Origin of the sequence: Neobacillus rhizosphaerae, from assembly GCF_937468385.1 — a bacterium.
GTDB classification, from domain to species: Bacteria; Bacillota; Bacilli; order Bacillales; family Cytobacillaceae; genus Neobacillus; species Neobacillus rhizosphaerae.
Map to the genome: position 1 here is coordinate 1 of NZ_CALBWS010000031.1, position 57,671 is coordinate 57,671.

The 57,671-nt window shown below is 35.8% G+C and carries 53 protein-coding genes, 2 pseudogenes and 3 riboswitches (1 of these 58 running past the window's edge); of the genes and pseudogenes, 38 read left to right on the forward strand and 17 right to left on the reverse strand.

The window, feature by feature from the left end; translation table 11 throughout:
* Window positions 1-341: 341 nt before the first annotated feature.
* From M5A78_RS19380 to M5A78_RS19395, 4 genes are all read right to left on the reverse strand, one after another.
* The gene (locus M5A78_RS19380) at window positions 342-860 is read right to left on the reverse strand and encodes a methyltransferase family protein (RefSeq protein WP_248736925.1); all 519 of its coding nucleotides are present in this window, start codon (window positions 858-860) and stop codon (window positions 342-344) included.
* A 447-nt stretch (window positions 861-1,307) separates the two neighbouring features.
* A riboswitch (SAM riboswitch) is annotated at window positions 1,308-1,405 on the forward strand.
* Window positions 1,406-1,699: 294 nt separating this feature from the next.
* Window positions 1,700-3,004, reverse strand: coding sequence for a nucleobase:cation symporter-2 family protein (locus M5A78_RS19385; protein ID WP_248736926.1), 1,305 nt, complete (start codon window positions 3,002-3,004; stop codon window positions 1,700-1,702).
* Window positions 3,004-3,597, reverse strand: coding sequence for a xanthine phosphoribosyltransferase (locus M5A78_RS19390; protein ID WP_248736927.1), 594 nt, complete (start codon window positions 3,595-3,597; stop codon window positions 3,004-3,006). Before M5A78_RS19390 ends, M5A78_RS19385 begins: the two co-directional genes overlap by 1 nt.
* A 132-nt stretch (window positions 3,598-3,729) precedes the next feature.
* A riboswitch (purine riboswitch) is annotated at window positions 3,730-3,831 on the reverse strand.
* 773 nt (window positions 3,832-4,604) lie between these two features.
* Entirely contained in the window at window positions 4,605-4,871 is a 267-nt protein-coding gene (locus tag M5A78_RS19395) for a hypothetical protein (protein WP_248736928.1), read from the reverse strand.
* A gap of 211 nt (window positions 4,872-5,082) precedes the next feature.
* Here M5A78_RS19395 and M5A78_RS19400 point away from each other — a divergent pair, with 211 nt between their 5' ends.
* From M5A78_RS19400 to M5A78_RS19430, 7 genes and pseudogenes are all read left to right on the forward strand, one after another.
* Window positions 5,083-5,427 (forward strand): hypothetical protein, encoded by a 345-nt coding sequence (locus tag M5A78_RS19400; protein ID WP_248736929.1) that lies wholly within the window; start codon window positions 5,083-5,085, stop codon window positions 5,425-5,427.
* Between the two features lie 73 nt (window positions 5,428-5,500).
* Window positions 5,501-6,439, forward strand: coding sequence for a coiled-coil domain-containing protein (locus M5A78_RS19405; RefSeq protein WP_248736930.1), 939 nt, complete (start codon window positions 5,501-5,503; stop codon window positions 6,437-6,439).
* Between the two features lie 160 nt (window positions 6,440-6,599).
* Window positions 6,600-6,791, forward strand: coding sequence for a hypothetical protein (locus M5A78_RS19410; RefSeq protein ID WP_248736931.1), 192 nt, complete (start codon window positions 6,600-6,602; stop codon window positions 6,789-6,791).
* A 398-nt stretch (window positions 6,792-7,189) separates the two neighbouring features.
* Window positions 7,190-7,664 (forward strand): annotated as a pseudogene (locus M5A78_RS19415) (PspA/IM30 family protein); the annotation flags it as partial.
* A 50-nt stretch (window positions 7,665-7,714) separates the two neighbouring features.
* Window positions 7,715-8,743 (forward strand): TFIIB-type zinc ribbon-containing protein, encoded by a 1,029-nt coding sequence (locus M5A78_RS19420; protein WP_248736932.1) that lies wholly within the window; start codon window positions 7,715-7,717, stop codon window positions 8,741-8,743.
* Complete coding sequence (locus tag M5A78_RS19425) at window positions 8,740-9,654, forward strand: TPM domain-containing protein (RefSeq protein ID WP_248736933.1); 915 nt, start codon at window positions 8,740-8,742, stop codon at window positions 9,652-9,654. Before M5A78_RS19420 ends, M5A78_RS19425 begins: the two co-directional genes overlap by 4 nt.
* Before the next feature lie 78 nt (window positions 9,655-9,732).
* The gene (locus tag M5A78_RS19430) at window positions 9,733-10,728 is read left to right on the forward strand and encodes an SPFH domain-containing protein (protein ID WP_248736934.1); all 996 of its coding nucleotides are present in this window, start codon (window positions 9,733-9,735) and stop codon (window positions 10,726-10,728) included.
* A 1,094-nt stretch (window positions 10,729-11,822) separates the two neighbouring features.
* Here M5A78_RS19430 and M5A78_RS19435 read toward each other — a convergent pair.
* A complete protein-coding gene (locus M5A78_RS19435) occupies window positions 11,823-12,794 on the reverse strand; it encodes a TRM11 family SAM-dependent methyltransferase (RefSeq protein WP_248736935.1) in 972 nt (323 codons plus the stop codon).
* A 556-nt stretch (window positions 12,795-13,350) separates the two neighbouring features.
* On the reverse strand, window positions 13,351-14,148 hold the full coding sequence (locus M5A78_RS19440; RefSeq protein ID WP_248736936.1) for an AIM24 family protein: 798 nt from the start codon (window positions 14,146-14,148) through the stop codon (window positions 13,351-13,353).
* Window positions 14,149-14,495: 347 nt separating this feature from the next.
* On the opposite strand from M5A78_RS19440, the gene psiE reads away from it, so the two are divergent.
* A complete protein-coding gene (psiE, locus tag M5A78_RS19445) occupies window positions 14,496-14,951 on the forward strand; it encodes a phosphate-starvation-inducible protein PsiE (protein WP_406603723.1) in 456 nt (151 codons plus the stop codon).
* Between the two features lie 170 nt (window positions 14,952-15,121).
* Here psiE and M5A78_RS19450 read toward each other — a convergent pair whose 3' ends face one another.
* Entirely contained in the window at window positions 15,122-15,400 is a 279-nt protein-coding gene (locus M5A78_RS19450; RefSeq protein WP_248736937.1) for a hypothetical protein, read from the reverse strand.
* Between the two features lie 227 nt (window positions 15,401-15,627).
* On the opposite strand from M5A78_RS19450, the gene M5A78_RS19455 reads away from it, so the two are divergent.
* From M5A78_RS19455 to M5A78_RS19490, 8 genes are all read left to right on the forward strand, one after another.
* Window positions 15,628-15,834 (forward strand): hypothetical protein, encoded by a 207-nt coding sequence (locus M5A78_RS19455; protein WP_248736938.1) that lies wholly within the window; start codon window positions 15,628-15,630, stop codon window positions 15,832-15,834.
* 268 nt (window positions 15,835-16,102) lie between these two features.
* Complete coding sequence (locus M5A78_RS19460) at window positions 16,103-17,071, forward strand: helix-turn-helix transcriptional regulator (protein ID WP_248736939.1); 969 nt, start codon at window positions 16,103-16,105, stop codon at window positions 17,069-17,071.
* Between the two features lie 81 nt (window positions 17,072-17,152).
* Window positions 17,153-19,279 (forward strand): Piwi domain-containing protein, encoded by a 2,127-nt coding sequence (locus M5A78_RS19465; protein ID WP_248736940.1) that lies wholly within the window; start codon window positions 17,153-17,155, stop codon window positions 19,277-19,279.
* An 83-nt stretch (window positions 19,280-19,362) separates the two neighbouring features.
* On the forward strand, window positions 19,363-20,775 hold the full coding sequence (locus M5A78_RS19470) for a Wadjet anti-phage system protein JetA family protein (RefSeq protein ID WP_248736941.1): 1,413 nt from the start codon (window positions 19,363-19,365) through the stop codon (window positions 20,773-20,775).
* The gene (locus tag M5A78_RS19475; RefSeq protein ID WP_248736942.1) at window positions 20,772-21,398 is read left to right on the forward strand and encodes a DUF4194 domain-containing protein; all 627 of its coding nucleotides are present in this window, start codon (window positions 20,772-20,774) and stop codon (window positions 21,396-21,398) included. The genes M5A78_RS19470 and M5A78_RS19475 overlap by 4 nt, the downstream gene beginning before the upstream one ends.
* Window positions 21,367-24,714, forward strand: a complete 3,348-nt coding sequence (locus M5A78_RS19480) for an ATP-binding protein (RefSeq protein WP_248736943.1) — start codon at window positions 21,367-21,369, stop codon at window positions 24,712-24,714. The genes M5A78_RS19475 and M5A78_RS19480 overlap by 32 nt, the downstream gene beginning before the upstream one ends.
* A complete protein-coding gene (locus tag M5A78_RS19485) occupies window positions 24,701-25,963 on the forward strand; it encodes a Wadjet anti-phage system protein JetD domain-containing protein (RefSeq protein WP_248736944.1) in 1,263 nt (420 codons plus the stop codon). The genes M5A78_RS19480 and M5A78_RS19485 overlap by 14 nt, the downstream gene beginning before the upstream one ends.
* 285 nt (window positions 25,964-26,248) lie before the next feature.
* Window positions 26,249-26,806, forward strand: coding sequence for a restriction endonuclease (locus tag M5A78_RS19490; protein ID WP_248736945.1), 558 nt, complete (start codon window positions 26,249-26,251; stop codon window positions 26,804-26,806).
* 573 nt (window positions 26,807-27,379) lie between these two features.
* Here the strand turns inward: M5A78_RS19490 and M5A78_RS19495 are convergent.
* Window positions 27,380-27,940 (reverse strand): hypothetical protein, encoded by a 561-nt coding sequence (locus tag M5A78_RS19495; protein ID WP_248736946.1) that lies wholly within the window; start codon window positions 27,938-27,940, stop codon window positions 27,380-27,382.
* An 84-nt stretch (window positions 27,941-28,024) separates the two neighbouring features.
* On the opposite strand from M5A78_RS19495, the gene M5A78_RS19500 reads away from it, so the two are divergent.
* Both M5A78_RS19500 and M5A78_RS19505 read left to right on the forward strand, forming a co-directional pair.
* The gene (locus M5A78_RS19500) at window positions 28,025-28,528 is read left to right on the forward strand and encodes a hypothetical protein (RefSeq protein ID WP_248736947.1); all 504 of its coding nucleotides are present in this window, start codon (window positions 28,025-28,027) and stop codon (window positions 28,526-28,528) included.
* A 147-nt stretch (window positions 28,529-28,675) separates the two neighbouring features.
* Window positions 28,676-31,489: a DEAD/DEAH box helicase gene (locus M5A78_RS19505; RefSeq protein ID WP_248736948.1), complete on the forward strand. Its 2,814-nt coding sequence runs from the start codon at window positions 28,676-28,678 to the stop codon at window positions 31,487-31,489.
* Window positions 31,490-31,508: 19 nt separating this feature from the next.
* Here M5A78_RS19505 and M5A78_RS19510 read toward each other — a convergent pair whose 3' ends face one another.
* Window positions 31,509-31,907: a (deoxy)nucleoside triphosphate pyrophosphohydrolase gene (locus tag M5A78_RS19510; protein WP_248736949.1), complete on the reverse strand. Its 399-nt coding sequence runs from the start codon at window positions 31,905-31,907 to the stop codon at window positions 31,509-31,511.
* A 201-nt stretch (window positions 31,908-32,108) separates the two neighbouring features.
* Between M5A78_RS19510 and M5A78_RS19515 the strand changes: the two genes are divergently transcribed.
* The 8 genes and pseudogenes from M5A78_RS19515 to M5A78_RS19555 all read left to right on the forward strand — a co-directional run bounded on the left by M5A78_RS19515 (window position 32,109) and on the right by M5A78_RS19555 (window position 35,716).
* Entirely contained in the window at window positions 32,109-32,588 is a 480-nt protein-coding gene (locus M5A78_RS19515) for a hypothetical protein (protein ID WP_248736950.1), read from the forward strand.
* Between the two features lies 1 nt (window position 32,589).
* Window positions 32,590-32,841, forward strand: coding sequence for a hypothetical protein (locus M5A78_RS19520; protein ID WP_248736951.1), 252 nt, complete (start codon window positions 32,590-32,592; stop codon window positions 32,839-32,841).
* Between the two features lie 13 nt (window positions 32,842-32,854).
* Complete coding sequence (locus tag M5A78_RS19525) at window positions 32,855-33,025, forward strand: hypothetical protein (RefSeq protein WP_248736952.1); 171 nt, start codon at window positions 32,855-32,857, stop codon at window positions 33,023-33,025.
* A 100-nt stretch (window positions 33,026-33,125) separates the two neighbouring features.
* The gene (locus M5A78_RS19530) at window positions 33,126-33,305 is read left to right on the forward strand and encodes a hypothetical protein (protein ID WP_248736953.1); all 180 of its coding nucleotides are present in this window, start codon (window positions 33,126-33,128) and stop codon (window positions 33,303-33,305) included.
* Between the two features lie 33 nt (window positions 33,306-33,338).
* Window positions 33,339-33,470 (forward strand): annotated as a pseudogene (locus tag M5A78_RS19535) (SDR family oxidoreductase); the annotation flags it as partial.
* Window positions 33,471-33,490: 20 nt separating this feature from the next.
* Entirely contained in the window at window positions 33,491-34,354 is an 864-nt protein-coding gene (locus M5A78_RS19540) for an alpha/beta fold hydrolase (RefSeq protein ID WP_319942320.1), read from the forward strand.
* 881 nt (window positions 34,355-35,235) lie between these two features.
* Window positions 35,236-35,439: a hypothetical protein gene (locus tag M5A78_RS19550; RefSeq protein WP_248736954.1), complete on the forward strand. Its 204-nt coding sequence runs from the start codon at window positions 35,236-35,238 to the stop codon at window positions 35,437-35,439.
* 55 nt (window positions 35,440-35,494) lie between these two features.
* Window positions 35,495-35,716, forward strand: a complete 222-nt coding sequence (locus M5A78_RS19555; RefSeq protein WP_248736955.1) for a YdbC family protein — start codon at window positions 35,495-35,497, stop codon at window positions 35,714-35,716.
* A gap of 205 nt (window positions 35,717-35,921) precedes the next feature.
* Here the strand turns inward: M5A78_RS19555 and M5A78_RS19560 are convergent, their stop codons facing one another.
* Entirely contained in the window at window positions 35,922-36,104 is a 183-nt protein-coding gene (locus M5A78_RS19560) for a hypothetical protein (protein ID WP_248736956.1), read from the reverse strand.
* A gap of 555 nt (window positions 36,105-36,659) precedes the next feature.
* Here M5A78_RS19560 and M5A78_RS19565 point away from each other — a divergent pair.
* Both M5A78_RS19565 and M5A78_RS19570 read left to right on the forward strand, forming a co-directional pair.
* On the forward strand, window positions 36,660-37,733 hold the full coding sequence (locus M5A78_RS19565) for a DNA alkylation repair protein (RefSeq protein ID WP_248736957.1): 1,074 nt from the start codon (window positions 36,660-36,662) through the stop codon (window positions 37,731-37,733).
* 418 nt (window positions 37,734-38,151) lie between these two features.
* Window positions 38,152-38,613: a hypothetical protein gene (locus M5A78_RS19570; protein ID WP_248736958.1), complete on the forward strand. Its 462-nt coding sequence runs from the start codon at window positions 38,152-38,154 to the stop codon at window positions 38,611-38,613.
* Window positions 38,614-38,936: 323 nt separating this feature from the next.
* Here the strand turns inward: M5A78_RS19570 and M5A78_RS19575 are convergent, their stop codons facing one another.
* On the reverse strand, window positions 38,937-40,610 hold the full coding sequence (locus M5A78_RS19575) for a ribonuclease J (protein WP_264760475.1): 1,674 nt from the start codon (window positions 40,608-40,610) through the stop codon (window positions 38,937-38,939).
* 267 nt (window positions 40,611-40,877) lie between these two features.
* Between M5A78_RS19575 and M5A78_RS19580 the strand changes: the two genes are divergently transcribed.
* The 6 genes from M5A78_RS19580 to M5A78_RS19605 all read left to right on the forward strand — a co-directional run bounded on the left by M5A78_RS19580 (window position 40,878) and on the right by M5A78_RS19605 (window position 47,038).
* Window positions 40,878-41,324, forward strand: coding sequence for a GNAT family N-acetyltransferase (locus M5A78_RS19580; RefSeq protein ID WP_248736959.1), 447 nt, complete (start codon window positions 40,878-40,880; stop codon window positions 41,322-41,324).
* Window positions 41,325-41,690: 366 nt separating this feature from the next.
* Complete coding sequence (locus M5A78_RS19585) at window positions 41,691-42,320, forward strand: helix-turn-helix transcriptional regulator (RefSeq protein ID WP_248736960.1); 630 nt, start codon at window positions 41,691-41,693, stop codon at window positions 42,318-42,320.
* A 165-nt stretch (window positions 42,321-42,485) separates the two neighbouring features.
* Window positions 42,486-43,871: a tryptophanase gene (locus tag M5A78_RS19590; RefSeq protein WP_248736961.1), complete on the forward strand. Its 1,386-nt coding sequence runs from the start codon at window positions 42,486-42,488 to the stop codon at window positions 43,869-43,871.
* A 151-nt stretch (window positions 43,872-44,022) separates the two neighbouring features.
* Complete coding sequence (locus M5A78_RS19595) at window positions 44,023-45,417, forward strand: amino acid permease (RefSeq protein WP_248736962.1); 1,395 nt, start codon at window positions 44,023-44,025, stop codon at window positions 45,415-45,417.
* Between the two features lie 137 nt (window positions 45,418-45,554).
* Window positions 45,555-45,812, forward strand: coding sequence for a GNAT family N-acetyltransferase (locus M5A78_RS19600; protein ID WP_248736981.1), 258 nt, complete (start codon window positions 45,555-45,557; stop codon window positions 45,810-45,812).
* A gap of 711 nt (window positions 45,813-46,523) precedes the next feature.
* Window positions 46,524-46,608: riboswitch (cyclic di-GMP riboswitch) on the forward strand.
* Window positions 46,609-46,801: 193 nt separating this feature from the next.
* Window positions 46,802-47,038: a hypothetical protein gene (locus M5A78_RS19605; RefSeq protein WP_248736963.1), complete on the forward strand. Its 237-nt coding sequence runs from the start codon at window positions 46,802-46,804 to the stop codon at window positions 47,036-47,038.
* Between the two features lie 750 nt (window positions 47,039-47,788).
* Here M5A78_RS19605 and M5A78_RS19610 read toward each other — a convergent pair.
* Entirely contained in the window at window positions 47,789-48,070 is a 282-nt protein-coding gene (locus tag M5A78_RS19610) for a YggT family protein (RefSeq protein WP_248736964.1), read from the reverse strand.
* Window positions 48,071-48,470: 400 nt separating this feature from the next.
* Window positions 48,471-49,055, reverse strand: coding sequence for a M15 family metallopeptidase (locus tag M5A78_RS19615; protein WP_248736965.1), 585 nt, complete (start codon window positions 49,053-49,055; stop codon window positions 48,471-48,473).
* Between the two features lie 527 nt (window positions 49,056-49,582).
* Here M5A78_RS19615 and M5A78_RS19620 point away from each other — a divergent pair.
* The 4 genes from M5A78_RS19620 to M5A78_RS19635 all read left to right on the forward strand — a co-directional run bounded on the left by M5A78_RS19620 (window position 49,583) and on the right by M5A78_RS19635 (window position 53,615).
* Window positions 49,583-50,083, forward strand: a complete 501-nt coding sequence (locus tag M5A78_RS19620; RefSeq protein ID WP_248736966.1) for a DUF1062 domain-containing protein — start codon at window positions 49,583-49,585, stop codon at window positions 50,081-50,083.
* A 1,211-nt stretch (window positions 50,084-51,294) separates the two neighbouring features.
* A complete protein-coding gene (locus M5A78_RS19625; RefSeq protein ID WP_248736982.1) occupies window positions 51,295-51,786 on the forward strand; it encodes a DUF5946 family protein in 492 nt (163 codons plus the stop codon).
* A gap of 35 nt (window positions 51,787-51,821) precedes the next feature.
* Window positions 51,822-52,703, forward strand: a complete 882-nt coding sequence (locus M5A78_RS19630) for an aminoglycoside 6-adenylyltransferase (protein WP_248736967.1) — start codon at window positions 51,822-51,824, stop codon at window positions 52,701-52,703.
* Between the two features lie 150 nt (window positions 52,704-52,853).
* Window positions 52,854-53,615 (forward strand): GNAT family N-acetyltransferase, encoded by a 762-nt coding sequence (locus tag M5A78_RS19635; protein ID WP_248736968.1) that lies wholly within the window; start codon window positions 52,854-52,856, stop codon window positions 53,613-53,615.
* 381 nt (window positions 53,616-53,996) lie between these two features.
* Here M5A78_RS19635 and M5A78_RS19640 read toward each other — a convergent pair whose 3' ends face one another.
* The 4 genes from M5A78_RS19640 to M5A78_RS19655 form a co-directional block, all read right to left on the reverse strand.
* Window positions 53,997-55,385 (reverse strand): MFS transporter, encoded by a 1,389-nt coding sequence (locus M5A78_RS19640; protein ID WP_248736969.1) that lies wholly within the window; start codon window positions 55,383-55,385, stop codon window positions 53,997-53,999.
* 21 nt (window positions 55,386-55,406) lie between these two features.
* On the reverse strand, window positions 55,407-55,544 hold the full coding sequence (locus tag M5A78_RS19645; protein ID WP_248736970.1) for a hypothetical protein: 138 nt from the start codon (window positions 55,542-55,544) through the stop codon (window positions 55,407-55,409).
* 355 nt (window positions 55,545-55,899) lie between these two features.
* A complete protein-coding gene (locus M5A78_RS19650) occupies window positions 55,900-56,640 on the reverse strand; it encodes a GntR family transcriptional regulator (RefSeq protein WP_248736971.1) in 741 nt (246 codons plus the stop codon).
* Window positions 56,641-57,067: 427 nt separating this feature from the next.
* Window positions 57,068-57,671, reverse strand: partial view of a 4Fe-4S binding protein gene (locus M5A78_RS19655; RefSeq protein ID WP_248736972.1) — the 3' portion only. It continues 311 nt past the right edge of the window; only the last 604 of its 915 coding nucleotides appear in the window; the start codon falls outside the window, past its right edge — the gene reads right to left on this strand; the stop codon is at window positions 57,068-57,070.

Below are 57,671 nucleotides of genomic sequence, written 5' to 3' on the forward strand. Positions count from 1 at the left end.
AGTTCACTGGAGATGATAGGATTCATAAAAAACACCATCCTTTCTCGTAAACTTCTTACGATAAGCATAGCGTTTTTCCATTTTTGGGGGTATTGTTTTAACTTAGCTTGATGGGCATGTGCCAGGACCCCAATTAGTAAAAAACGTTGCTTCCTTGTTCCAGAAAGGTACTCCATTAGCTTAACATTCTTTCACAATTTTGTTTTTATAATAAAGGCTATGTTTAAGAATAATGTTGATTATTTTGAAGTTTTAAAGGAAGTCCGTTATGGGCTTCCTTAATGAATATTATAAGAAGATGGGGAATCACCACTTGAACATCAAATTTTTACCGCACCTATCTAAAAATAACGTCTCACTCTATTCATATATTTTATATACTCTTCCCCAAATTTCTTGATACACCATCTTTCTTCTGAAAGAATAATCCAGTGAGCTGATATTTGGAAAACTATTAATAACCCAAGCAATATCCACGAATGTGTAAGAAATACACAACCCAAGAAGTAAATGAAATATGAAATGTACATAGGGTTGCGGGATATTCGAAATAACCCGTTTACATTTATCCCATTCATTTTAGGATTAGCATAATTTACTATAGATACCGCATATAAAACAATTCCTAAAATATAGATTAGTAGGCCGATATAAAACCAATGCGAGTCTGTTCTAATTTTGAGTAGTAATAAAAATAATAGAATAAGAGCGGTCATAATTTGATAAATCCAGAAAGCCACTTTTTCTTTTCCCAATAATGGAGCAAAGAAACCTGCACGTTTAGGTCCTTCTTTATTTATTGCACTCAATAGACCATACCTTATAAGGATAATTGGTATAACTGTCAAAAATGCATTCATTCTATCCCACCTTGTAGGTCTTTATTTTACTTGAAGTATATTGCTACATTATATATATATTACGAATACAGATTGTTTTTTTTTACCGATACTGTTAGGAACTTGCAATAATTGCAGTCTAGGAGGTGGTAAAAATGTGGTAAAACGTATACCAAGGGTTCTCGGAATTATCAAGAGCCGAACAATTAAAGTTTTATAAGGCAATTAAAGTCTTATTGTTCCCGGAAGAACAACTGAATAATTGTTATTTTATAAAATTAAAGTAGCGGGAAGACCATAAAGATTGAAAAACAATAAGAGTTTGGATTTTATTTTCAAGCTCATATTGCCATACTTGAGGAATACGCAAAAAATGTTATAACTTAAAAAATCTTACTTTTAGTCAAGGGATTGACTGTTATTTTTTTTGTATTCTTTGTTCAATAATAAATTAATATATAAAGTTAAATCTTATCCAGAGAGGTGGAGGGACATGGCCCTAAGAAATCTCGGCATCAGGTTCTGAGGACTGTGCCAATTCCACAGGGAACCTCGAAAGATTAGCACTGGTTAACAAAGCCTCTCAAACATATCTTTGAGAGGCTTTTTGTTTTTAAAACAATAAGGCAGAAGCACAATGGTAGCTGCCATTTTTGAGAGGAGTTAGTTTGAGTATAATTCTAAGTAATCAATAGTCGGCAAGGTCTTTGCTATAATTGAGATAACATTCGGAAAACTTATGCTGAAAACAGCTAATATCTGAAGTTCAAAAATAGTGCCTGACCCCGATGCGTTAAAGCTTTAATACGCTGGGGTCGGGCACCACTTTCCAATTTTACATGTATCTCGGTGGTACCCCATTAAGATACCTTTAAGCTTTGAGAAGGTTGGCTTTGCTTTAACGGTTTAGAGACATTAAAGACGATATTTAGAAAAATGGCCGTAAAACTGCCAGCAACAATCCCGCTACTTGTTAGGATTTTAATACTTTCTGGCAACTGTGCAAATAGATTTGGAACCGTTGTGACACCTAAACCGACACCAACAGAGCAAGCGATGATCAAGAGATTTTCTTGAGATGAAAAATCAACTTTGCTAAGCATTTTTATTCCGGAAGCAATCACCATCCCAAACATAGCCACCATCGCACCGCCGAGTACGGAGGTAGGAATTACGGTTGTTAAGGCAGCAATTTTTGGAACAAATCCAAGAAAGATCAATATGCCAGCTGCTGTATAAATGACCTTTTTGTCTTTCACGCCTGAAAACTGGACAAGTCCGACATTTTGCGAATAGGTGGTATAGGGGAATGAATTAAATACGGCTCCAATGACACTAGCCAGACCTTCGGAACGATAGCCTTTTACCAAATCTTTTTCCGTAAGTTTCCTCCCAGTAATATCACTTAAAGCAAAATAGACACCTGATGATTCTACGAGACTCACAATCGCTACAAGGGTCATGGTAATGATCGGAGCCAGCTCAAATGATGGTGTGGCAAAATGGAAAGGGGTTACCATATGGAACCAGGAAGCCTCACCTACTGAAGAAAAGTTAACTTTTCCCATAAAAAAAGCTACAATTGTTCCAGCCATCAATCCTAAAAGAATAGATATCGCGCGAATAAAGCCTTTAAAAAATCGGTAAAGGATAATAATGAATAATAATGTCCCAAATGCAAGCGTAATATTGGTAATGGAACCGAAGTCAGGGCTGCCTTGACCCCCAGCAACGTTATTCATAGCGACTGGAATCAGTGTTGTTCCAATGATGGTTACAACAGAGCCGGTAACGACTGGCGGAAAGAAACGGATCATCTTACCAAAGAAAGTCGCAATGAGCATAACAATTATTCCAGAAACCAGTATCGATCCATAGATAGCGGAAAGACCATACTGTCCTCCAATCGCAATGATCGGCCCCACAGCGGTAAACGTACAGCCCAACACGATGGGCAGTCCAATACCGAAATAACGATTTTGCCATACTTGAAGTAATGTGGCGATTCCACTTGTCAGAATATCAAGTGAGACTAAATAGGCTAATTGTTTACTAGAAAGACCAAGTGCCCCGCCGATAATAAGAGGAACGATGACGGCCCCTGCATACATCGCTAATACATGCTGAATCCCTAAAGAGGCGGTTTTCAATGGATGTTGTTTCATTAGACTAATTCCTCCACTTTTTCATTGATAAAGGTGACTTCTCCATTATCTAAAGAGGCAATTCTTGCTATGGATTCAACCCTAAGCCCTTGTTTCGTTAATATTTGAGCTCCTTGTTGGAAAGACTTTTCAATCACGATGCCAATCCCTTTAACCTTGGCACCGCTTTGTTGAACGATTTCTACTAAACCAAGAGCTGCTTGTCCATTTGCAAGGAAATCATCAATGATTAGCACCCGATCTTCTTTATTTACATATTTTTTTGAAATAGAGATTTCGTTTGTTTCATTCTTGGTAAAAGAATGAACACTCGCTGTCAGTAAATCTCCATTAAGTGTTAAGGATTTTCTTTTTCGAGCAAATACAACCGGAACCTTTAAAAATAAACCAGCCATTACCGCGGGTGCAATCCCCGATGATTCAATCGTTACGATTTTCGTAACTCCATCATTCGCAAATCGTTCTGCAAACTCTTTTCCAATTTCGAGCATTAAGTTGGGATCAATTTGGTGGTTTAAAAACGAATCGACCTTTAATACATGCTCTGATAGTACTTTTCCGTCCTTTTTAATTCTTTTTTCTAAAAAGTTCATTGTGTACAGTTTCCCCCTAATGAAAATTAAAAAGCCCAAAGATCATCGCTCACTTCAATAATCGAGTGAGGCAATGACCTTTGGGCTAAATGTCCAAAAGGAAATAGAAAAAGCGCACGATTAACCTGTGCATTTTTCACATTACCCACTCATAGTCAGATTATTTACGGTAATCCGGTAGAAACTTGCAGGCCATATTCCTGCGATTATATGAGCGAAGTCTTATAAATTTATGTTCACATTATAGCATGTTGACACAGTAATTCAACCCAAAATTCAAAAAAGCGAACAATGATTCATTCAATATAAAGATTGTTCGCCTTTTTAGAACGCTTTCATTAGATAAAGTGCATCGAACTCCTTTAAAGCAAAGTACAACATGGCTGCTTCCATCAAAAAGCATGTTTCTTCCAAAAGTGAATCGATCTTCTGCAAGTGGAGAATTAAAAGTCAGTAAAGCAGAAATAGCCATCATTCGATATTCATTTGTTATCTCCCATTTTCCAGAAGAGTTACAATGATTACAGCGAAAATATCCTGTGGATTGGATATGCTTGTCCACTTCTTCCGACTGATCCCTTTTGTATTTCTGGATATTAATCGTCACGTGCCCTAAATCATATCTGGACTTCTTTCCGCAATTTTGACATACCAATGGTTGGATATTACTAGGAAAGGCAGAGGGGACGTTTTTTAGATTTTTCGCAACCAATGGAACATAGTTGCCAGGTCAATCAGATATCTTAGGAGAATTTGGAATCTCCTCTAGACTTCTTCCTGTCAAAACACTGATTAATAAAGGACTAATATTTAATCGAACCATTTCTAAAATCTCCCTTATTTTGGTCTATTGTTCATGAAATCTCGGCTTGGAATGATAAAACTCTATTATTCTTTTTCCTATATAATGTAGTATTTGAACTTTTTACTAACTGATAGCGTAAAAAGTAGGAGGGCAGGCACTTGGAATCCTTGCTGCCTCTATTACCTATTCAAAAGTTCTTTCTTTAAAAAGGAAGTTCATCATCCGTGATGAATTGTGCTGATTTCTTGACTTCTACAGTCTCTTCGCTATCAATAAGTTCATCACATTTTTCGCAGCTTATATACGTATCATTTAAATGAAAACCTACATACCCATGCGTACATTCCTGTATGTCCCATATCGTTTCCCAATCGACTTCAAACGTGTAATCACACTTTGCACAATAAAATTCTGCACTTCCGAAATCTTCTTTTTGGATCCGTTTGGATTTCTTCTTCTTTTTCCCCATTTGGTTTACTCCTTTAAATAATAGAACTAATTCTATCCCAAAAGGAATTCTATCATATTGGCTTCTAGTATCTAATATTTTCGCTCTAATAAAAATATTACTGATTAAGAAAAATGAATCAAACGATCAGAAAGGAGAAAATAGGAATAATACCCCAATTCAATTTACTATAGTAAATTATAGGGTTTTTCTGAAAGAGGATGTGAGAAGTTTGGAAGAGGCATTATTACATGGGGGTGTAGTGAATATTGAAGCAAGGAGAATGGAGCTTGAGGAGCAAAATCTTAGTAGGAGTGAGATTAGAAGACAGCTCACTACTCAATATCGGGCTTTCTCGAAGAAAAAAGCGTTCACGTGTCCATGCTGTGATGAACCAGTGAATATGAATCTGACAGTGTACGATGGCAGATTAGCAACAGGGAGTGATATGTCCGGTGAACAGAAGAAAGCTGGATTACATATGAAGGCGTTATCACTAATCACTATTGCAAAGTTAAAAAGTACTTGGGACTTCGACACTTTCCGACATACTTGGGGTGGTGACAGTGAATTTTGAAGGTCTGTTCTAAAATGAAACTTTTTTCCATTTTTTACGTAGAAGATACAAATATAAATTGGGGGGGATACCTATGTTTTCAGAAATAAATGCAAAGCTTGTTGCCATACAAGGGGAATTGCGAAAGAGAGATAAATATAAAGCACAGCTTATGGATTATCAGAAAGAATTAGAAACAATCGAGGATACGCTTTCTCAGCTGCGCACTCAGATTGAATCAGAGAAGGAAGAAGTTGAAAAGCTAGAGCATTTCAGTCTAACAAACTTATTTGCAACATTATCTGGTACAAAGGATGAAAAACTATCAAAAGAAAAGCAAGAAATGATTGCGGCACAGCACAAGCTGGAAAAAGCGAAAAAAACAAAAATGGAAATAGATGAAGCGATCTTGGGGCTCAAAAATAAACTATTAAATCTTAAAAATGCTGAATATGAGTATCAACAAGTTCTTATACAGAAAGAAAATATGATCAAATCAAGTACATCTCCCTTTGCCGAAAAAGTGTTTGAATTGAGTGAGCAAGAAGGTGCTCTTAAAGCACACATAACCCAACTATTAGAAGCGTATGACGCAGGAAAACGTGTTGAGCGTGCGCTTTCTGAATCAATAAGTTCACTAGAGAAAGCAGAAAATTGGGGAACATGGGATATACTTGGTGGTGGAACCATTTCAAGTATCGTCAAACATCAACATATTGATCAGGCTGAATCCGATCTCCATCGAGCCCAAACGAGCATGCGCGAATTCCAAAAAGAATTATTGGATGTTCAAGAAACAGCATTTCCTGAAGTCAATATCTCAGGTATGTTAAAGTTTGCTGACTTCTTTTTTGATGGGTTCATCGCCGACTTTATGGTTCAAGGAAAAATCAAGGGATCATTGGACCAAACAAGAGGCCACCGCGCTAAAACTAACGACATTTTATTGAAGTTAGAAGCACAATCTGAGAAAAATAAGAAAGAGTTAGAGAAAATTCAGAATGAAAAACAGGGGATTGTTGAGAGGTTGTAGAGTTGTTTCGTGAAATATCGGTGCCTGAACTCAATAGCCTTTCATATGGAACCGCAAAGCAATGGGTAGCCTTACTTTACACTATAAAGATTTTTTAAAATAAAGTTTATTAATGCTATACTTGGGGAACGGATTGGGATTCTGAAAGGAGTTAAATATTTTGAAGTATATGAAGTCGCAGATGCTACAGCTAATCAAGGATAATAAAGAATTGCATACACGCTTAAAAGAGCTGAAGGCAGAATACGGTCTTGAAAAAAACAATGCCCTCAAGGCTTTGTACCATTCAGAAGTTGCTGACGGGGGAAAGTACCAGTTAGCTTACCAAGCACTTGACCAGCCCAAAAAGTAGACTCACTTAAGGCATTGATGTGAAAAAAAGGGAAGGTTCTCTTGTTTACCTTTAAACAAGAGGACCTTCCCTATATTATTCAACTCTTCTATTTTTATAATAATACTCTTTATCACGTTCAGTTATTTTCCTTAATACACGACATGGATTTCCAACAGCAACTACATTTCTCTCTCCTTATAATACCCTCCTTTATTTTAAAAGTTTTCAACTCATTGTTTCGTCTTTATTAATAATCTTTATTTCGCAAGCTGCTAAAAATCCGAAGTAACGTAAAAAAATTATATACCAGACAAAACGCATTCACTCTCATAAATGTTCTACCAAAAAATGAAACTTTTTTTAAAATATGACAGTATATTGTAGTAATGTTTTCTTTATGGGAGGATTGGGATTGTATGAGTATGATGTCGAGATTTACAGATATTATGGCAGGCAATATCAACTCTTTATTGGATAAGGAGGAAGATCCGGATAAAATGATGGATCAGTTTGTTAGAAACCTTAACAAGGATTTAGCGAAGGTAAAGTCGGAAACGGCATCCGTGATGGCAGAAGTGCAGCGATCAAAACGAGTACTAAATGAGTGCCAAGATGAGATTGAAAAAATGGAACGCTATTGCCACAAGGCATTAGAAGCAGGTAACGAAGGAGATGCAAGGAGGTTCCAAGAGAAGAAAGCATCATTCGAAGCACAGTTATCCGACAAGCAAGCCTCTCATCAAATGGCTCTATCCAACTCACAAAAAATAAAACAAATGCATGATAAACTTGTCGCAGATATAAGTGAATTAATCAGCACGGAGAAATTTAGTGAAAACGAAACGGTCTGTGGCAAAGACACAGGAACGAATGAATAGGATTGCGGCATCTAACTGCTATTAAACTATAACATTTGCTTGATAAAAAAGAGGTGATAAGTATTGATCCTTCAATATAAATGCCCAAGCTGTGGGAGTGATATGAGCTTTAATCCTGAATCAGGCGAATTATCTTGTCAAAGCTGTGGCAAACACGAAAATATCGAAAATTATCCTGAAGAGTTGAGGACGGCTTCATTTTCAGAAGATGAGGCGAATGAGTACCATTGTGAGAATTGTGGAGCTGTTCTCATTACAACAGCTGAGACAGCCGCAACAAGTTGTGGTTTCTGCGGAGCGGGTGTAGTCATTGCCGATCGATTATCAGGTCATCTTGCACCACAAAAGGTCATTCCTTTTACCATTAGTAAGGAAGAGGCCATAAAAGCATTTCAAAAATGGTGTAGAAAAGGGCTTCTGACCCCGAAAGGCTTCATGACGGCCGACCGGATCAAGAGTATAACAGGGATGTATATTCCATTTTGGTTATTTGATTTAAATAGTAAGGTGCAAGTAGATGCAGAATGTACAAAGGTTAGAACCTATACTCAGGGAGATTATATTTATACAGAAACAAAGTATTATGATGCCTTTCGCGATATCAACCTGGAGTATATCAAGGTCCCAGTTGATGCATCAGAAAAAATGAATGATGAATTAATGGATAAATTGGAACCATACCCATATGACCAACTAAAAGATTTTAAAACCCCTTATTTAGCGGGATATATTGCCGAAAAATACAATTATACAGATGAAGAACTACTCCCAAGGGCGAAAGATAAAATCAGCGGATATATTGAGTCCTATATTTCTTCGACATTAACAGGCTATCATTCAGTAAATTATAAAAATAAACACATTGATACGAGAAACGTGAACAGCGATTATGTTTTACTGCCTGTATGGATGGTCAGCTATGATTATAACCATTCCGAGTATACGTTTGTGATGAATGGACAGACGGGAAAAATTGTCGGCAAACCGCCGATTAGTACTGGTAAGGTGGCGACATGGTTTAGTGGCATAGCAGCTGGTACCTTCCTTGCCTTAAAATGTGTCTCCTATCTAATGGGAGGTGGCTTTTGGTGAGTGGAAGTCGTATGAAAAAGCAGGGTTTCCTTTTCTTATTCATGACTCTGTTGCTCCTCCTCCCTTTGGGGATACGGGCTAAAGCTGAAACATTTGATCGAAATCATTATATTTATGATTATGCTGAGGTGCTAACGGATCAAGAGGTGGCAGAACTTCAAGCTTTATCAAGTAAACTGGGAGAGGAAAGAGATACCGCTTTTATCATTATCACGGTAAATGGAACGGATGGAAAGGAAATCAAACAATATGTAGAGGATTTCTATGATGAGCATGCTCCTGGATATGACCAACCGCATGGAAATACCGCGATATTAACCATCGATCTGCAGGGACGGGATGTGTATTTGGCAGGATTTAAAAAAGCAGAGCAGTATTTGGATGATGGGCGGATGGATTCTATTCGTGATAATATTACCCCTGATCTATCAGCAGGTAATTACTTTCAAGCATTTTCGGCATTTTTAAATACTTCTCATGAGTATATGGGCTATGAGCCAGGTGACGGTTCGGAAGAGTCCAAGGGGTATGATCCGGGTGGTGGAACGGGAGAGTACACGGGCAATGATCCGGGTGGCGGCCCAGGAGAGTATATGGGCTATGAACCGAGTGGCGATCCAGAAAATATCCTTTTTAAATGGTGGTTCCAATTTATTGCTGCGATAACCGTGGCTGGAGTCATTGTAGCAATTATGGTCTTTCGCTCTGGTGGAAGGGTAACGGTAAATGCGCAAACTTATATAGATAGCAATCAATCAAAAGTCATTAGCCAGTCTGATAACTTTGTCAGACAAACAGTGACGAAACAAAGAAAGCCGTCAAACAACAATACGCATACTGGTGGAGGCGGCAGCGGTGGCGGAATCACGAGTGGTGGTCACTCACATAGCGGAAGCAGTGGTAAGTTTTAGCTAGGGCGCTGGAGCTAGGCATTTCTCAAAGTCGAAAACATATAAATTCTTATATTAGTGGAAGGGAGCAGATGATCGATGTCTTTTTTTAAAAACCAATTTGCAAATGTAGTAGAATGGCAAGAATTTAGAGATGATATGATTTTCTATAAATGGAGCAACCGCGAAATCAAAAAGGGGAGCAGATTGATCATTCGGCCTGGTCAAGATGCGATTTTTTTTAACAATGGAAAAATCGAAGGGGTATTTCGTGATGAAGGTGAGTATGATATCGAATCGCAAATCATTCCCTTCTTATCGACCTTAAAGGGATTCAAGTTTGGATTCAATAGTGGTATGCGGGTAGAAGTGCTGTTTGTGAACACGAAAGAGTTTGTTGTGAAATGGGGAACACAAAATGCCATTAATATCCCGACACTGGGACTCCCAGGCGGAATGCCGATTCGCGCAAATGGAACGTTTAATTTTAAAGTACATGATTATATTGCATTAATTGATCAAATTGCCGGTGTGAAGGATCAGTATGTAGTGGAGGATGTCAAAATTCGCATCACATCCGTCCTCGATCAGCTCCTGATGAAATGGATTACAAGGGAAGGAAAGGATATGTTCAATCTTCAGGCCAACTCCTTCGACATTTCTAAAGGCGTTCAAGAGGATTTAGATATGCAGATGATCAAGAGCGGCATTACGATCAGTGGATTTACGGTGATGAGCTTCAGCTATCCAAAAGAGATTCAAGATGTGATTACCAAAAATGCTTCACACGGAATGGTGAGTGATGTTGGCAGGTACCAGCAAATCTCCTTAACAGATGGCATGGCCTCTGGAAAAATGAGCGGAGGTGGAGCGGCATCCGATATGGCTGGTATGATGATGGGGATTAATATCGCGGGACAAATGATGAATCAAATGAATCAAAATTCCCAAAATCAACCAGTATCATCTCAAAGTACGCAACCTCCTGCACAACCACTGGCCGGCGATCAAAAGAGACCAAATTTTTGCCCGAATTGCGGTACAAAAACAGGTGTAGCCAACTTCTGTTCTAACTGTGGGCAAAAACTCATTTAAATGGGGTAGGGTCTACTTACCATTCAATTTCTAAGTGGTTCCACTCAAAAAGGAAGGAGATTTAGCATCCCTTTCCTTTACGGAGAACCTAATTACAAATAGTTACGGTTATTTGATGGGACAGTTTTATTGTCCCACTGTCCCAAGTGGGTGCAAGTACCTCTACATCTCTTACTATTAGATTAAAACAACTTGGAAAAAAACAGACAATATTTATTTATCAGTCACTTCCCGTGGGAAAGTTGAAAGTAAACGGATAAAAATTAGTTATGCAGCAGAAAAGTAGGAACAAAGCATAAGCGTAGGTATCTATGCTTGTGCTTTTTACTGTTGGATATACCAGAGCATAAAATAGCATCGTAATTATTAAAAACACAACAAATATTCAATTAGATTTAAAACCTCACTTACATCACGGTGAACCGTATCATAAATAGGCGAAGTTTTTTTTAGAATTTGTATTTGCCCTATTAAGAGTCAAGAATGAAGAGGATTTTACTGATAATAGTGAAGAGTTGGGGTTCGGATTAATCAAGGGAAACCTGTCATAGTTCATAGCACTTAAAAGCTAAGAGAAAAGGAAAACCGGTCGTTATGACAGTCAGTATCCATTATTAAACCGCGACTTAATTTGGTACGGTGAACTTACAATAAATAGGTTTTGTGCCTGTCACGCCCCCAGCCAGTATATCTACCACGATCAATTATTCAAGCAGTTAATCCATATATTTTTCGGAAATTATTAAGAAAACAATTAGGGTCTTTGGACCTGTAACCAGCAGATACAGAACGACGGTTCCTGTCCATCAAAGTTGGTGCCTGACCCCCAAGTGAATTAAAGTATTAAGGCAGCGGGAGTCAGGCACTTTTTTCTCATATCCGAGAAAGCAGTTAAACGCTCTCGATTAAGATATTTCCAAACTTGTTGTGCCCTCGACCTTTTATGACCGTGCTCGATTAAGCCATGCTGTCAACCGATTTATCGTTAATCCATCAATCGACTCCTTATTCATACGTTCCTCTATTTCCGTAAAACTTACCTTTTACCACATTGCTTTATATCAAAAGTGAATTGGCTCTAAATGGAGCTCAGATTAATTACATACAATCACTTCTCGAATAAATAATCCTTTTTTAGCAATAGCTCGGTCAATAATCGAAAAACCTGCTTTTATTAGGATTTCATCGACGGGTTCAACGGTCACCACGACCACTTTGTCTGCTAACCCGCGTGCACATTGGAGTATTTCCAGCTGTTCTTCTGGAGTTATTACCGAACACAAATTATAAGGCAAATCTATAATGGCTACATCATAATGATTGGTGATATCGCGAATATCTGCTAAGTTTATTTCTCCAAAAAGACCAAAGTGTGCCATGTTTTCTCGTGCTCCAGGAAGGATCAGCTGATTTCGGTCGCTTCCGACCATATCAATGCCCATTGATCTGGCTTCAACTAAGACAGTTCCAATTCCGCAGCAAGGATCAATTGCCTTAATTCCGTTTGGATTGGGGATGGCGATATTCACCACCGCTCTAGCAACACGTGTGCTGAGGGCAGTGGAGTATCCATTTGGCTTCTTTTGATGTCGATACCAAACCGCCTCACTTTTCACATGCTCACCGAATACCCATCTTCCGTTAACATGCATAACGCCAAACAATCGGTCAGGTTGACGAAGGTCTGCTATTCCGTTGACATGTAAACCAATCTCTCGTTCAATTGCACGTCGTTTCTCGAATCCTTCGTTTGCATTTTTAGCCTGACCATTATTTTTTACAAAAGTTACTTTAAACGTTGCTCCGCGTAGTTGTAAAGCTACTACCTGCTGATAAAGATCGGCCAGGTTTTCTGCTTCATATATCACACTAATTCTCTCTTTAATAAAAGGGCTTCGACTTGGATCAATTTTTACAAAGCTTTCCAAGACGTTAGATTGAGACACCTTGCCGAATAATGAGCGTATTTCCAACGCACACAAAGAGCGTTCATCTTCAGAGCAGGCATAAGTATATATATAGGTCGTTTCATTTTGTGGAGTAAAATCCAATACATTATCAAACATTAATTTTTCTATTTCATCTTCACCTCAAGTGTTGTCTAAAAAACATTATCTATTATACCAAGAAAAGAGGTATCATTATAAGTTACCTATAACTGGAAATGGTTTGCCGTACAAAATAACGCATTTTTCCTAATAGGATTGTAGAAAACGTTCCAGTCGTAGGCGGGGGGGGGGCAACGATTTTCTGTTCAACTAACTTTGAAAGCCCGCTTGTATATACACTCTTGGGGTGAATTTAGAGGAGATTTACACGAGTTTCGAAAGCTCGTTTCTTTCGATCAGCCCGAATTGCCGACAACATAGGCGCCGAACTTCCTGAAGAAAATCTTGAAGTCAAATCCGATAAAAAATCTCCTGCCCTTAGCATGGCAAACACGGTTACAAGCCTGATACAAAATCTGTGGCAATTGTGTTAAACGGTGAACCAGATGATGATAAATTAACAGAATGGGTTAAAACGTTAGCACAGTACAATTTAAATTATAGTATTGTAGCTAAAAAGATCCGTGCAATTAATGCTGTACAAAAGTAACAGATACCTTTGATACAGCATTTTTTATTTTGATGATGGTGTTATGTTAAAAACATGACTTAACTTTTCATAAACGGGTAATGTCGGTGCGATAATAACTTTCCCGGTACCTCTAAATGTTTGAAGCAGACCCTCGCCGGAAGCAACAGAGCCGAAAATGCTTTTTGTTGATTTTTCAACGGAAAAATCAATGTTTCCGAGCCGGAAAAGCGTGAAATTCCCGTCCACTTGAACCATTTCATTTTGAAGTTCAAACTCCACCAGTTCCTCTTCCGGAACAGGGATTTCAAATAGGCAAAATCCGCTTCCAGATACTTTTGTTTGAAATAATCCTTCACCGCCAGCAATGGCAGAGGAAACATTTTTTATTGCCTGAACAGAAACAGAAACGCTCGATTCACAGCAATAAAAAAGACCTTTATCCGCAATGATTTCTTCGTTATTAAGTTCTACTATCATATAGTGTTTAAAACTTGGTTCCAAGTAAATAATCCCGCTGCCCTGGTATTGTGGTTTAATCATGGATTCATTGGCTAAAACACTGGAGGCTAATCCTTTTAAAAACCCTTTTGCACCAGTTCCTCCTAAACTTTTTAGCGTAATATTCCCTTTCATAAACTGCAGTGCACCGGATTCAGCGGTAAGGGAGCCGTTTTTGAGTGTAACCCTAACTTGTCTTAGTTTAATATTTGATTTTTGCGCAAAATATAGCTTTTCCGCAACAGAAAAATTATCATTTCCGCCTAAATTCTGATATTCTAAAACCTCAATTTTTATATTTTGATTTTCGACGAAACTAACCACTTGATATGCTTCAGACATCTCAATTTCTCCTCTTCACTTTTTATATATTTTGAGTAAATTTCATCATCCTAATTTTTGGTTTATCTATTGAATTATTGCTTCATCTAACATCCCGCCATTCAGATCAACATCAATAAGGTTATATCCTTCGCTAATCCAATAAAAGGCGAAAATACAATACCCAAAAGAATAAAATTAGTAATCATATCCTGATTTTCTCATCGTCGGAATGAAAAATCTATATTAAAGTAATCTAAAGGTTTCGTAAATTCGATTGTTATTTCTAAAAATAATAAGATAATTACAATATTAATGAGTTCGCATAGCAAGAGAATTTAATCTTATATTACGAGAGGAAGGTTTGGATGGATATGATGAAAAAAAATCTAAGTTCTATTTTATTCCTAATACCTAAGATTCTTCAACTATTTTTAAATATAACTCTCGTATTGCTGGCGATTATTTTAGCGGTTTTATTAGTGAAGGAAATCATCATTTTCACTGATATTTTAATTTCAGATGGCAGACATGACTATAAACTCTTTTTTGACAATATTCTTTTGTTCTTTTTATATTTTGAGTTTATTTCTATGATTGTTAAATACTTTAAAGAAGAATATCATTTCCCAATTAGATATTTTCTCTATATTGGCATTACAGCAATGGTCAGATTAATCATTGTTAATCACGATCACCCAATCGATACATTGTTTTATTCGCTTGTGATTTTAACCCTCATCATTGGCTATTTCATAATCAATATAACTCCACGTGAACGATCTGATAAGCATTGGACCTTAAAAAATAATAAAGGGTTCTAGTAAAAATAGAAGTTAAGGCATGGGGGGCTGGAACGGTTATTTAAACAAGAAACGTCAGAAACTCCGCGTACCAAATTGGAAAAAATTATGGATATTGATACCGGTATCCCATTGCGTTAAAGCTTTAATATACTGGGGTTAAGCGCCACTTTTATAAACAAATAACTTCATTAAAATGGAAGTTCATAATCCGAAATGAATTGGGATGGCGTCTCTAATGGCTGCTTTCCTCTTACAGTTTCGTCGACATCAATAAGATCATCACATTTTTCGCAGCTGATAAATGTATCGTTCAAATGATAGCCCACATACTCATGAGTAATCTCCTGAATGCCCCAAATCGTTTCCCAATCGATTTCAAACTTGTAATCACATTTGGCACAATAAAATTCTGCGGTTCCGAAATCTTCCTTTTGTCTTTGTTTGGATTTCTTCTTCTTTTCCCCCATTTTTTAACCTCTTCAAATAATAAATCTAATCTTACCCCAAAGGAACTCTATCCTGCTGGTTTATAAAAAATAATATTATTGCATGACATTAATAAAAATATTTCTATTTAGAAAAATGAATCAAACGATTGGAAGGGATAAATTAGGAATAATTCCCTAATTTAATTTACCATATAATATAATTATAGTAACTAATAGGATTTTTTCGAAAAAGGGATGTGAGAAGATTGGAAGAGGCCTTATTGCATGGGGACGTTGTGAACATTGAAGCAAAGAGAATAGAGCTTGAAGAGCAAAATCTTACTAGGAGTGAGATTAGAGAGCAGCTCACTTCTCAATATCGGGTTTTATCGAAGAAAAGGGCGTTAACTTGCCCATGCTGTGATGAACCAGTGAATATGAATCTAACAGTTGACAATGGCAGACCATCGTAGTGTTTCAAAAGGAACACTTGCTGAAGCGTTGAAGTATGTGCCATTAGAGAACAGGGTTGCACTTCAAAAACTTCAAGCTCCGTCTTATTTGTTTGCCATACTGATGGATCCTAGAATTAGGAAAAATGATGGGTGAAAAATCGACCCTAATCCCTTCAATGTTGGGGCAATGAATCGAAAATTAATAGGTTATGAAGTGCCATTATATTAGAGCTCCAATTTTTGCTGTATATGTCACGATATTATTTATGGAAGAAAGGAAATCTCCATGTCATCAAAAATCTCAAGGTTAATGCGAATTGTCAACTTAATACAAAATTCACCAGGAATAAAAGCAACAGAATTAGCAAAAATCTGTGAGGTTTCGGAGAGATCCATTTATCGTGACCTAATTGCCATTTCAGAGGCCGGAATCCCTGTCACCAGTAACGAAGGAAGAGGTAATGGTTATACGTTTGCTAGTAATTTTGCTATGTACCCTCTAGATTGGACACCAGAAGAAGCAATGGCATTTAGTTTGCTGCCAGGAGTAGTAAAGCAAAATCTTATCCAAACAGACCCTCATTTTCAAACTGCTTATGAAAAAATAATGGCTACATATAACAAAGAACAAAGAAATCAGCAGCAGAACATTTCGAAACTAGTAGCTCTAATCCAATCTGGTAAGCCACAAAATAAAGTCGAAACTTCCAACAAATTTCTTTTACCAATCGCTGAATCAATGGTCAAGAATCAAACACTTAAAGTTAAATATGAAACAAAAAGTCGGGATGATATTAATGATAGATTTATCGATCCATATTATTTGATTCCGCGAGAAAGTAAATTTTATTTACTAGCATATTGTCACAAAAGAGAAGATTTCCGAACATTTAGACTCTCTCGCTTCCTTAAAGTTGAGGCAACTAATAGGATATTTACAAAAAGACAATTGGATCTCCAGAAATATTATCAAAACACATGGTCCATCATCAAAGGAGACAAGGAAATCCATTTTAAAGTGCTATTCAACAAGAATGTAGCCAGGTATGTGATGGAAAAGGAGCTATTTGCTACGCCAAAGCTAACAAAATATGAGGATGGGAGCCTGCTATTTGAAATAACATTAAACCACGATGAAGAATTTCTAAAGTGGGTGCGGCAGTATGGTCCAGACGCAGAAATTATTGAGCCAGTGGAATATAGAGAAATATTGCAGGAAGAACTACGAAAATGGGCAGAGATATATAAAAATTAGACCGAACGCTTATTCCATGACATACAGTTGTCAGAACCATTTGTTACGATTAAAAAAAACAGCAAATGGAAGGTGACAAAAGTGGGACATTATTATTTAACCGAATGGCTTTCGTCAACAAATACAGAAGAAATTCCTCTTCATATCTATAAAGTTCCGATTAAAGAGATTCATAACAGGCATGCTGAAGGTGGCATGATTGCTTATAATCTACGTAAAAATAATGATTTTAAGACTTTGGTTTTCTTCGATCAATATATTGCCTCTTTTGAGGAACTGGAAAATTGGGGAGAACAAGCATATTTGTCATATACACATAAGATCATTGATCCAAGTAGATCCATAGATCGAACACTTATGGAGCGGCTTATTAAAAGGGAGATAGAACAGCGGTCAGATACAGATTTCATATTAGACAAAGGTAGTTTCCGTTATAAAAAGGAAAAACCCCTCCAGACACGGGAAATGAAAATATTTCCTGCTATCCACCTTGATGTTACCGTGGAGGATAAAGGGAGCATTGTTATAGGATTTGAGTATAAGCATCTATTTGAATTTAACAGATTTATCATTAGTGATCTTGCATCGGTACAACAAGGAACTAAACTCGTGGACAGCACCAACAAAAAAGCATATGAGTACATTTTTAAAGAAGTAGCTGCCTATAAAGCCGGGGACATTAGTCCTTATCTTGGTGAGTCCGTTATCTCCTATTATCAGAGAAAGGGACAATTTTTCAAACTGAAAGGCATTGATGAGAACTCGCCCGTGGTTCATGTGGAAAGTAAAGATGGGAAGGTATTCCCTTATTTGCCACACTTATTAAAATTGCGTTGCTCATTCGACCAAATACCCAATCATTTAAAGAATGTTGTAAATAAGGCAATTAAGCTTTCTGCGCATGAGAAAATGGGAAATTTATTAAAAGCAGTAAGTGAACTAGTATCTTTCATAGATAGACTTACCTTTCTAAAGAAAAATGTTTTTGCGGAGAACTTAGGTTATCAAGTTAAAAATCTTCCTAAGCCTAGCCTTCTTTTTGGTGAAAATGTTATTACAAATAATATTAACTCAGGCCTTTCAAAGGGAGGAGTTTATAGAGGGAATGTAGCAAAAGTTAGTTTTTTTGTTGACCCAATTCTGCGAGGAAATCCAATTATTACACAACAGATTAAAGACTTTATTGACATCCTGTCAAGACAATCGGACCAACTAGGTGTAAAACTGGATATTTCAACAAAGCCAGTAGAACTAAGAGGGCAGCTACATCCAAATCTTTTTTCCTCTAATGAATTAAATTATCAATTAAAGTCTCTTGGGAAATATTTTGAAGGAACAATTATAGTATTAACAGCAGAGCAATCAACGGCAAATGCATATCTACCAATTAAAAAGGAATTCGGTGGTCGCCAAGACCTCGTCACCCAGTTTGTCAATTTCTCACCAAAACTTCTAGATTTATCAAAATCACACTATCAAATTATGAATATCCTGTTGGGGATATATGTGAAATCTGGGATTCAGCCATGGATACTAGGTGAATCCCTTCATTCGGATTGCTTTATTGGTTTAGATGTATCTCATGAAAATGGAAAACACACATCTGGGGTTATTCAAGTCATTGGTAAGGATGGAAGATTAATTAAGCAAAAGTCCCAAGTTACCTCCGAGCGAGGGGAAATTATCAGTTGGGACTCTCTTAAAGATATTCTGTTGGATAGCATTCATGCATATCAGGAAGTTTACGGAAAGCAGCCAAAACATCTTACAATTCACCGAGACGGATTTGGAAGAGAGGATATAGAACAGGCTCAATCCCTTCTTGACTCGATGAACATCCAAATCGATTTTGTTGAAGTGTTAAAAAACAATAATAGAAGAATGGCTGTATTTGAGGGGAATAAGTGGATTACGCAACAAGGTCTATGTTACCTATCCACGAAGGAAAAAAAAGGCTATCTTTGTTCAACTAATCCAAGAGAATTTGTAGGAATGGCACAGCCCATCAAAATAATACAACTTACGGATACCTTAAGTTTTGAGCAAATTATGTCCGACATCTACAAACTTTCCTTTATGCATATTCATTCTATGCAAAAGACAAGACTTCCTATCAGTACCCATTATGCCGATCTAAGCTCTACTTTTTATAATAGGGGGTTATTACACCCGCGGTCACAGCATGAACATGCTTTACCGTTTGTATAAAATCCACGCACTGTAGATTGGATTTTTCCGCAAATTTTAACATAAATACCATTATTTTAAGAATCGGGTGAGAAAAAGACTGAATGAACATATCGTTGCTTTTTTCACATATACCAGACGGTTTTTTTTCCATTTTAAATGGAAAATACAAACAAGTTTACGTTGAAATCTTACAAGAAATATATGTATTATACCAGGAATCGATTTCCTTAATTGATAAGGACATCTTAGTTGATTTGCTGTGTGATGTTATGGAACAGCATAGTAATTTATTCGATCATGATGAAGAGTTTCTTGATTTTAGGACAAGCCGAGAAAAAGCGAACTATTTTTTTAGGAAATTAAGAGATGCCAAATGGGTAGCAGAAGAACAGATGATGGACTATACCTGGAAAGTATCTGTACCGGATTATGCATTATCTATATTACGTACTTTCGAACAAATCACGAATGGTCATCAGGAAGAGTATAGAGGGCGGATATTATCCGTTTTCCAGCATCTATATGGAGAGGAAAAAGAAAGTTACATATCTTTACAACAAGCATATGAAAACACGGTAATGATCATTAATGGATTAAAACAGTTGAATTATAGCATTAAGCAGCATACCGAAGCCTTATTAGTAGAATCGGATCTTCACAAAGTTTTAAATAGTTTCTTTTTTGATTTTGAAGAAAAAGTCTTAGGTGCTTATTATTATCGGTTAAAATCTTCTGACCACGTTTCGAAGTATCGTGTAAGAGTGTTGGAAGCGGTTCAAAAGTGGCAATTTGACCATGAACGAATTCGTCAACAATCAGAATTATTAATCCAAGATCAAGTGTTCAGGGAACTCCATCAAGCCGAAAATCGGATTTATTCTTGGCTTGAAACTATTGAAAAATCATTTAGCCAAATGGATGAAATATTAAATGAAATTGATAATCGTGTCAAGTTATATTCAAGAGCAGCAGAACAACAAATCAAATATCACATTCGATATACCAGCGGTTTAGAAGAGAAACTGAACACCATCCTGTTAGAGATCGCACAAAATATACAAGCAACTTCACCTTCTGATTATATAAAAGATGGTGTAAATGAATTAATCTCGATTTTCTCTCAAGAATTTCTGGACTCAAACAGTTGGAAGATCCCTTACCAGTCAAAACCAAAGCAGCGTTCATCCTTAGTAGAAAAAGGAGAAGTATCTGAAACAGATAAGAAGAATGAAATTGAAAAGATTCTTAAACGGTCTAATCAAGGGAAAACTGTGGAACAAATCAATGATTTCCTCCTTCGTCAGGGAAAAGGTAAGAGTATAATTCCAATGGAAACGCTACCGACGGAAAAAGAAGGGGATTGGTTGAGTCTTATTTACGCTATCGTTTATTCGCAATCAAAGAAGGCTATGTTTGAACTTTCCGAAAGGAACGAAGCGGGTAAGCGAACAATTAAAGTAGGGAAAGTCACAATCCCGCATCGTTCATTTATACGGAAAGGAGAGCGGAAATGAGTTGGAGTGAAGAATACAAGGAATTGTTAGAGCGGGATAAACAGATGTTTTCAGATTGTATCAATAAATTATTAGCCCAAAACTATATTGTTTTTCAGAAGGAGGCTGATAAGCCATATTACCGGTTTATCGACCGATATGCTGAATTGTTTGAAGACTACTTAGCGGTAACAGGTTGGAATATTGAATTTGTTAAATCAATGAACTTAATTTATGTTTATAATCCTACGGGTAGAAATCGTAGAATGCTCACACAAAATCAAACTCTGTTTCTGTTTATTTTACGAATAATATATGAAGAAAGACAAAAAGACATTTCGCTTGCACGGCACATTACCACGACCAATGAAGAAATTCATGAAAAGTACTTGGCTTTAAAAATAAAAAACCGGCTACCGAATGCAGATGAATACGGGAAAATCATGAAGTTGTTTGCATCTTATTCGTTGATTAATGTAAAGAAAGGTTGTTGGAATCATCCCCAGGAGCCTATTATCCTTTATCCTTCCATTTTAATTGCTATACCAGTTCATGCAGTCGAAACCTATTTTAAGTGGATTACGGAAGGAATCGAAAGTGAGGAGGTAGAAGATGAGATATTTGACGAAAATGAGGTTGATTAACTGGCATTATTTTAATGATGAAATTATCAAATTTCATCGTTCGGGTAATTTGATAACTGGAGGGACGGGAGCGGGTAAGTCTACCATTATTGATGCTCTACAAGTACTATTTGTCGGGAATCTAAAACAATTGAAATTTAATCAATCTGCTACTGACAAAAGATCAAAGCGTTCCATTACTTCATACTTGCGTGGTTCCGTTAACTCTGAAGGATTGGCACATAAGAGAGGGAAAGTGGATTTTTCAAGCTACATTGTTGTGGAGATTGAACTTCAAAAGTCGAAGAAAACAGTGTTATTAGGAGTTGCGTTTGATTTTAATTCAAAGTCCATGGAGTACTATCACTCCTTTTTTCAAATTGAAGGCATTGAATTGACGGAAAATCTATTTTATAAGGAAAAAAATGAATTGTATACAAGAGAAGAATTTCAGGATAATCTCAAACGAAATAAAATTAAGAATACTATTTACAAGAAAGATTCTGAGCGATATATCAATGATGTCAAGCAAACTTTGGGGGGTGTCAGGGACTCCTTCTTTAAGCTCATCCAAAAGGGAATTGCCTTTGAGAGTATTACAGACATTAAGCATTTTGTTTATGAATTTGTATTAGATTCAGATCCGTTGAATAGTGAGAATTTAAGAGAGAACTTTGAACGAGTGCGTGAATTGGAGAATTTGATTCAGGAGACACAAAAACAAATCCTTGCTCTTACTGAAATTAAGCAGCAATGGACAGCTATCGAAAATCTTAACCAAGGGATTGAGTCGAGTTATTATATTTCAAAGAAAAGCGCCGTTCTAAATGAAGAAGAAAAAGTAAAAGGGTATATCTGTGATAAACAAGAGAAAATAGATGAATTCGAAGAGTTAAATAAGACGATTCAAGCCTTAAAAAGTAAGCACCAGGCGATGGTGGAAAAGATCAATCAATTATCTGTAGATATTGAAAAACACAATATAACAACGAAAATCAAAGAAATCAACCTGCAGATTAATCAATTGGGGGAGGATGTTAATAGGTTAGGTGAGTTACGGAAAAATCAAAACTATAAACTAAAGGTGGAAGTACAAGAAAGAAATGTATTGGCTTCGGTATTAAGGGTATTAGGACATGATGGCTATGAAGTTGAGTCTTTATATAATGGGAAGCGTGCATGGGAGGCTGCCCTTACAGAAGGGACGTCAGAACTATCAGGATATTCCCCTTTGTTATTAAATAACAGTTGGAGAACGGCGTTTAAATGGGTCCAGGATCAGGCGGTCTTACTAAAACAAGATCAAGAAAAAATTGAGAACGAAAAGAAACATGTAAAAGAAAAGATTCATGAATTGAAAAAAGATAGGGTTCTGCCTTCCGGTCATCCATCGATGGTTCTAAAAACTCTATTAACCCAACGATTGCACTCGACAAACAATGATGAAGTCCCCGTGTATATTGTGTGTGAAGTAATAGATGTTCCGAATGAAAAATGGAAAAATGCCGTAGAAGGATACTTAAAGAATCTAAAATTTAATATCATTGTTCCTCCGGTGTATTTTGATGATGCGTTGCAAGTTTATCATGACCATAAATTTAGCCATCCCATAAGTGGAGTAGGCTTGGTAAATATTAAGAAGATGGAAGAAGAACTTCGCCTTCCTTTAAAGGGGAGTTTAGCAGAAGAAATAACAACCGATATTTCTCTAGTTAAAATCTTTACCGATTATGTTCTGGGTGGGTTGATTAAGTGTGAAGAGGTTCAAGAGTTAAAAAGACATAAAAGAAGTATTACCCCTACTTGTATGGTCTACCAAAATCACACGGCAAGGCAGATGCCTAAAAAGGATTACGAGATTCCATATATAGGTCGAGAGGCGGTCAAAAAACAATTAGAAAAACAAGAGGAGTACTTGGAAGAACTTGAACAGAGGTTATCTGCGGTTAAAGGGCAATTAGTTCATTGCGATAAACTTAGTGAGATGCGTTCAGATAAACAAGACTTTTATGAAGGGATTTTTAGTGCTCTTAATGAATGCTCAAATTTATCCGAAAAAGAGCAATCCATTCTTAGCCTGCAGCAAAGTCTTTTAGCCATTGATACTAGTGAGGTGGACAGGCTAAAACTGAAATTAAAAGGATTGAAAGAAGATGAACCAAGGGTTAGAGATTTAATAGGAGATAAGCAAAATGACTCAGGAAAATTAGAAGAAAAAATCGCAAATTTAACTCAACTCATAGCGGATACTGAGGGGAAAAAACTTCAACTTCAGAATGAATTTGAAGAATATCTACAAAGTCTCGGTCCTACTGCGTTAGACCGAGGGAAAGAACGCTGGGAGAAGCTTGATTCAAATAGGTCGTATAGTGAATTGGCAGGTATTTATGAAAAAAATGCCAAAAGTTCAGAATCTAGAAGAAATAATTTAAAAGGACCGCTAATCCAATTGAGAACAAAATTTAATGAAACCTACCACTTCGGAGCTGACGCAACGGCTAATGATAATGAAAGATATCAACAACGCCTTACCTTATTGGTCGAGACAAAACTAGTAGAGTTCAATGAACAAGTAGCGATAAAAAAGGAAAATGCCTATCGATGTTTCCAAGAGGATTTTATATTGAAGTTGAAAGAACGGATAGAACGTTCGAAGCAAACATTTGATGCTTTGAATTTCTCTTTAAATAAGCTGGATTTCGGAGGAGACCAATATCGTTTCAGATGTTTACCTAACCAGAGCTACATTCATTATTATGAAATGATTATGGATCATGACTTACTATCAGATGGATTATTTAGTTATGTCTTCCAAGAAAAGTATGAGTCAACCCTAAATGATTTTTTTAAAGAACTGTCTTTTGATGAACACCATCATTCGGAGCAGATGGAAAGGTTAATGGATTACCGTACCTACTTGGATTTCGATATTGATATTAGTGACCGGGATGGAAATGAATATAAATACTCGAAGAAATTCGGTTCAAATTCTGGTGGCGAATCTCAGGTCCCTTTCTATATTGCTGTTTTAGCTTCGTTTTTCAATACCTATCAAATGCATAGAAAAGACCCGGATACCTTTAGATTGGTATTATTTGATGAAGCATTTAATCGGATGGACGGAGAGCGGGTGGAGGAATGTATTCGATTTATTCATGAATGTGGGTTTCAACCGATAGTGGTGACACCAACCACAAGCCTACAGGTGATGGCACCACTTTTACCATGTACAACTATGGTCATCAAGCATGGATTTACAAGTCAAGTGGAACAAATCACAAAAGATGATTTTCTATCATTTCGAAGGAAAGAAGAGCTAGAATATGTATCTGAGTAAACTGCAGCGGGACATATTGCATTTGTTAATAAATAAGTACGAATCTCGTTCTGATTATGGGAAAACAGAAAAAAGCACCAGAAGGACCATGCTAACAGTTAACAGGATGACCTTTCCACTTTATTTTCATGATACCGATAGTCAATACAAAGTGAATATGAATAAAGATATGCAGGAATTACAAGATAATCATTTTATTGTTTTGGAATGGGTTCGCTTTAGTGAGGGGGAAGAGTTAGCAAGGATTATTGTAAACGATGAAAAGTTAATAGATATCTACCACTTTTTATGTAGACAGTCGAAGGAAGAAAAATATAAAAATACCTTGAAGGTCGTTAAAGACTACGCTCGAACTGCACCTATCTTATTAGAAGCGTTTTATCAACATGTTGAAGGACAATTGGTGAATTTAAGGTCTGCTCCTTCTATCATTGACTTAGATTCACTTGAAAATACCCATGATCAGTTAAGAGCGCTTCATACGGTTTTAGAAAGTCGCGATTTTGAGATTTCTAAAAGGAGATTGAGTATTCAACTATTCAATGATTCTAAAAAATTTGAGTCAATGGAAAGTAAAATCATCTCTGTTTTGCAGAAATATGTTTATTCTGAACAAGATTTAACTGATGACGATATCTTGTCTGAATTAGGGGTCATTGATAAACTGCAATCTATAAATGTTTTTGGTCCCATTACCTTTGAAATTCAAGGGCAAACCTTGGATCTTTCGTTATTTGATAACTCCTTCGGCTTAGACACAAAATTTATAGAGAATGCTTCGATTTCGGATGTGAAAGCTGAACGTATTGTCACCGTTGAGAATTTAACTTCCTTCTACGATTACATCCATTACGTAAAAAAGCATAATAAAAATTACATCGTGGTTTATTTAGGAGGGTTCCATAACTCCCTAAGAAGGTTATTGTTGGAGAAAATCTTAAGGTTTATGAAGCGGCATAATATGGAAGTAACGTTCAATCATTGGGGAGATATCGATCTAGGGGGAATCAGAATCTGGAAACATCTCTCACGTAAACTCAATATCTCCATTACTCCTATTTTTATGGATATTAGTACTTACATGAAGTATTTAGCACATGGGAAAAAAGTAGAGACGAAAGGGTATTTAGGCCAATTAAAAAAATTGCTGGAAGATCCATCATTTAAAGAATTCCATGATTTGATCAATTTGATTCTTCATAACGAAAGAACCATAGAGCAAGAAATTATATTAATTGGTGAAGAATAATAATACAGGATAATCGGGCGAAATCGCTCGTTGCTTTAAAGCGTTACCGTATTGGGTGACTGACCCAGTTTTTTTCTACTAATTCTTAATTATTATGACATTTAGACATACCAGTTACTGGGTACGGATTATTTAAATGATTTGTATTACTTAGAGATATTTTGTATAGAGCCACTTCTGATGAATTGGCCCTTTAATTTCCTATAAAGGGTAACATCACGTTTTAGTCTTTGAATGTAATTATTATAATAATAGTAAATTTGATAACTTTTGGAGGAAAAGAAATTGTTCATTCCAACTAAAAAAGCATTTATGGATATAACTCCCGAAGAATTTGAAAAATATTCATTAGACTTGCTAACTGAACAAACCAAAAATCTTGAAAACTTAGTAATTGAACATAATACAACAATTGAAGCTTATGATGGTAATTATCAGATAGATGGATATATCGAGTTTACTGTGATGGGCATCAAATATAAAACAATTATTGAATGTAAACATTACAAGTCACCTATAACTAGAGAAAAAGTTCAAATATTATACGGGAAAATACTATCTTTTGGTGCCCAAAAAGGTATCTTAATATCTACGTCAAATTTTCAAAGTGGCGCAATAGGGTACGCACGGGCTCATGGAATTGCTTTAATTCAAATCACTGAAGCTGGAACTAGTTTTGAAACAAGAGATCTAATGAACATTATTATGAATTCTGGAGGAAAACCTTTTAATTATGGAAAACCTTATTCTGGAGTATTGATTAGAAAAACTGAAGGTGGGATAAGTTGTTCATATTTAAGTAGAAAGAATAATACTTTAGAAGAGTTTTTAGCAAGTGTATGAACATGTCTCTAAGTCATTATTCCACTAAATCGTTAATAGAAGCTTTACGACTAAAATAACAGATAGAAGGATAATAAATTATACTTATTGACTATTGTTTAATTAAAAATACTGAATAACCAGGATAGTTGTTTTAGTGAATCAATATGGAGGGAAACTGTAATGGGGGAATATGAAAGCAAAGAAGTTAAGTACTTGCAGGATAAAATTAAAGATATATCATACAATGATAATCATTTTATACTAAGGATGTGAAAAGGCATATTTTAAGAGAGGTATGAAAAAAATTGAATTGAAACGTTTAATAAGAAAATTTCATAATATAGGAAAAGGGATAATAAAGTCTAATGTACTTTAAAATCCCTTAGTTAGATGATGTTTTAATCTTTAATTTCTATTATGATGTTGAATGGAATGTAGAGAATAATTACGAAAAAAAATGGTCGGTTTATTCAAGATGTCTTGAAGGAATACGATTACCTCTGGAACATGAGTGAGGAAGCTGGGTAGGTGACAGGCACTCTTTTTCAAAAAATACCCCGTATATAACTGGTAATCTAAATCGTATTACTGCTATAATTCATACCATTCAAGATCAAATATCATAATAGGATCGCCAAAATTAGTAGTAAATGTCTCGAATCCGAATTTTGAATAAAACTTTGTTAACCGATTAATAATACTTTTACGCTCAATTCCTTCTGGTTCTCCCTCAATCGGAGCAGGTTGTAAAATAATAAAATCAACATTCAATATTTTGCTGAATTTTATTATATTGCTAATTGTAAAAGATCCGTATGAGTTTTTTCTATACTCCTTTTGTATTTTTATGTAGTTTAAGCATAGAACTTTTTCGTAATAGCTAACATCAGATGCACGAGAAAATTGATGAAAACCATTAATTAGATGAACCATATTACCAGATACTGAATCTGCAATATCATGGATTAAGGATGAGTCATCTAAAGTATTTGAATGGAAGATAGTAAAACTGATTGAACCTATATCCTTACTAGTACCTTCTTCATCATGTAAAGTAATTTTAGCCCATCCATCTAAATATGGATATTCCGCATCATAATCTTCATTAACGTGCAAATTATAATCAACACTTATAAAGTAAGATTCCTCCATCTTGGATACCTTCCTAATTTTTAAATTTAAAAAATGGATTATATTATTTATATTATAACCAAAAACCACAAGGAGGATAATAGGATGGAAACTGATTACAAAGGATTAGTTGAAAAGAAATTTGGTAAATCTTTAAAAGAAATAATGTATGAAATTTGTATTGAGAAAGGTTTAGAAAAATGGGATGGAGCTGAGTTACTTGGTGTTCCAGTAGAAACTTTTGCAGCATGGAGATCAAAATTTCGTTTCGGTCCGTTACAATGGCGGGCAGATCAGGCTGCAATATTACGTAAAAAAAATATTGAAAAATACAATGAAGAACTATTAAATTCAGATTTAAATAGGGTGTTTATTCATAAGGGCGAAAGAACAATTGAAAGTTTCAAAGAGATTATTGAGAGAATGTTGGAACTTGCTAAAACTAAACGCTCTAAACATTCTGAAGTTTCTCTTGATGAAATATCAATTCTAATGAAAATTGGTATACTCGAAAATACACTTGAATACATAAACGATTTTGAAAAAAATAAGTTGCATGAAAAGTTCGAAAGGGAATTAGAACTTTATACTAGTTTTACGCATAAATAAACATTATAAAAAAATTCGTTAAAATAATAATCCTCTATTTCCTAGAAAGGATAGAGGATCTTTTTATTTACCTCCAACTATAGTACAATTTTACATATCCAATAAATAACAGTTTACAGAGAGACATCTATAGTTAGGAGAAAACCAATGGAAGTAGTAAAAAAGAAACTAATTGTCAACTCCGATAAAGGCAACTTATTACGAGAACTAGTAAAATCGATGAACGAGTGTGTGCGGTTTTATTTTAGTGTCGCTTTTATTAATTTCAGCGGCTTGCAGCTTCTGCTTGATCCTTTAAAGGATGCGGAGCAAAAAGGCATTGCTGGGAAGATCATAACGTCAACCTATCTCAATTTTACCGATGCCAAGGCATTGGAGAAAATTAAAGAGTTTCATAATGTTGACCTAAAGGTCTTCGTTACCGATAAAGAGATTGGCTTTCATACGAAGGCATACATATTTGAGTATCAGGATAGCTATAAGGTCATTATCGGCTCATCCAATATTACCCAAAGTGCACTGAAAAGTAATATTGAATGGAACGTCGAAATTATTACCAAAGAACATGGCCGCTTTATTAAGGATGTTTTAAAGGAATACGATGGGCTCTGGGACATGAGTGCTGAAGCCGATCAGGCTTTTATTAGTAGATATGAAGAGTTTCTGAAAAGCCTTAAGAATACGCAAAAAACACATCAACTGATTTATGAAAATAAGCAATATATTGTTCAAAATCGAATGCAGAAACATGCAACGGAGAACCTAGCGAGACTTAGGAGCTATGGGGAGAAAAAGGCATTGGTAATTGCTGCGACTGGAACGGGTAAAACCTATATGTCAGCGTTTGATGTGAAGAACGTGAAGCCAAAGCGACTTCTTTTCATTGTCCATCGCGAAGAGATCCTGAAAAAAGCGAAGGATACCTTTGAGATGTTGTTACCCAATGAGGGGTTCACGTTTGGTTTGCTGACAGGGAACCATAAGCAGAAACATGTTGATTATGTCTTTGCCACGATCCAAACCATCTCAAAGTGTTTTCATGAATTCGGAAGAGATGAATTTGATTATATGATCATTGATGAGGCCCATCATGCCACAAGTCCAACCTATCAGACTGTATTAGATTATTTTAAACCTCAGTTTACCTTAGGGATGACAGCCACTCCTGAACGAAGTGATGGCTATAATGTCTTTGATTTGTTCGATAATAATGTGGCTTTAGAGGTTCGCCTACACGAAGCCTTAGAGGATGAACTCGTGATTCCCTTTCATTATTTCGGAATCACGGATATTGAAGGCATTGATTTAAGTGATGTTGATATTGAAGATATTACTGAAATCACCAAACGGTTAAAGGTCAATGAGCGGGTTGATTTTATTATTGAAAAAATGGATTTTTACGGTCATGATGGTGAGAAAAGAAAAGGCCTCGGTTTTTGCATCAGTATTGAACATGCTCAATATATGGCAAGTGAATTTAATAAAAGAGGCTATAAAAGTATTTGCTTATATGGGGCTGACGCACCGGAAAAACGTGAGCAATATATTCAACGATTAGAAGATGACCAGGACGAATTAGAATTCATTTTCACCATAGATATCTTTAATGAAGGGGTCGATATTCCTTCTATTAATACCGTATTAATGCTACGACCAACCAACTCACCGATTATCTTTATTCAACAACTCGGGAGAGGCTTGCGGAAGCATGCGAATAAAAGCTTCTTGACGGTGCTCGACTTTATTGGAAACCATCAGAAAACGTTCCTCATTGCTTTGGCGTTAAATGGGAGTCGCTACTATGATAAAGAAAGCCTAAAGGTAGCAGTGGCAACGGGATTCGCAAATATTCCTGGATGTACTCATATCCAAATGGATAAGATTTCACAGGATCGAATATTGGCACAGATTGATAGGGAAAATTTCAATTCGATGAAGTATCTGAAGGAAGAATACGGTGAATTTAAAAAACTCAATCAGGGTCGGATCCCGTATTTGTTATTGGATTATCTGAAATATGATGGTGCGCCAGATCCTGTTAAATTTATTAATCGCGAGAAAACATACTTATCCTTTGTGGCCAAGGTCGAGAAGGATGATGATTTAAAGGAAATTTTACTAAATGAAGCCTTTGAAGCGACATTGAAGGAATTATCAAGCAAGCTACCACTTAAGCGGATTTATGAGTTTGTTATCCTGCGTTATTTGCTAGATCATGAAGAGATTAATCAAGGAATAGCAAAGCAAGAAATTCTGAAAATGATCGATAACGTCGATAATGATTCCATTTTACATGCATTTGAGTGTCTAAATCAAAACTACTATGATAGTGGGCAGCTGAAGAATAAACCTAAATTAGTGCGTTATGACAATGGCATTCTGACAAAGACTGATATTTTTTCAAAGCTATTAGAAAATGAAGAATACCGGAAGTTTATTGAAGACATTATCACTTATGGTATTTTCCGATACGAGAAGGATTTTAAAAGAGAATACTATGGTGTCCCACATTTCAAATTGTATGAGCAATATCAAATGATCGACGCTGCGTTGCTGTCGAACTATCGGAAAATCCATAGTTCCTTTAGAGGATCGGGATTATTGGCGAATGGCAATGAGTACTTTCTCTTTATTGATTTGCATAAAGAGGAGGACGTAAAGGAAAGTATCAACTATAAAGATAAATTTATTAATCCACATGAATTCCAATGGCAATCGGTTAATAATACGACACAACAATCTGAACGAGGGAAAAACATCATTTTTAATCAGCAGCGTGGGGTCCATCTTCATTTGTTTATTCGCAAGTACAAAGAATTGGATGGCAAGACGGAGCCTTATATTTATATTGGAAAAGGAAATTCTGTTGAATTTGAAGGGGACAAGCCGATTACGGTCCGAATGGAATTAGAGAATGAGGTACCGACAAATTTATATACGGAGTTTACAGAAAAAGTGTAGTCTTCTCATTTCGAGAAGACTATTTTTCTTGGATTAATTGTTCTACTGCTGGAACATCGGCCGGCGCCCATTTTAGTGAATCTAAATTTTCTCGTTTTAGCCAAATTAGTTTGGAGTGTTCACTTTTTGAAGGAGACCCTTCGACAACTCTACATTTAATTGAAATTAAATTTATGATAAATGTTTCGTATTTATGAGTATTGTCATTAAATATCTCATTGGATGTTTCAATTTTACAATCCAACTCTTCATCAATTTCTCTTTTTAACGCTGAGAAGATGTCCTCGTTGGATTCCACCTTCCCACCAGGAAACTCCCATTGATTTGGAATCGACATTGCGGGTGATCTAAGTGCACATAGAATTTCATTTTGATCATTTTCGATAATGGCTGCGACGACTTTTACAAGCTTTTTCAATGTGGTCCTCCTTGATGATTGTTTTACTAGTCATAATGATATCATTTCTAGGTTGAATTCGTATATTCATTAGTTTTTAGGATATCTAAAAATAAAAGGGGTTTTTTAGCGTTGGAAAAATAATCCTTATGCATTATGATGATGATAAAAGATTTTGACTAGGTAAACCATTAGAGTAATTTGAATTTTGAGTAGAATATAATGGATATAAATAATTTTCAAAGAATCGGTTCGGTTAGTAATGCGCAAGTTGGAAGAGATTTTGAGGAAACTGCTAAAAAATATTTTAAAGCTAACAGCGTTGACCTTACTTTTGGGCATCCTTTACACCTCGGAATTGGAAGGATTAAAAAATCACATACATTTGACTTAGGTTGCAATGATTCTATTAACGGGAAAATCATAGTTGAATGTAAATCCCACACCTGGACATCTGGCGGAAATGTTCCGAGTGCAAAAATTACGGTCTGGAATGAAGCGATGTATTATTTTAGTCTAGCACCAAAAGATTACCGTAAAGTATTTTTTATTTTAAAAGATTACAGTACCAAAAGAAATGAAACGTTAGGAGAATACTATATACGTACATATAAGCATTTGATTCCTGATGATGTAGAAATTATGGAATATGACATGGTTGGTCAATCTGTCAGAACAATCAACGAAAGGATGGTTGTTTAAAATGAATCACTATCAAGCAATTATTTTAGCATTAGATAATTTAGGAGGAGAGGGAACCATCGGACAAGTAAATGATTGGATCAATAGCAATTATCCAAATACTTGGAAAGAGGCTGGGACTGCTCTAGCTGATATGGTTCCGATGTCACTGGGAGGCAATCGCTCATCCAATGTTAGCGAGGAATTCCGAATTCTTGAGAGGGTTTCACCAGGACGATATAGGCTATTTCAAAAAATGGAAAGTGTTAAATAAGGAGGGAATACTCTTGACTCAATACATTTTTATTGCTTCACCTATAAAACTGCCAATTGGTTCTTTTGGCTTAAACCCAGCGTCTCCTGAACAACCCAATGTATTTGAAACTGAATTGGATTTTCCACATTTGTCATTTGAAAACAATTATGATAGTGAAACCAAAGTGAGATTTTTACTATAGTCCGCATTTCAGTTTCAACTATCAAGTAGCGTGTAGTTATAATTTCCTATTCTTAAAAGATTGTTTGAAAGGGAATGCAATCGATGAAAAGTGTTTGTCGGTGCTCTATTCGTATATAGATGAAGCACTTCAAGCTAGTGGGATTGTTGAGTATTTTACTTGTTGGTACAGTGAAAAAGGGCTGCCGATTAAGAATAAAAGAAGCATTCAATGGGCGGATATCAAAACACCCTATGATCTTGTGCTAACAGATCGTGAATTTTGGAGAATTACTTTGTAGTATGTTTGAAAATAGTTGCCTGACCCCCAACTTATTCCTTTTGGAAGATACGCAGAACCAATTGAAATCGCCAAATTGGTTCTATTCCTTGCTTCCGATGATAGTTCGTTTATCAGCGGCAGTCAGTATCGGATCGATGGCGGGATGTTTGCAAACTCAAATTAAACCGAAGTCAGTAGCAATGTATAGAATCGTGTTCAAAAAAGCGGAACGATTATTCGATTATAGGGAAGGGTGATCCCATATTGGTCATGCATGGGGGACATTCTAATTGTCTTGAGGAATTTGGGTATAGGGCATTAGTAGAGAATGGTTTCTCCGTTATAACCCCATCAAGAGCGGGCTATGGGGCAACGTCAAAAAAAGTTGGAAAAAGCTTAGCAACTGCATGTAGCTATTATACAAGATTGCTAGCCCATTTAAACATCGAAAAAGTTCACCTTCTCGCTATTTCTGCAGGAGGTCCTAGCGGGATTTATTTTGCTGCACACTATCCGGAGCTTGTCGCTTCACTTACCTTGCAATCTGCAGTTACAAAGGAATGGCTTACTCCTAGGGATAAGGAATATAAAGCGGCAAGGTTTTTATTCCGTCCAAAAGTTGAAAAATATACATGGAAATTAATTTCTCTTATGAACAATAAGTTCCCTCAGTATATTTTTAAGCAAATGTTCCCTTCATTTAGTAATCTAACCTATGATGAAGCAAAAAGTAAATTGAACAAGGAAGATGTTGAAGCGATGAGAAAAATGAATAATCGCCAACTGTCGGGATATGGATTCTTTATTGATCTAATACAAGTTAATGAGATATCTAGCAAAGATTTACAAGCTGTTAGCTGTCCAACCCTAATCATGCATAGTAAACATGATGGCTCTGTCCCTTTAGAACACCCTTATTATGCTAATGAAAACATTCGTTCATCAGAGCTTTGTCTGCTCGACTCATGGGGGCATTTAATTTGGCTTGGTAAATCCTCAGAGGAGACAGACATCAACCTTATTAAATTTCTAAATTCTAACCAGATTTTAGGAGTAGGAAAATATTGAGTATTGAAATAAAAAACAAAGTGGAAACTTCAATATGGTGACAGGCACCATGTGAAGTTTTCACATTCCTAGTGAGTCTCTTAGAAAAGTAGTTAAATATTCGACATTGGTTATTTTTTTATTGCATTCGCTGCTATCAGCGCAAATAAGATTGCCGATAGCCTTGTAATATTAATTATCAAAATCCAAGGGGTATTTGAATTCACAAACAAGGTATCTACGAAGAAATTATCAATGAAAAAGTAAAAAATGAGTTCGCAGGGTTAGACCTCACCATATTTATCCAACCGAAATGGAAGTGAAAGAAGCCCTTGGAATATTAGAACTAGATGCAGATGACCTCCGATGTGCCTACTGTGGTGATAAATCAACTGAATGGGACCATCTTCGCCCAATAGTAAAAAACAAAAAGCCGACAGGATATATTTCAGATATATTTAATTTAGTCCAGCTTGTGGGAAATGTAACCAATCTAAAGGAAATAAGGTTTGGAATGAGTGGATTGTAAGTGATGCTGTTCTTTCTCCGAAAATAAGAATGGTGGACGATTTAGATGGACGGATTGCGCGTCTTTCAAAGTATGAGAAATGGGGAGATGTAAAACCGGTAGATTTTGAAAGTACTGTTGATGCAGACATATGGGAAGAACATTGGACTAACTGCGAGAAACTTCATGAGGATATGAGAAAAGCACAAGAAATAGCTTTGGTTATTAAACAGAAAATTAAGGATAACCTGAAGTACTAACAAGAAAAGAGAAAAAAATCCTTTTCAAAACTTAAGGTGTTAACTTTAAAGGGGATCCAAACAAAGACCCAAGGTTAAAATCTTGGTTATTTATATCGCACTGGATAATTGGTAATATCAGAGGAGGTGCTCTTATGAAATTTGGAATTAGAAAGCCAAGCTTGAAAGGAAGAATTTCAGCTAGAACTAGCATCAAAAGACAGATTGTCCACAGAGCAGGATTGAAAATGCCAAGGGGTTTTGGCTGGGTTAGAGACCCAAAGAAATATGCTTATAACAAAGTTTACAATCAAATAAGCTTTGACATTTTTAAACTGATCAAAAAGCTCTTTAAATAAGTAGGATGTTGCAGATCCAAGTAGCGATCATATATTTTAATGGAGGACAAAAATAGTGGCAGAAATCAACTTCGAAATAAAAGAAACCATAGGTGCCATTTCACAATCCCCAAAAGGCTGGAACAAAGAACTCAATCTTATAAGCTGGAACGGAAAAGAACCAAAGTATGATTTGCGTGATTGGGCCCCTGAGCATGAAAAGATGGGCAAGGGTGTAACGTTGAACGTTGAGGAGTTAAAGGTTTTGAGGGATTTGTTAAATGGGTTGGAGTTGTAAAGAGAATGGTTCGAGGGCTAACTGAGATTTAAGCGGTTAGCTCTTTTTTTGTCAGAGGAAAGAAGAAACAACGTGGTTTGAAAGAACGAAATCTAAATCTCAGAATTATTTTTAGACGAAAAAAACCCCTAGCTAATAAGGTTTAAGGAAATGTGTTAGTTAAATTAGTCTTATTTGATAAATAAAAAGTTGAATCATTAATGAATTAATAAATCTCTCTAATACCAGATAAACGGATGGAGAAAACCTTTTGCTTTTCATCTTTTAATGAAAGTAACTGGTCTCTTAGATTAAGGCAATATACACGCCCTTTAATCGTTTGTAAGATTCCATTTGTAAAATAATCAATGGTAATCATTCTATTTTCAGTTAGTTGTTTCAAATACATATATATCCTCCTTTCATTCGTAATGTGTTACACAATACCATTATATAATTGGCATTTTAAGATAGGATGAAGAAGATGTTAAAGAACTATTAAGTTGTATACGAGAGAGGATAATGCTCCTCTCCTTTTATTGAATAGCGGGAGTAAAAATTTTTTAAATTGACGTGATTGCCTTTTATTTATGGTTTTACATATTAGTTAATGATTATTACATATTAAAGGCAGCAGCTGTTTAACTGGTTGCTCTTCCATGCAGTAGCGGCTCCACCTGCGCCTAATACTATGATAGCCACGCATGCTATCCCCTCTACTATTTACAATAACGCCTTATTGTTAATAAAATATGTCCTAGATGTTAATTACTAGTAAATTTTAATCTATTGCCAGGAAATCTAAACTGTTTTCCCGTCTAAATACCAAAAAGCAATCGAACGGTGATAGGTACTGTTCGTTAAGCTGGTCTTTGATAATTTGTTTCCTTTTGATGTAAACTTATTAGCTAAGGCAGCTAATCCAGGAAGTTAATTAAAAGAAGGTATCTAATGAGGTGGGAAAATGGGGAAAGTAAAAGATATATATAACATGCAATTTATCAATCAGCTGACAAAAACCCTAAAGAAGTCGAGTCCTGATTTTAATGAAAAAGAATTTCAAGAAGCGGTTTACCTAAATGATTGGGAGAGTTTGGAGTTTAAACAACGGGTCAGACGAATTTCTACTGCCATGTTTGAATCATTACCTAAAGCATATGAAGAAGTTATCGATATTTTCTATCAAGCAGCTCCCTCCTTTGGAGGATTAGCAGGAATAATCTTTCCCGATTATGTTGAACAATATGGGTTAAATGATTGGGAGAAATCGATGGAAGCATTAGAATTTCTCACACCGTTTTCCACATCAGAATTTGCAGTTCGTCCGTTTTTTATCGCAGATCAAGAACGGATGGTGAGGCAAATGTTTAATTGGGCACAAAGTAAGAATGAGCATGTGAGAAGGCTTGCAAGCGAAGGGTCAAGACCCAGATTGCCATGGGGAAGTACAGTCCCTTCTTTAAAAGAGAATCCGCTTCAATTCATCACCATGCTAGAGTATCTGTTTCAGGATGATTCCTTGTATGTCAGAAAAAGTGTGGCAAATCATCTAAATGATATCTCCCGAATCCATCCTACTGCCATTACGAAAATCGTGGAGAAATGGCAAGGAAAAGATCAAGGAACGGATTGGATTCTACGCCATGCCTCTCGATCACTGTTAAAGCAAGGGAATCGTGATATCCTAGCATTATTTGGATATAAGGCCAGCAACAAACTTCAAATAAGAAACTTATCTCTTATTAAAGCCGCTATATCAATTGGGGAGGAGCTCCTTTTCTCCTTTGATCTGGCAGTTGAAACAGGTACTAAGGTGCGATTAGAATATGCCATTGATTATGTGAAAAATAATGGAAATCAAAACAAAAAGGTCTTTCAGATCACAGAAACTGTTGTTGAAGACGGACTAATCAAATCTTTCTCAAGAAAACAATCCTTTAAAAATATGACAACACGGAAACATTATCCCGGTGTTCATACGTTGCATGTGTTGGTTAATGGAGAAGTAAAGGCAAGTAAAGATTTTCTTGTAAACTAGTCTCAATAAAAATAGCGAACAGTGCCAGTCACTGTTCGGCCAAGATGGCTAATTACTCAACTTTTCAATATACTCATTGTATCCTAGTACATTCCATCTGATGAAAATGTCCTGCACCTTTTAGATAACAATCGAAGAATTCAAGAGTAAGTTTGTTGATTGTTTTTAGCAACATTTCGTATCCTTTTCTGATTTCTGCTGATATAAGAAACGTGGAATAAACGGACTGGTAAGTGCTAAATCGGTCAGTGTTAAATGTCCAACACCTTGGATATATACATTAAAAGCGTTTGCATTTGTATCGTGTAGGTTTCGACGCGGTTTTTATCGGTATAAGTATATTGGACTGTTCGTTAAAAGTGTCGATAACTCAATGGGGCAGTACAAATTTTAGTTCTTTAAGGGAAGGAATAAAAAAATGAGTCAAATTACATTCTTAGCTTCATCCAAACCATTTGAAATACCAGATGAAATTGAAGAATATAATAATCGTACAGTATTTGAACGTGAAGAAGAAGCTATCTATTTCTCTGTTCAAGAGGTTGATGAATATTGGAAGGAGAAAATTAATGGGTTGTTTTCTTTGCCCTACATTTATGAAGCACACGGAGTTGGAAATAAGTTATTTCTAACATACATTGAAAAGTGTATGGAATTAGGAGATGTGTTGGAAATTTATCAAGTACCAAATCAACACGCATTCGAGAATTACAAACAAAGGATGGAAGAACATTCTGAGCCGATTGAAGTAAATGTAGGGAGTTATACTTACAGAGACACTTATGGATTATATCAATTAAATGCAAAAAAATGGTTAGAAGAGCTCAGTCATCGAAATTACATTACATATTATGGAATTACAAAGTTTGTTAAGTATTAGATGCGTATACCAAAGGCATTTGTTTTCATAGTGCAAAAAGAAATGAAACTTTAGGAGAATACTATATACGTACATATAAACAAATGATTCCAGATGATGTAGAAATTATGGAATATTATTCGGTTGATCATTACGTCAGGACGATTAATGAAAGAGTGGGTGTATAAATCAAGCAATCATTTTGGCATTAGATGATTTAGGTGGAGAGGGAACAATCAGATAAGGAAACGGCTTTTCTGATTAATATGAACTAAAAAGAAGCTTCCTAGTTCTGGAAGCTTTAGTCATTGTTTTTTTTTTCGTGGATGCATTTGTGTTTGTAATTAAATTTCAATAATAATCGGGAGAATCATTGGCTTTCTCTTCGTTTTTGCGAATAAATATTGGCCTACCGATTTTTTAATATTTTGTTTGATTACATTCCACTGGCGAATATTTTCTGTTTGAAGGTCATTAACCGTTTTTTTAACGAGGCGGTTAATCTCTCTTATGAGATCTTCAGAATCTTTTACGAATACGAAACCACGAGTAATCGTGTCAGGTCCTTGAATAATTTTTCTGTCTGTTTTACTTAATGTTAAAACAATAACGAGCATTCCATCCTCAGAAAGTTGTTTTCGGTCTCGTAACACGATTTCCCCTACATCGCCGACGCCCATTCCGTCAACATACGTATCCCCTGATGAGATCTTCCGAGTCTGACGGGCAATAGAGTTTTCGATATCAACAACATCACCATTTTTCATAATAAAAGTGTTACCTTTCTCAACTCCAACCGATTCGGCGAGCAAACGATGATGGTGCAGCATTCTAAATTCACCATGTACAGGAATAAAATAGGTTGGCTTCATTAAGGTAAGCATGAGCTTTAAGTCTTCCTGGTATCCGTGTCCAGAAACATGCATGCCTGTTGTGCTTCCTGATCCATAAATCACTTTCGCTCCCAGTTGAAATAAGTTGTCGATAATCCGTGAAACATCTTTTTCATTCCCGGGGATTGGGGATGCAGCTAAAATAACGGTGTCTCCGGGGTAAATGGAAATATCCCGAAAATTTCCGCTAGAAAGGCGGGAAAGAGCAGCCATTGGCTCTCCTTGACTCCCCGTACATAGAATGACAACCTTTTCAGGCGCAAGTTGCTCAGCTTCTTTTGCTTCTATCAGCATCCCATCCGGAATGGTTAAATATCCACGTTCGATCGCTACTGAGACTACATTGACCATACTTCGACCAAGCAAAGCAAGCTTTCGATTCGTCATCCTGCAAGATTCGACTACTTGCTGAACACGATTCACATTTGAAGCGAAGGTCGAAATGAAGATTTTCCCATCAGCTTTCATGAAAGCCTCGTCCATATGGCTGCCTACCATTCGCTCTGATGGTGTCAGGCCCGTCCGTTCTGCATTTGTACTTTCAGAGATTAAAACTAAGACTCCTTGCTGACCAATAGCAGCCATTTTATGAATATCTGTATATTGGTTATTCGCAGGGGTTAAGTCGAATTTAAAGTCACCAGTATGAACAACATTCCCTTCAGGTGTATGAAAGACAATCCCTAAACAATCAGGAATACTGTGGCTTACTTTGAAAAAGGATACATTCATCTCTCCCAGCTCAAGCTTGGAATCTGAATCAATTGGAATGAGTTTTGTATCCCTTGTTAGCCGATGCTCATCTAGTTTTAATTCAATTAAACCAAGTGTAAAACGTGTGGCATATATGGGGACATTTAATTTTCGTAACAGGTAAGGAATTCCGCCAATATGATCTTCGTGCCCATGTGTCACGATTAAAGCACGGATTTTTTCCTTATTCTCTTCTAAGTAAGTAACATCAGGAATAATTAAATCAATTCCTAATAAACTCTCATCTGGAAATTTCCCACCACAGTCGATAATGATGATATCATCTGTATATTGGACCACATACATGTTTTTACCGATTTCATTGATACCGCCTAAAGCGAAAATAGATAATAAATCTTCAGTGGTTTTCAAAAATGTATACCTCCAAATTCCAATTAGATAATGTTAGTATTCCATTTTTATAATTCTTTATTTAGTTTAATTATGAGGGAATTCAAATATAGTTAGTTTTTCTACTTAGACATGACGTAAGAGTTTTAATAGCAAACAGTGATTGGCACTGTTTGCCATTTGATTTGGTATGAGTATTTTTAAGTCCAACGTTAAATTAATTCCCATTACCAATTTGTGTTAAAATTAGGGTGTGTTATTGGAGGGATGACAATGCGAGAAGTTAAATTGGAGGCAATTGAAACAGAGAAAAGAAATTCATTTCTAGACTATCTCCTTCTAGCAGATGAAAGCGAAGAAATCGTCAGAGAGTACATAAACGATGGAGAGATGTTCGCGATTTGCTGTGAAGGAAAAACTGCGGGAGTAGTTTTATTTACTTTCCATCCGAACGGAATTGTTGAGCTTAAAAACATTGCTTTAACCGAAGATTTTCGAGGGAATGGCTTAGGTAAATTAGTAGTTATAGAAGCTTTCCATTTATATAAAAATAAGGGACTAGATAAAATGATTGTGGGTACGGCTAATTCAAGTATAGATAACTTAGCTTTTTATCAAAAGCTAGGTTTTAGGATGGATGAAATTAAGAAGGATTTTTTTGAAAATTATCCAGAACCTATTTTTGAGAATGGAATAAGGGCTTTGGACATGGTTATGTTTGAGAAGGATTTATAAAAAAAAGGCATTTCCCCGACTGGATTGTTTTTCGCGATAGAATCGTATTGGAATTGGACAGGAACCCACCTGTACAACCATTATAAAGGATTTTTTGTATACTCAATATTTTAGATCATTTGGATTTATTTAGTGCAACACTACTGATCAATCTAGATGTTTTTAACTCAAGAATAAGATTGTTATTTAGTATAGCTTATATAATTTCAATCGTTGATTAATTTACGGTTTTTAGACTATTATAAAGTGACAAATCTCCATTTTGAAGTATTTCCTAGTTAAGTGATTTCTTCCTTCAAACCATTCATAAATCATTTCAAAGTAAAAAATTTGGCAGAGCAATAATAAAAGATAGAGGTGAATTTTTTGTCCGGCTTAGATTCATATATCCCGATGATTCAATTTTTTGCCCGTTTTCTTGGAACGGATGCGGAAGTTATATTGTATGATACGAATAAAGACAAAGTTGTATATGTAGAGAACTCATTCAATCCTGAATTTGGTGTAGGTAGCCCAATTCCAGATATGGAAAAAAAGTTTATTAACAACGGCTTATATAAAGAAGAAGAATCAGTTGTTAATTATCGAGCTTTCTCTTCGGAAAGGAAAAAATTGAGATCAGCAACGCATTTTATTAAAAATTCAAGACAGGAGTTAATAGGCGTTTTAACTATCAACTTCAAGGTGGATGAGTTAATTGAACTTAGAAGTCTCTTAAATCGTTTAATAAGTGGTTCAGAACCTATTCAATATAAGGGGGAAAACTTCTATGAAAGTTTTAATCTTACATTTGAAGATTTAATGAACAATACGATTCAAGAGACTTTGACTAATTTTAATGTATCTCCTGAACGCCTATCCCATGATGAAAGAATGGAACTTATTCGGATGCTGGATGAAAAGGGCGTATTTTTGATGAAAGGATCAATTACGGAGTTGGCTAAAATACTGCATACATCAGAAACCTCTATATATCGGTATATTAATAAGCTCTAGTCTAAAATACGAAACTAAAGAAAAGACCACTATTTCAATAAAGTGGTCTTTTCTTTTTTACTTTGTATGTAAAAAAATCTGAATATTGTTGCATTTGTAAATATTTGTTGTTAAAATATTTACATGGTGATAAAAAATTTTCACCGTAGAGAGGATGAGAAAAAAATGCGTTTTATGACAGCGGAACCGTTTCGCATAAAAATGGTGGAAAGATTGAAAAAAACCACAAAAGAACAACGACAACAATGGCTAAAGGAAGCTAGGTATAATGCATTTCAAATTAAGGCGGAGAATGTGTATATCGATTGTATAACGGATAGCGGTACTTCTGCGATGAGCAGTGAACAATGGTCTGCTTTGATGCTAGGTGATGAATCATATGCTGGATCAAAAAGCTTTTATAAATTGGAAGCATCCGTTCAAGATATTTTTGGAATGCCTTATGTCCAACCGACCCATCAAGGAAGAGCTGCTGATTACATCATGGCAAAATTATATGCAAAAGAAGGAAAGTTTGCGATTGGAAATATGCACTTTGATACCTTTCGAGGAAATGCAGAGGTATTAGGGGCATTAGCTGTTGACTATGTAGTAGATAATGGGAAAGATACAGCAAGCCAGCCTCATCCATTTAAAGGGAATATTGACATTACCAAAATAGAGAGATTAATTGAAGAAAAAGGGCCGGAACAAGTTTCAGTTGTCATTATTACCGTCACATGTAATAACAACGGTGGTCAACCTGTTTCCATGAAAAATATAAGAGAAGTAAGTAATCTAGCAAAATCGCACAATATTCCAGTCGTTATTGATGCAGCTAGACTTTCTGAAAATGCCTACTTTATTCAGCAAAGAGAAGAGGGGTATAAGAATAAATCGATCAAAGAAATTACCCGAGAGATGTTTTCCTATTGTGAAACAGCAACGATGAGTTCGAAAAAAGATGGACTCGTTAATATTGGTGGTCTTTTTGTCACAAGAAATGAAGAAATATTGAAACATGCGCAGCAATTGGCGATTGTCCACGAAGGATTTATTACCTATGGGGGATTAGCAGGGCGTGATTTGGAAGCGCTTGCAGTTGGGTTGCAAGAAGGGGTTGATGAGCAATACCTGGAGTATCGTATTAATCAAGCAAAATATTTAGGTGATCGATTGATGGAAAGTGGTGTGCCAATAATTGAACCAACTGGTGGACACGGGGTTTATGTTGATGGAAGAAGATTTTTTCCTCACATTCCACAAAGTGAATTCCCATCCCAACGACTTGTCGTCGCTCTGTATGAAGAAGCCGGTGTCCGGGCAGTAGAATTAGGTGCATGTGCCTTCGGTGCGAAGGATCCGATTACAGGTAAGGATATTTATCCTGATGTAGAGGCCATGAGAATTGCCCTATCTCGAAGAGTTTACACGAATAGCCATATGGATGTGATTGCCAATGCCCTCGGGGAAATTTACAGAAACAGAGACCAATACAAAGGAATGAAACTTGTCTATGAGGGTCCAATTACCTCATTAAGGCACTTTACGGCAGGATTTGAGCTATTATAAACAATCAATGCTTATTCCAGTGCATCAGCGCTACACCTATAATGAATAGGAGGATGTATGTTCGAAACAATCATAATTGCCTCTTGTTAGATTTTCTATAAATTCCTATACAGAATAATAAACTGCAGTTATTTTGAAAGGAGTGGTCACATTGAAAGAGTCTCAAGATCTAGTAAGAGGTTTAAAAGACAGGCACATACAAATGATAGCTCTCGGAGGTGCAATCGGCACAGGACTGTTTTATGGTTCCGCTGAAGCAATTAAACTCGCTGGGCCTGGTATCATACTTGCGTATGTCATTGGTGGATTGATCATGTTTCTAATCATGAGAGCATTAGGAGAAATGCTAGTAGAAGAGCCTGTCTCTGGGGCCTTCAGTGCTTTAGCAGACAAATATTGGGGGAATTTCCCAGGATTTTTATTAGGTTGGAATTATTGGTTTGCTATCATTACTGTTAGTATTGTTGAATTGATCGTACTAGGAAATTACGTTAAATTTTGGCTACCTAATATGCCAACATGGATTACAGCACTGGTATTTGTTATTGTGTTCTTTCTGATAAACATCACAAATGTTAAGTTTTTTGGGGAATTTGAGTTTTGGGCTGCCTTGATCAAAGTGGTGGCTATCATTGCAATGATAATTTTCGGTTTGGGGATTCTCTTTTTTGGAGTTGGAGCAAGCAATTTCAAAGCATCCGGATTTGAAAATATGTGGATTAATGGAGGATTTCTGCCAAACGGAGGATCAGGGTTACTGATGTCACTAGTCTTGGCAATGTTCGCTTTCGGTGGGATTGAGATGGTTGGAATGACTGCTGCAGAGGCAGAGAATCATAGAATCACGTTGCCAAAGTCTATCAATAATGTCGTAATACGAATATTAGTATTCTATATTGGTTCCATGGTAGTACTGGTATCACTGTTCCCTTGGAATAAAGTTGGATTGGAAGGGAGCCCTTTTGTTCAGATTTTTTCAGCAATAGGGATACCGGCCGCTGCAACATTGCTCAATGTGGTTGTTATAACAGCAGCTGCTTCAGCATACAACAGCGCGATTTATAGCACCAGTAGAATGATATATGGTCTATCGTTGCAAGGAAACGCACCTAAAATATTCAACAAGGTTGGTAAAACAGGAACGCCGGTCAAAAGTATCATACTATGTTCTACGATTTCATTGTTCGGGATTCTGCTGTTGAAATTCCTTCCAGATAAGGCATTCATGTACATGATGTCCATCACAACTTTCGCTTCCATCTTCAACTGGATTATGATTCTTTTTATTCTGTTGCATTGGCGCAAAAAGAAAAGTAAAGAGGAGATCACAAAATTTACTTTTAAAATGCCACTTTATCCATATTCTATTTATTTTTCCATTGTAGGATTGTTGGTTATCATCGCAACGATGTTCTTTTTACCTGATTATCGAATTGCATTATACATTGGACCTTTCTGGATAATATTACTGTTCGTGCTCTTTAAAATTAGAGCCAAAAGGGACGTGGGGACAGGAACATCGTCCCATCCAAGTATTTTAGAATGAGTATGATGCATCTTTCTAACTTTTAAACAGGGACAGGGAACCTGTCCCCGATTCCCAGATTCCCTATTCAGTTGGGGTTTCTTTTTTTTTATTTTGGAAAAATAATCCTAGTGCTCTATCATTAAGATTATAGAACTATTACAACCGAAGATTGCCGAGGGAATGGCTTAGGAAAATTAGTAGTTAAAGAAGCTTTCCATTTATATAAAAATAAGGGACTAGATAAAATGATTGTGGGTACGGCTAATTCAAGTATAGATAACTTAGCTTTTTACCAAAAGCTTGGGTTTAGGATGGTTGAAATTAAGAAGGATTTCTTTAAAAATTATCCAGAACCTATTTTTGAGAATGGAATTAGGGCATTGGATATGGTTATGTTCGAGAAGGATTTATAAAAGAATAAGGCCATTTCCTCGATTGGATTGAACCTGTTTAAGCGATATACTGTCTATTTCATGAACATCAAAGCTGGGCAGTTACAGTAGCACTTAAGCTAATCTGAAAAAAAGCTAAACAAAGATCCATAGATTATTACGGACAAAGAAGTGTGCAGAAAGGAATCAAAATAACCAGTCGAATCATTAATTCCATCATCATGGCAACTCCTTTAGAATTTTATTTTTTACAAACTCAGTATATAAGAAATTTGTTAACTCTTTATATGTTAATTGTGAATTTATTGTCAAATTTCAAGGAGATTTGAAATAGGCACTGGTTGCTAGTTTCAGATATCCTCCATCTATATTGACTGGGAATCCATTTGATATTGGACTCTAACATAGGCGAGCAGTGATGGGTACTGTTCGCCTTTGTCATATTTTTAAAAATAGAATAGGTAGGGAATAGTTGCAAGGAACCAGGCTGATAGGAAGGACGGACCATGAGGTTCCGTTTTTAATAAGATTTTTTTACAAAAAAAGGTTATCCAAAACGGTGCAGGATAACCTTTGTCTTATTTATTTAAGCAGTTTCACAGCTTTAATCCCTAACACTATCCCTTTTATAGGACTATAGACGGATGATGAAATAATCATATTTGTCATATTTGGCAAAATATGAAGAATTTTGTTGAAAAATGGTATTTTCCGATATAGTATAAAAGTATCAATTGAAAAAGGCAAACCTATCGAAAGGTGGGGACGCAAAGCTACGGGTCTAAGGCGAAAGTGCTAGGATAGCCGGGTTGCCAAAAAGAATCGGATATACAATTAAAGGTTTGTTATTGCCAAACATTTTTTGTCCATCATTCTTTTTTGGGGTGGACTTTTTCTTTTATAAAAAGAAAGGAGTAGAAAATAGGAAAGCGGTTTCAGCGGTTTATCGTCTTGTTAGTATTAGGAATTGCAATTATTTTAATTATTTTCGGGGAAGGGTGGAGATCAGAGTGACTGTTTTATTTGGTTCTGTCGAGTACTTTGAAAAAGAAATTTTAAGAGTTGCAGCACAAAACCCTTTAAATAGGCTGACTCATGATCATATTTCGATGATCTGTTCTAGGTTAAAGAGTGAATTGCTTAATGATTTTGTCTGTGAAGAAAGAATACGAGTGGAATGCCTTGAAAACCTTACACAGGCATCTTGTAAACTATTCAAATTAGAAATGCGGGTGACAGCCGAATGAGATATCACATTGTAGGAGTTATATATAAGAGACAAAAAGTGACAGTCAAATGTTTGGATACGCAAGAAGATGCATGGTTAAAGGTCTCCTTGAATCCTGATACTCTCGAGTGTAATGACAAGCTTATCCCTGACAGCTTGCAAAACTTTGTTCAATCAAAACAAGAAAACATACGTATGTATTTAATCAATCTCAATGACATAGCGAATGAAAAAAAAGTCTGCATTGTTTAAAATGCAGATTTTTCATTTACAAAAAATAAACTTCCCTAATAACCTATATTTCAAATGAAATAATTGGTGATCGATAGGAAGGCCAATGGAAGAAAACCATTTCCTCCATTGGCTTGAACCTAACCAAGCAATAGTTTATTCACGAACATCAAAACTGGACTGTAAAAGAGAAGCTTAAGCTAATCTAAAAAACCGTTTGATCCTAACTTCTTGTTATGTATCGGCTCCACCTACGCCAAATACCATGATAGCCACGCATGCTATCCCCTCTATTAACTACTATAATGTAACAATATTACTAAACTATGTCTTAGTTGTTATAGAGCTATTAACCTTACATTAAGTAATGATGAAGAATGCGTAATTGGACTTACAAAAAATAGCCGCCGTGACAGGTTCTGATAGGAGTTGTAAAACTTCTCTTAACTATCAAAAACGGAAGATAGCCATTATTTCGGACAAAAAACGCAGCGAAATCACAGCCACTTTATCATTATTTTTGTAAGCTTATTCCCTCTTAAATTCCTATAGCATTCAATGATTGGCGAAGACCTTCAAGAGCAAATATTCCTAGATATTTTAAAGCAAATAATGCGATGATGGGTGAAAAATCAATTGGACCAAGAGGGGGGATAAACCGCCTGAAAAGGTTTAAATAAGGGTCGCCTAGTTTGTAGATCCATTCCCCGACCTTTGTTGATTGAAATTTAGGAAACCAAGAACCCAAAATAGCGATTAAGATTAGCCAATAATAACCCTCAAATAAATAATATCCAAGTTGTAAAATGTTTGAGCCCAATTTAAATCTCCTGCCTATACTATTTTTTTCTATCGTACAATCCTTTGTACGGGTATATACCATATACGTTTAAGGTCTCTGAAAGGTTTCATATTATTCATGTTAATTGTTTCCTCATTCTCCATCCTGGATGTTTTTTTAACACAAGGAAATTAACTTATTGAAATGAAATGGTTGATTTTTATATTGGACCCTAACGAGTAAAGTGAAGGGTCTGTTTCTTTCTTGACAGGCCGCCGGTCAAGCCGGAAATGATCCTGAATATTTGAACGTTGGGGTAAAAATCCATACCATTATTTAGGGAATAACACTACAGATTAAGGCGGAATTATATCCATATTATTCATATTGTTAGGGATACCCTAATCACCAGCAGGGGATGAGTAGCGGATGTTCAGAGCTATTTTGTATCCGCTGTTAATGATGATTCAGCAGGTTTCTCCCCTTTCTGTAATTTAGCAATGGTCAATCCAAAATTCATTTGTAAATGGGGATAATCTTTAAATTTAGCCCAATCACCACCCCATTCAAACCCTAAAGCTTTTGCCATTTTAACAACCTCGGTCCAATCTGCTTTCCCATTTTTATTTCCATCATACTGCCTATCCCAAATCACATTCCCTGAAGGGGTCTTTAACGCAAAATCAATGGCAAGCCCATAATTGTGATAGGACTCTCCCCCTTTTGCAAATGTTACAATACTTCCCTCTGCCGTACGGCCTTTATCATAAAGTCGATCCTGTTCTTCCGCACTTCGAAAACCATCAGTAACCACTACCACAATTCCTTTTTTTGCAGATTGTTGGATTAATTGATTGCTCCGTTCTTTCACAACCGGATGGAGTTCAGTTGGTAAAGAAACAGATTGATTTGTTTTCGAATCCGTAAGAGGATCGGATTTCTTAGTAAACTGAATAAAGAATAGGATCATGGTAAGCAGGAGAAAAAATATAATAAATGACTTTCCTATCCGTGTTAGCTTCAAAACTACATATTCCTTTCGTATCTAAAGTTTTTTCACTATCTATGACGTAAAACAGAGCCTCATAGTTTCATATTATAATATACTTGGTAAACAATAACAGACACTGTTCACCAATATAGTAGAAATTTATCACTGCAACTATCCTCCCTGCCATAACCCATATTCTAAACTAACCAATTGCCGGGATGATGTTTTATGTAAACTATGGTAAATATTTATAAAATATGGTAAATTAGTTTTAATCTGTTTGAAAGAAAGGATCATGTGACCTGTATGCCAACATTTACTCTGTAATGGAAAACAATTGGATCGCTTCTCATGTTAAAAAACTGACCAGTTTTTGACCACGGGAGAAGTCTGTCTACAACCCATTACAGAAGGAATACAGCGAACTGCAGCCTGTTAGTTGTTTAACAATGCGTTCAAAGGTTCTCCTGACAAAGGGGAGCTTTTTTTGTTTTGTGCGCCCTGCAAGAATTTCAAATAGATGTTGTATTCCTCGAATAATCATTTCGAGGTGGAAAACGATGCAAAAGCAAACATTTTCATTGGTTTTACGCCAAAAACGTGAAGCTGATACGGTAAACAAGCAATGCAAGATGTGCGGGAAGGTAACCGTTTTTACAGACACTACCATTAGGAGACACAATGCGAACGGAAAAAACATTTATCAGTTTGCCATTTATAAATGTCCAAAAAACCATTCTTGGAATAAAAAACTGGACATATATAAGTCATTTTCTGAACATGTTGATCCAGAAACACTTATTCCAACTGAATTTGAAACCATAAAAGAGAATGAGAAAATCAGTTTACAGGAAATAACTGAACAACAAGTCATTGAATTGAAGGTAACTGTTGTTGAGGGAAGCTTTCGTCTGGATCAAACCCTTGCAAGTCATATAGAGGGCATAAGCCGGACTGAAATAGTTCACAAAATTAAAAAAGGGTTGATTTTATTAAACGGGATTTTAACGAAACCAAGCCAAAAGGTGTCTCTTCATGACACAATTTCGATACATGTATAATAATAGATGATTATTGGGAGGCCGCTTGTACTAATCAAGCGGTCATTTCCCCACCTACTATTGTATCAATTCGGCTGGGGAACCATATGTACCTAAAATGATAGGAATCTCACCGTAGGATTGAAGTGTAGAACAAAATTAATCGCATGTTGATGATTTGTGCAATTCATACATTCATAACCTTATAAACACAACCACATTATGTAAGACGTAATACAAATTTGATTCTGAAGGTGAAAATAAATGTATTGGTTGAGTATAGTCCTCAGGTTAATATCTACAATATTTGTATTTGTACCATTTTTAATGATCAATCAAATCAGAAAAGATTTAAAAAAACTTGATAAAGAGCAAGTTATCCCAGATGAATACATAGAAAAATGGAAAAAACTATTATCTCGAATGATTGTGTTTTGCGTAATAGGTACGATTTTAGGTTCAGTCGAAATCATTTTCCGGTGAAAGACCCCTTGCTTTTAGTTTCTTGGAGGAGATGGCCATGAAAAAGATTGCGTTAGTGGCAGTGGAACAAGGCTAAAGAATTTTGTTTTGGATTTTAGATTAGAAGGTAGTGCTTAAAAAAACTCGACTAGTAAAGTCGAGCCTAATCTACCTTTTGGATTCTTGTTCTATTACGCTATCCAATTTATCTTCAATTCGTTTTATTTGTTTATTTCTCGTCTGTGAAGAACGGAAGTAACCTACTAATAAAAATATTAAAATAATAGGAACAAGGAATACGAATAACTGAAAAATAATGTCTCCGATATTTACACTCACGCTGGCTCACCTCTAATGTTTTACTATAATATACCATTTTGGAGGGGTTGTTTCCATTAGCTTCAATTTTTTTGAAAAATTTAATGAAATGGAGTTTTCATTTGAAGGTAGCAATTCAAGTAAGGAAGCTACCGTGTGTGTACCTAAAACCATTACAATGTACTCCGATGGTTTTTAAATGGATCACCAGAATATATTAGAAGAATATGAAAAACAAGTAGGACGGGTACTTACGGAAGATGAGATTGAACTATGAATTACCTCGACTTATCATCTTGAATGCAATGTCCATCCTTACCTTATCTTAACAAATATTTTGTAAAAAATAGTTAAGAAAATTGTCCAAGTGAAGAGATGAATGGAACGTGACAACTAATGGAATAGCATTCCAATAGAACGGAGGTGAGTATGAGTTGGAAAAAGTGAGTGAAATGATAGTAGAGTGCCCAGGCTGTGGGCTGCATTTGGAGAATCAACATATTACATTGTCAGGCAGTTATAATGCTTCTGATGAATGTTATCAAAAATTTAGCGAGTTGAGTAGTTATACAATTGGAAAACAAGATATTTATTTTATCCATCAGCATGCGATCGATACTTACGCTGCTCAGCATTCAGGAAATAATATGAAAAATATCACGACTGCTTTTTCGTTAATTGGATTGTTTTATGCTATTGAGCATGGTTTTAACGGAAGACAAGTACAGCGTGTCCATACACTGCTAAGTTATCAAAAATATAAATGGGAGGCCTTGCAACCTCCAGATAAATCCGCCTATTCACTGACTGTCTATGATGTTTTGAAAGAACGCCAAGGAGAGAGTCGTGACAAAATACTTCAGAGGTGGATGTACGATGTGTGGGAATGCTGGGGACATCGACATGATTGGGTAAAGGACATTTGTTACAAACTCTTAAAATAGATTGGAAGCATTTACTTTTTGTGAGGTGAATAGCAATGAGAAGTGAAAAAGAAATGTTTGATTTAATAATAGGAGTAGCCCGAAAAGATGAACGGATTCGGGCCGTCTATATGAACGGTTCAAGAACGAATCCCCATGCTCCAAAAGATATTTTTCAGGATTACGATATTGTTTATGTCGTGACAGAAACCGCCTCTTTTATTAAAGATGAGAAGTGGATTGATGTTTTTGGCGATTTGATAATGATCCAAGAGCCTGATAAAAATGACAAACTCCTTGGGATGGAGATGAATTTTGATCGGTCTTACGGATATCTCATGCTCTTTTCAGATGGAAATCGAATTGACCTTCATATTGAAACCAAAGAAGCGATGATGGAAGGTTATGTCAGTGACAAACTTACTATTCCGTTATTAGATAAGGACAACTGTCTGCCCCTCATTCCTGCTCCCACAGATAGTGACTACCACGTAGAAAAGCCAACAGAACTACTGTTTATTAGTTGCTGCAGTGAATTTTGGTGGTGTTTGCAAAACGTTGCCAAAGGAATTTGGCGAGATGAATTGCCATATGCCAAATTAATGTTTGAAAATACCACAAGGACTTCGTTGGATGAGATGGTTTCATGGTGGATTGGAACAAAACATGATTTCCAAGTTTCAACGGGAAAAATGGGAAAGTATTTTAAAAAGTTTCTTCCAGAATCTTATTGGGCGTTGTACGAAGAAACCTATTCTGACGGTAACTATGACAATGTATGGGATTCAATCTTTATCACCTGTGAATTGTTTCGGACTTTGGCTAAAGATGTAGCTGTATATTTTCAGTTTACCTATCCAGTTGATGACGATACAAACATGACGGAATATCTTAAACATGTAAGAAAGTTACCTTTTAATGCAAAGGAAATATTATAAATACCGATACTTAAGCGGTTTGTAAGTTTTTTTTCAATGCGAACAGTGACATGCACTGTTCGCATTGAAAGTTGATACCGTGGAGGACTTACTTTATTAATCATTGGTTTGAAGAAGGGTGAAAAATGGTGATGGTTGGTGGTGGGAGAAATGGGATATATTCAAATGACAAAAAATACTATTGAAACTGAACACATATGCTGTGCATTAGGTGCAAAGCAATATGAGAATGCAGTAAACGAAAAGAAGAAATGGCTGACAGAGCGAATGGATGAAGGATTAGTTTTCTATCGTTTAGATGAACGTGCAAAAGTTTTTATTGAATATTTACCTGCTGAGATGGCGTGGGTTCCTATTCAAGCACCAAATTATATGTATATCAATTGTTTATGGGTTTCTGGTAAATATAAAAATAATGGATATGCCAAGCAATTGTTAGATTATTGCAAAGAAGATGCAATCAATCGTGGTATGGACGGGATTGTACATATAGTAGGAAAGAAAAATTACCCGTTTTTAAGTGATAAACGTTTCTTTGAACATATGGGGTTTGAGTTAGTAGACCAAGCAGAACCATATTTTCAATTAGTTGTATTGAAGTGGCATGAACAAGCTGTTGTACCTTCATTTAAAAAACAGCTAAAGACTTCTTCCATAGATGAAGGGATATCCATTTATTACACAGCTCAGTGTCCCTTTGCTGTTGGTATATTGGAAGAGCTAAGAAAAGTAGCAGAAAATAAAAGTGTCCCCTTTCATGCTTATAAGATAACAACAAAAGAAGAAGCACAAAACTCACCGTTAATATGGACAACTTTTGGTTTGTTTTATAATGGTGAATTCATTACACACGAAATGTTGAGTTCAAACAAATTTGACAAGTTACTTACAAAACTATTATTAGAAGAATGATTGATTACATTGTTTACATCAAGAGTCGTTATAGAATTTAATACTCTTTGTAGTTCACCTGGTTTATCTAAAAAAACTATCATGAGCCTCAACTCCCAACCCAACCATGGAAATAAATTTAGAGAACAAGCCGTAGTCACCTAATAAAGGCGGTGAGAGCAGAGCTAGACTTCACATCTTTCGTCTAGTGAAATGGGTATTTCACATTAACTGGTTAAAGTGATTCATTTTTGCGACGCTCCGCCCCTTTTCCACAGAAAAGAACCCTAAACTTTTGGTATTAGGGTTCTAACATGAAATAATCGTTTTATGGTTTTTTATAAAGGAATTCCATATGAATAGTTAATTAATGGACAGCTTGTCCCACTGGAAGACAGTAATCTATTTTGTTGCTTTTCTTCCTACTAATCCCCAGTACAGAGATAAACTGAAAAGGGTAATTAGTACGAGAATGAATAGGATATTACTATACATGGAAGCATCCGAATTGCTTATAATCCCTAGAAAATTTTCTCGCATTGCGGAATGGTCCATCATTGCTGCCGTATAGGCAATTCCGATTGACATAGCGACATTAAGTGTTAAATTATAAAATCCGATTGCTGTTCCTGTTTTTTCTTTTTCAATCGTAGAAATGCAAGAATCAAGTAATGGTGCATACATGAATGCAAATGAACTAGAGAATAGAATCATAGATATCACGAATACAACAACAGAAGTTTGTATAAAGAATCCGCCTAATAGTAAGCTGATTATAATGCTAGACATAGCGATTGTAATACATTGCTTGCTTCCCATAACCTTTGCAACTTTTCCAGAAAGAGCCCCGACTATAGTAGCTGCTATATAGCCTGGAATCAATAGTAGTGAAATGGTATCTAGCTGTAAACCGTAAATCTTTTCAAGCAAGAATGGAAATAAGAAAATATATGCTAACTGTACAGAGTAAATTATAAAAGCAACTCCAAGCAATGAGATAAACTGCTTATTTTGAAAGAATGATATTCCGATAAAAGCTTTTGAGTTCTTGCTGATATAAGCAAGGAACAAGGCAATTGCAACAATAAACAAGAGAAGGTACATCCAATTGAAATCGCTAATATATAGTAGTAGAGATGCTGAAATGGCACCGACTAGAAATAATCCTAATACATCTACATTACTGTTTTTCCCCTCTTCCTTAGGAAGATATTTTAAAATAAAAGGAAGGGTGAAAAGTGTTACTAAAGAAAGTAAAAATAGAGTTGTCCAATGGAAGTACGTAGAAACATAACCTCCAGTTAATGCACCTATAAGCTGGGAAAGAGCAAAACTGCTTGTACTTAATCCTAAAAATTTCTTTTGTTCATTTGCAGGTAAATGTTTTGTTACAAATATAACATATAATGTTTCAGCTGATGCTAAACCCGCAGTTTGGATAATTCGTGAGATAACAACTAATAAAAACGAGTGTTGAAAAATATATCCCATGATTGAACCGACACATATTAAAATAATACCAAAGCTAAAAAGTTTTCTGATACTAATGGAATCCGCTAAAGTTGCGTAAACTACTGCCCCAATTCCAATTACAAGGCCAGCTAGAGTTGCTTGCCAGCTAACTGTTGTCGCTGAAATGTGAAAATCCTTTGCCATATCAACAGAAATAATCTTAAACGAATTGTCAATTACCAAACATAATAGAAATAATAGTAAGGTAACAGGTACTGCTTTCTTAACACTATATACCTGAGTTTTCTTCAAGCTTGCATCTGCAATTATTGTAGACATAGCTATATTCCTCTCCTTTTGTTAGTCAGGAAATCGTCTTCCTGAATCATGATGTCTAGCCACAACTACCCATTGATCCTTTGGTAAAAGGATGGTTTCATTAATCTCTACACCATTTGGTTTAATATGCGGGGTTTCCTTGTGCTCAGTTGGACCCATTTTTGTTTTTTTCCTTCTTATAATGTTTACAAGGAAGCGTTTGCATGAATAACCAAAAATATCCTACTTTTTTATTTGTGCTATCATGATAATGCGTGATAACCCTTTGAAATATACAATATTGTATAGTTGTCTAAATACTTGTATGCACCAGAACAATGAAAAGAATATCATACCTTTTCTTTGCTCACAACCTATTTTTTTTTGAAAATTTGTCTATTTTGTAACAAAAAAGCGGTGTATTTCGTATGAAATACACCGCTTCCCAAATAAAATTAGAGGTTTATCCCGTATTAACGGGCAATAAGCCTAAGTTGATGGAAATTTTCGAGAAATAATGCGCTTCCCTATTCCATTATTTACATGTTTTGATTTTGATTTGACTAAATTCTGTTGGTATATAGTATTTATTATAAACCACAGGGTATTTATCGCTGATATATACACTTTCTAAAAACAAATCACATTCCTCTCTACAGAAAATTTGGTATTTTAATGACGGAGTATTGACAGAATTAGAACGTTTAATTTCAATGGTAGAGGAATTAGCCAGTTCATATACTTTCTCCTCCAACATTTCCAATACTTGCTTCTCGTTATGTAAGTCAAGATTTAATTTGGAAACGGCTTCTATTGGCATCATGGTAAAAGCATAAGCTACTATCTTATCGTGATTTTTATACCAGCGTTCCAACGCAACAACTGCAGCCATTTGTCGATTTAATACTTGCATTGCATAGTCCGTTACTAGGTCAATTCGGAAATTAAGTTCGATATCATCTATTTTTTTCGTACAGCATTTATATAAGGGATTTCCCAACTTCTCTAAGCCATCGATACTTTCATTATGATGAAATTTTGTAATGAAATTTCCTTTTCCATGGATATTCTTAACCAATCCATCTTCCTGTAAAAGTGCCAAAGCATGTCTCAATGTCATTCTGCTCACACCAAATATTTTGGCCAATTCGGGTTCTGTTGGAAGCTGGCTGTCGGTAGGAAATGTTCCATCCATGATTAATTTATACAATTGGTCATACACAATGACGAATAGCGGTTTTTTCGGTTTAGTGAGCTCATGAAGTTTATTGTTCATTTTCTTATACCCCTATAGTTTTTCAAATTCAAGACTATAAATTCCGTTTCTTCTCTTTTTATAGTAGAATATTATCTTTGTTCTATTGTAACTTACTTTTCTATGGAAATTAATACGCTTTCAAAAATTCATTATAATTTGCACTAGGTATATTTGTCACTCAAACTAAAGAAGAAAGATATTACGGACTCTACAAAATTATGAAAAGAACATTATTGAAGATATTAAATGAATTGTTTTTCCACAGATAAAGTGAACCTTCCATGATCATTAAGAAAAAAGCTTCCATGTACTAAAATCAGTATGTGGAAGCTTTTTTTATCAAGTTATCTAAGTTTAAAGAAATAATTTCTTGCTTCCTCACTCAAATGTATTGGTTTAAACATTCCTAAACCTGAGATATCTAACGTATTGCTATTGATAATTTTTATAAAAAATTCAAGATATTGTTTTTTTTACTGCTTTGACAACTTTTACATATTTCCACGTCCGTCCAACTAAGAAAATCACCGCCGCAGGTTTCACATTTGCAATGAACAATAGAGAAGGTTTCAATCTTAGATGTTTGGACATTCGACTCCACCTTTATCGCATCATTTCGACACACATCAAAACAGAGTAAACAGTCTAAGCATTTCTCACTATCGATGTTAAGGTTATTTCCTTTGATTGAAAATACTTGCCCAGGACATAACCGAAAACAGGTTTCACAAAGTGTACAAGACTCAGTATTTAGAACAATCGTAAAAAAAGACCAGCCTTCAAACAAGTTTGACCGTCTGAATTTATCCTGATTAAAGTGCCATTTAGCTGGTGCAATGGTAGTTAGTGCAAGCTTTTTGCTTTCAAATGTAAGCTTACTAAACAAACCTCGTCTTGTAAGTGTTATAGTATCACGAACAGCAGGATCTGGTGCTGGAACTGATACGAATGGGTCCATGTTCATTCTCATTAAGAGAGCGTTTGTTTCGTCAATGATCCCTGTCATTTTAGTGTCAGGCATGGTAACAGAAATCTTTCGAATTCCACAT

Excerpts from the sequence above, each read along its gene's own strand:
- M5A78_RS19380 (WP_248736925.1), bottom strand. The coding sequence starts at position 860 with ATGAATGCATTTTTGACAGTTATACCAATTATCCTTATAAGGTATGGT.
- M5A78_RS19385 (WP_248736926.1), bottom strand. The coding sequence starts at position 3,004 with ATGAAACAACATCCATTGAAAACCGCCTCTTTAGGGATTCAGCATGTA.
- M5A78_RS19390 (WP_248736927.1), bottom strand. The coding sequence starts at position 3,597 with ATGAACTTTTTAGAAAAAAGAATTAAAAAGGACGGAAAAGTACTATCA.
- M5A78_RS19395 (WP_248736928.1), bottom strand. The coding sequence starts at position 4,871 with ATGGGGAAAAAGAAGAAGAAATCCAAACGGATCCAAAAAGAAGATTTC.
- M5A78_RS19405 (WP_248736930.1), top strand. The coding sequence starts at position 5,501 with ATGTTTTCAGAAATAAATGCAAAGCTTGTTGCCATACAAGGGGAATTG.
- M5A78_RS19430 (WP_248736934.1), top strand. The coding sequence starts at position 9,733 with ATGTCTTTTTTTAAAAACCAATTTGCAAATGTAGTAGAATGGCAAGAA.
- M5A78_RS19435 (WP_248736935.1), bottom strand. The coding sequence starts at position 12,794 with ATGTTTGATAATGTATTGGATTTTACTCCACAAAATGAAACGACCTAT.
- M5A78_RS19440 (WP_248736936.1), bottom strand. The coding sequence starts at position 14,148 with ATGTCTGAAGCATATCAAGTGGTTAGTTTCGTCGAAAATCAAAATATA.
- psiE (WP_406603723.1), top strand. The coding sequence starts at position 14,496 with ATGGATATGATGAAAAAAAATCTAAGTTCTATTTTATTCCTAATACCT.
- M5A78_RS19450 (WP_248736937.1), bottom strand. The coding sequence starts at position 15,400 with ATGGGGGAAAAGAAGAAGAAATCCAAACAAAGACAAAAGGAAGATTTC.
- M5A78_RS19460 (WP_248736939.1), top strand. The coding sequence starts at position 16,103 with ATGTCATCAAAAATCTCAAGGTTAATGCGAATTGTCAACTTAATACAA.
- M5A78_RS19470 (WP_248736941.1), top strand. The coding sequence starts at position 19,363 with ATGAACATATCGTTGCTTTTTTCACATATACCAGACGGTTTTTTTTCC.
- M5A78_RS19475 (WP_248736942.1), top strand. The coding sequence starts at position 20,772 with ATGAGTTGGAGTGAAGAATACAAGGAATTGTTAGAGCGGGATAAACAG.
- M5A78_RS19480 (WP_248736943.1), top strand. The coding sequence starts at position 21,367 with ATGAGATATTTGACGAAAATGAGGTTGATTAACTGGCATTATTTTAAT.
- M5A78_RS19485 (WP_248736944.1), top strand. The coding sequence starts at position 24,701 with ATGTATCTGAGTAAACTGCAGCGGGACATATTGCATTTGTTAATAAAT.
- M5A78_RS19495 (WP_248736946.1), bottom strand. The coding sequence starts at position 27,940 with ATGGAGGAATCTTACTTTATAAGTGTTGATTATAATTTGCACGTTAAT.
- M5A78_RS19500 (WP_248736947.1), top strand. The coding sequence starts at position 28,025 with ATGGAAACTGATTACAAAGGATTAGTTGAAAAGAAATTTGGTAAATCT.
- M5A78_RS19505 (WP_248736948.1), top strand. The coding sequence starts at position 28,676 with ATGGAAGTAGTAAAAAAGAAACTAATTGTCAACTCCGATAAAGGCAAC.
- M5A78_RS19515 (WP_248736950.1), top strand. The coding sequence starts at position 32,109 with ATGGATATAAATAATTTTCAAAGAATCGGTTCGGTTAGTAATGCGCAA.
- M5A78_RS19520 (WP_248736951.1), top strand. The coding sequence starts at position 32,590 with ATGAATCACTATCAAGCAATTATTTTAGCATTAGATAATTTAGGAGGA.
- M5A78_RS19550 (WP_248736954.1), top strand. The coding sequence starts at position 35,236 with ATGAAATTTGGAATTAGAAAGCCAAGCTTGAAAGGAAGAATTTCAGCT.
- M5A78_RS19560 (WP_248736956.1), bottom strand. The coding sequence starts at position 36,104 with ATGTATTTGAAACAACTAACTGAAAATAGAATGATTACCATTGATTAT.
- M5A78_RS19565 (WP_248736957.1), top strand. The coding sequence starts at position 36,660 with ATGGGGAAAGTAAAAGATATATATAACATGCAATTTATCAATCAGCTG.
- M5A78_RS19570 (WP_248736958.1), top strand. The coding sequence starts at position 38,152 with ATGAGTCAAATTACATTCTTAGCTTCATCCAAACCATTTGAAATACCA.
- M5A78_RS19590 (WP_248736961.1), top strand. The coding sequence starts at position 42,486 with ATGCGTTTTATGACAGCGGAACCGTTTCGCATAAAAATGGTGGAAAGA.
- M5A78_RS19620 (WP_248736966.1), top strand. The coding sequence starts at position 49,583 with ATGCAAAAGCAAACATTTTCATTGGTTTTACGCCAAAAACGTGAAGCT.
- M5A78_RS19625 (WP_248736982.1), top strand. The coding sequence starts at position 51,295 with ATGATAGTAGAGTGCCCAGGCTGTGGGCTGCATTTGGAGAATCAACAT.
- M5A78_RS19630 (WP_248736967.1), top strand. The coding sequence starts at position 51,822 with ATGAGAAGTGAAAAAGAAATGTTTGATTTAATAATAGGAGTAGCCCGA.
- M5A78_RS19635 (WP_248736968.1), top strand. The coding sequence starts at position 52,854 with ATGGGATATATTCAAATGACAAAAAATACTATTGAAACTGAACACATA.
- M5A78_RS19640 (WP_248736969.1), bottom strand. The coding sequence starts at position 55,385 with ATGTCTACAATAATTGCAGATGCAAGCTTGAAGAAAACTCAGGTATAT.
- M5A78_RS19645 (WP_248736970.1), bottom strand. The coding sequence starts at position 55,544 with ATGGGTCCAACTGAGCACAAGGAAACCCCGCATATTAAACCAAATGGT.
- M5A78_RS19650 (WP_248736971.1), bottom strand. The coding sequence starts at position 56,640 with ATGAACAATAAACTTCATGAGCTCACTAAACCGAAAAAACCGCTATTC.